We start from the raw sequence: 56,224 nt of genomic DNA, 5'->3' as shown, positions 1-56,224 counted from the left end.
CCCGGCGTCGAGGCCGTCGCGCCGCCGCAGGAGGTGGTCGCCGAGACCAGCGCCGCGGCGAACAGCGCGGTGATGGCGATCGGCAGCCTGGTGAGCCGGGGTACGGGGTTCATCCGCAACCTGATGATCGGTGCCGCGCTCGGCACGATGGTCGGCGACGCGTTCACCACCGCCCAGTTCCTGCCCAACCAGGTGTACGAGTTCCTGCTCGGCGGCGTGCTGACGAGCGTCCTGGTGCCGGTGCTGGTGCGCCGCCGCAAGATCGACGCGGACCGGGGCGAGGCGTACGCGCAGCGCCTGCTGACGCTCGCGGTGCTGGCGCTCGCCGCGACCGCGCTGATCGCGGTGCTGCTGGCCCCGGTGCTGACCGCCGTGTACGCGGCCGGCGGCGACGATCCGGCGTACACCACGCTCGTCACCCGGCTGTCGTACCTGATGCTGCCGATGCTGTTCTTCACCGGCATCAGCGCGCTGATCGCCGCGGTGCTCAACACCAGGGGGCACTTCGCCGCCCCGATGTGGGCGCCGATCCTCAACAATCTCGTCTCGATCGGCACGTTCGGCCTGTACATCGTCGTCTTCGGCGCGACCGGTCTCCGGCCCGAGGAGGTGGGCTGGGACCGGATCCTGCTGGTCGGCGGCGGCACGCTGCTGGGCGTGGCGGTGCAGGCGGTCGGCCTGCTGCCCGCGCTGCGCAAGGTCGGCTTCCGGTGGAAGGCGCGGTTCGACTTCCGCGAGCTGGGGCTGCGCGAGCTGGCCCGGCTCGGCGCCTGGATGTTCTGCTACGTCGCGGTCAACCAGCTCGGCCTCTTCGTGGTGGTCAACCTGCTCAACCGGGCCGCCGGCGGGGACGGCGAGAACGCCGGCCTGCTGATCTACAACAACGTGTTCCTGCTGCTGATGATGGCGCACGGCATCATCGCGGTCTCGATCATCACGGCGCTGATGCCCCGGATGAGCGCGGCGGCGGCCGAGAACCGGTTCCACGACGTCACCGCCGACCTGTCCCGGGGCACCCGGATGGTCACCGCGGTGCTCGCGCCCATCGCGGTCTGCTACGCGGTGCTGGCCGCCCCGATCTCGGTGGTGGTGTTCCGGTACGGCGCGTTCACCGGCGACAACGCGGTGGCCACCTCGACGGTGCTGCTGGTGGCGGCGCTCGGCCTGGTGCCGTTCGCGGTGAGCCAGCTCTTCACCTTCGCGTTCTACGCGCTGCCGGACACCCGTACCCCGGCTCTGATCAACATTCCGGTGGTGGCGCTGCGCGTGCTGCTCCAGGTGGGCCTGTTCCTGCTCTTCTCGAACACGTTCGCGGCGGCCGGGATGATGCTCGGCAACGCGGTGTCGTACCTGGCGGCGGCGATCATCTCGGCGATGCTGCTGCGGCCCCGGGTGGGCCGGATCGGGCTGGGCGGGATCATGCGGACGCTCGGCCGGGTGGTCGTGGCGGCCCTCGGCGCGGCGGTCGTCGGCCTGCTCGTGGTCGCGGTGCTCCCCGGCGACCCGGAGAGCCTGAGCTGGCTCGCCGCGGCGGTCCAGTTGGTGATCGGCGGCGCGGCGATCGGCGCGACCTATCTGGGGCTCGCCATGGTGCTGCGGATCGGCGAGATCACCGAGGTGGTCGGGATGGTCCGGCGGCGCCTCGGGCGTTGACCCCCTCGGTGACCGACGGTGAACGAGGATCACCAGGCTGGGGATACGGCTGTGGATAACTTGGAATTCCGCCGTCCAATGGGCCTCTCGGCCTGTGGACAACCAACCGTACGGACGAGGGAGCGCAGGCCGGGGCGGGGAAAACCTCCCCGCCGCCGCACCGGTACGCCCCTGTGCCGCCTCCTTGCCGTCAACCTCTAGATTGGCGGTGCGTGTCCGGCTCGCCCGCCGGGTGGGCGGGCGACCCGGCCGGGGCCCGCGGCGACTGGCCTTCCGGCCGGTCACAGCGGGAAGATGACATGTCGGAGAACCGGGCATCCCGGGTAAGGTCGCTCTCGACGGGTACGACCGGGATCGACGCGGGTGTCGACACCGCGGCCGTTCCACCGAAGGCAGAGCGGGAAGCCACATGCCCAGCAGCACGGGTCCATCGATCGACGCGATCACCGAGGGAGGACGGGTGACCCAGGTCGGCGAGGGTCAGGAAGCGGAGGAGACCTCTCCTGCGGTCGTGACCTTCGGTGCTCCCACGGTCGGTGAGCTGCTCGCGGAGCGGTACGAACTGGTCGAGCACATCAACAACGACAGCGCGGGCCGGTTGGTCTGGCGCGGTGTCGACGTGGTGCTCCGCCGTCCCGTCGCCGTGGTCCTCCGCTACCCGGGTGGCGACTCCGCCACCGAGATGCTTCAGGCCGCGGTCGCCGCGAGCCGCGTCATCCACCCCAACCTGGTCGGCGTCTACGACGCGATCGACGAGGACGACCGGGCCTACGTGGTCCGCGAGTGGGTCGACGGGCAGTCGCTGCGCGAGATGGTCGCCGCTGACGGGCCGCTGGACCCGGCCCGGGCTACCGCGATCGGCAACGCCGTCGCCAGCGCCCTCGCCGCCGTGCACGCCACCGGCATGGTGCACGGCAACCTCCACCCCGGCACCGTCATGATCAGCGACGACGGCCGGGTGGTGCTCGCCGATGCGCGTACCGACGGCGCGGACAGCCAGGAGAACGACCTGCGCGCGGTCGGCGGGGTGCTCTACTTCGCCCTGACCGGGCACTGGCCGCACGGCGAGGCCCCGCTGCACGGCGCCACCGCCGGGCACGGCCGCGCCGCCCTGCCGGACGCCGTCCGGGACGCCGGCGGCGCCATCGCCGCACCCCGGCAGATGCGCGCCGGGGTGCCGGCCTACCTCGACGACCTGACCATGGACCTGCTCGACCCGGAGATCCCCCCGCCGTCGTCGGACGTGCTGGCCGCCGAGCTGAGCCGGCTCGACATCCCCGCCGACGAGCAGTTCCTGGAGCAGGCCGGCCCGCTGCGCTTCACCGCCGACCCCGGCGAGGAGCCCTCCCCGCTGGCCGCGGCCGGCGGCCGCAAGGTCGCCATCGGCATCGCCGGCCTGCTGGCGGTCGCCCTGGTCGGGCTGCTCATCGGCATCAACGCGCTCGGTGGCGGCGACGACGGCGACAAGGAGCCGGTCGCTCAGCCGTCGAACAGCGCGCCGGCCACCGGCGGTGGGGCCGAGCCCGCCGCGCAGGTTCGCAAGCTCACCATCGTAGACGTCCGGATCATCGACCCGGACGGCGACCGCGCCGAGGTGCGCAACGCCGAGAAGGTCATCGACGGGGACGACGACGAGGGCTGGGAGACCAACACCTACCGGACGAACGCCAAGTTCGGCGGCATCAAGAAGGGCATGGGCGTCTGGATCGACCTGGGCGCCCCGCACTCGGTCAAGCAGTTGGAGGCCACGCTCTCGGCCACCGGCGCCACGGTCGAGTTGCGCGCCGGCACCCGCGGCGACTTCCCGTCCAGCTCCTCGGGCGACAAGCAGCTCGTCAACGCCTACTCGACGCTGGTCGGGCCGCCGAACGAGGACGGCGGCACCAAGATGATCTTCAACGCCTTCGAGCCGGACCAGAAGTACCAGTACCTGCTGTTCTGGATCACCAAGCTGCCGGCGAAGGACAACGGCAACACCTGGAAGCTCGGCGTCCAGGAGATCGTGGTCCAGGGCTCGTGACCCGGCCGCCGTCCCCGCCGCGCCACCGCCGCCGGATGTGGTGATGGCGGAACGCGACGGCCTGCCACCCGGCCGCTCCGACCTGGAGCTGCTGCGGGCGCACGTGGCCGGCGACCGGGACGCCTTCACCGAACTGTTCCAGCGGCACCGGGACCGCCTCTGGGCCGTCGCGCTGCGGACGATCGGCGACCGTGAGGAGGCCGCCGACGCCCTCCAGGACGCCATGCTGTCGGCGCACCGCGCGGCGGCCCGGTTCCGGGGCGACTCGGCGGTCACCACCTGGCTGCACCGCATCGTGGTGAACGCCTGCCTGGACCGCATCCGGCGGCGGCAGACCCATGCCACCGTCCCGCTGCCGGACGGCGTGCACACCGACGGCGAACCCGGCCGGCACACCGGCGGCCCGGAACCGGCCGCGCCGGCCCGCGACCACGACACCGCGCTCGTGGTCCGGCAGGCCCTCGCGGCGTTGCCGGCCGAACAACGGGCCGCGCTGGTCCTGGTCGACGTGCAGGGCTACCCGGTGGCCGAGGTCGCCGCCATGCTCGGCGTCGCCGAGGGAACGGTCAAGAGCCGGTGCGCCAGGGGCCGGGCCCGCCTCGCCGTCCTGCTCGGTCACCTGCGGACCGGCGCCGGCGCACCGGCCGAGGACGTGCCGCAGCTCACCTCCGGGAACCGCAGACGCCCCGAGGGCGTCGGATCCTCGTCGGGAGCGTCCCGGCAGGCCGTCAGCCAGGAGGAGCCGTGACTTCCCGGGAGTTCAGCGAGGTCGACCACGACCTGCTCGCCGACTACCTCGGCGGGGCGCTGGACGGCACCCCCGAGCAGGCGACAGTGGCCCGGCTGGTCGAGCAGGACCCGGCGTGGCGGGCCGCGTACGAGAATCTCACCGACGCGGTCGACCTGGTCGGCGCGGATCTGGCCGGCTGGGCCGCGGGCCCCGCGCCGGAGATGCCGCAGGCCGTGACCGACCGGATCACGGCGGCGCTCGCCGGCGCCGGTCCCGCGCTGCGCGACGGTACGCCGCTCGTGCCGGCGCAGCCCGGCGGCGCGAGCCGGCCACCCGGCTCGGCCCCCCGTCCCGACCGGCACAGCGGCCCCGGTCGTCGCCCCCGGCGCTGGGCCCGGATCGCCGGGCCGGTGGCGCTGGCCGCGGCCTCGGTCGCCGCGGTGGGGCTCGGTGTGGGCCGGATGGCCGACTCCGGCGACGGCGGCGTCAGCACCGCCGACCGGGCGGGCGGGGAGGCGGCACCGATGGCCGCCGCGCCGTACCGGACCACCGGACCGGCAGTGCGCAGCGGCACCGACTGGACACCGGAACGCCTCGCCGCCGACCGGGCGCCCACCGGAGCGAAGTCGATCCCGGGAGACATGGCCGGGCCGTCCGGCGCGGCGAAGGACGGCGCGGAGACGCCCCTGTACAGCGAGGGCCAACGCCTCAGCGCCCTCGGCGGGCTGGACCGGCTGACCCGGCCGGAGACGCTCGCCGCGTGCCTCACCGCGATCGGGGCCGAGCACGGCGGCGGGCCGCTCACCGTGAACATGGTCGACTACGCCCGCTTCCAGGGCGTACCGGCGCTCGTGGTGACGTTCGCGGACGCCGGCGGCGCCCGCTGGGGCTGGGTGAGCGGGCCGGAGTGCGGGGTACCCGGGTCCGGCGCGGACACGCGGTTCCGGACGCGGGTAGGGTGAAAACGCGGTCACGACGCTTGTCCCGCCACGTGACCTGACCCACCGGATGACCGGCTCGGGAATCCCCGCTTCGTACGATGGCGTTCTGCAAGTCAGGCGCCGGCGTCCCTAGAGCCGTCGGCACTCGGGATCGACATCGGTGCGGCCGGTGACGAACACACACATCGGGAGACGGCAGTGGACGAGGTCCGCAACCTGATCATCATCGGCTCCGGTCCGGCCGGCTACACGGCGGCGGTCTACGCCGCCCGCGCCAACCTGAAGCCCCTGGTGATCGAGGGCGTGCAGTCGGGTGGCGCGCTGATGACCACCACCGAGGTGGAGAACTTCCCCGGCTTCGCGGACGGCATCCTCGGCCCCGAGCTGATGGACAACATGCGCAAGCAGGCCGAGCGCTTCGGCGCCGAGTTCCTCACCGACGACGTGACGCGGGTCGAGCTGAAGGACACCGGCGAGATCGGCTCCGACGCGGTGAGCACCGTGTGGGTCGGCGAGACCGCCTACCGCGCCCGCGCCGTCATCCTCTCCACCGGCTCGGCCTGGCGTCCGCTGGGTGTGCCGGGCGAGCAGGAATACCTGGGCCACGGCGTGTCGTCCTGTGCCACCTGTGACGGCTTCTTCTTCCGCAACCAGCACATCGTGGTGGTCGGCGGCGGCGACTCGGCGATGGAGGAGGCGAGCTTCCTCACCCGTTTCGCCGAGTCGGTGACGATCCTCCACCGCCGCGACTCGTTCCGCGCCAGCAAGATCATGGCGGACCGGGCGCTGAGCAACGAGAAGATCAAGGTCGAGTGGAACACCGTGGTCGAGGAGATCCTCGGCGACGACGGCAAGGTAAGCGGCGTACGGGTGCGCAACGTGCACACCGGCGAGAGCAAGGTGCTCGACGTCACGGGCGTGTTCGTGGCGATCGGGCACGACCCGCGCAGCGAGCTGTTCCGCGGTCAGGTGGAACTGGACGACGAGGGGTACGTGAAGGTGCAGGCCCCCAGCACCCGTACCAGCGTGCCCGGCGTGTTCGCGGCGGGTGACCTCGTCGACCACACCTACCGGCAGGCCATCACGGCGGCCGGCACCGGCTGCGCCGCCGCGCTGGACGCCGAGCGGTTCATCGCCACCATCCAGGGCTGAGAGTTCCACGAGCAAGGTTCGGAGGAGGAGAGTTCATAGTGGGTGCAACCAAGGCGGTCACGGACGCCAGCTTCGTCAGCGACGTGCTGCAGTCCGACAAGCCGGTTCTGGTCGACTTCTGGGCGGAGTGGTGCGGCCCCTGCCGCAAGGTCTCGCCGCTGCTGGAGGAGATCGCGGGCGAGATGAAGGACCAGGTCACCATCGTCAAGCTCAACATCGACGAGAACCCGGAGACGGCGCGCGCCTACCGGGTGATGTCGGTGCCGACGCTGACCATCTTCAAGAACGGCCAGCCGGTGCAGTCGATCGCCGGCGCCAAGCCGAAGGGTGAGCTGGTCAAGCTCATCGAGTCGGCGCTCTGAGCCGTACCGACACCTCCGGAACCCCCGTCACCACGCCCGGTGGCGGGGGTTCCGGCTTCCCTGACCTGCATGAACGCGAACCCGCCGGGTATCGGCCACGGTACGCTCCGTAAGCATCCGTCGGAGTTCCGGTCCGCCAACGTCCGTGCAGAGGGGGTCGTCGTGCGTCCGATCCGACCCGGTGACCAGGGACCGGCGGTGGCCGAGATCCGTACCGTCCTCGCCGGCCTGGAACTTCTCCCCGCCGAGGCCGGAGGCGACGACTACGACGCCCAGACCGAACGCGCGGTACGGGCCTTCCAGCAGTCCCGCGGCCTCAGCGTCGACGGGCGGGTCGGCGCCGAGACCTGGCGGGCGCTCGACGCGGCCCGCTGGCGGTTCGGCGCCCGCGCGCTCTACCACGCCGTACCCGAGCCGCTGACCGGCGAGGACGTCCGCTCGCTCCAGGAACGCCTGCTGGAGATGGGGTACGACGTGGGCCGCGCCGACGCCATCTACGGCATCCGCACCTCCCGCGCGGTGGCGCAGTTCCAGCGGGAGATGGGCCTGAAACCGGACGGCTCGTGCGGGCCGCACACCGTCAACGCGCTGCGCCGCCTCGGCCGCAAGGTGGTCGGCGGGCGCCCGCAGTGGCTGCGCGAATCCGACGCCATCCGGCAGGCCGGTCCGACGCTCGTCGGGCGGACCGTGGTGATCGACCCGGGGCACGGCGGCACCGACCCGGGAGTGGTGGTGCCCGGCGGCACGCTCCGCTGGACCGAGGCGGACCTCGTGCACGACCTCGCCAGCCGGCTGGAGGGGCGGCTCGCGGCCGCCGGCGTGCGGGTGCAGCTCACCCGGGGCCCGTCGCCCGGCGCCTGCCTGCCGGACGCGGACCGGGCCCAGCTCGCCAACTCCCTCGGCGCCGACGTGTTCATCTCGCTGCACACCGACGGGCACGCCAACCCGGAGGCCGAGGGGGTGGCGACCTACCACTACGGCACCGACAACGGCGTCACGTCGGCCACCGGCGAGCGCCTCGCCGGGCTCGTGCAGCGGGAGATCGTGGCCCGCACCGGGCTGCGCGACTGCCGTACCCACGCCAAGGCGTGGGAGCTGCTCCGGCTCACCCGGATGCCCGCGGTACGCGTCGAGGTCGGCTACCTCACCTCACCGGACGACAGGGGGCGGCTCGTCGACCCGCGTTTCCGGGACCGGGTGGTCGAGGCCATCGTGGCCGGCGTGCAGCGGATGTACCTGCCGATCGAGCGGGACGTGCCGACCGGCTCGATCGACGTGAGCGAGCTGCGGGCGATCGTGGCCGCCGGCACCGTCGTCGACTGAGCCGCGACTCAGCTCGTCGAGCGGGTGGCGGGCGCCGGGCGGACCGGCCGCAGCAGCGTCTCCGGGCTCATCGAGCCGAGCAGCTTCTCCAGCGCGTACTCGACGTCCGACTTCCAGCTCAGCGCCGTCCGCAACTCCAGCCGCAGCCGGGGGTAGCGGGGGTGCGGCCGGACCGTCTTGAAGCCCACCGAGAGGAAGAAGTCGGCGGGCGCCACGCACGCGCGGGCCGGGTCGTCCGCGTCGTCGCCGAACTTGGCGTCGCCGAACGCCTCGATCGCCTTGATGCCGCGCTTGGTCAGGTCGCGGGCCACGCCCTGCACCAGCATCCGGCCCAGGCCGCCGTCGGCGAAGGCGGGCACCACGTGCGCCGTCATCAGCAGCGCCGCGTCCGCCGAGACCGGCGAGGTGGGAAACGCCATCGAGCGCGGGACGTACGCCGGCGGGGCGTACATGACGAAACCGGCCGGCATGCCGTCGACGTAGACGAGCTTGCCGCAGGAACCCCACTCCAGCAGCGTCTGGGAGACCCACGCCTCCTTCTCCAGGCCCGGGTCACCGGCCGCACAGGCCCGCTCCGCGGAGACCGGATCCAGCTCCCAGTAGACGCAGCTGCGGCAGGATCGAGGCAGGTCCTCCAGCGTGTCCAGGGTCAGGCTGACCAGACGTCGCGACATGAGCGCACCCCACCACTAGGCTCGGAGCGCCGGTGAGTCCCGCGCCCTCCTGCTCCCGACGAGCGATCGTACGCCCCTGTCCGGCGGTACGGGAGGGAACGCGCGAGCCCTCGCCCGGACGGCCGACGGCGGGTCCGGGATGTGGACGTGTCCACACGGCCGGTGCCGCGACCGTCACCGGGGACTACGATCGACCAACCGGCCCCCGCCGCCAATGGATGTCGGCATCGCGGGTACCACACCGGGCGGCAGCCCCGCCGACACCCGATCGAGGTGATGTCCATGACCGGCACGACGCTCGACGACTACACCGACCGGTACGCCCGGCGCGTCCGCGGGATGACCGCCTCGGAGATCCGGGCACTCTTCGCGGTGGCCAACCGGCCGGAGGTCGTCTCGCTCGCCGGTGGGGCCCCCTACATCGCCGCGCTGCCGCTCGACGCGGTGGGCGAGATGCTCGGCCGGCTCGGCTCCGAGCACGGTGCCACCACCCTCCAGTACGGCGTCGGCCAGGGTGCCCCCGAGCTGCGTGAGCGGATCTGCGAGGTGATGTCCCTGTCCGGGATCGACGCCTCCTGCGGCGCCTCACCGGAGGACGTGGTGGTCACGGTCGGCGGCCAGCAGGCCCTCGACCTGGTGGCCCGGCTCTTCCTGGACCCGGGTGACGTGGTGCTCGCCGAGGGCCCGACGTACGTCGGCGCGCTCGGGGTGTTCCAGGCCGCCCAGGCCCAGGTGGCCCACGTGCCGATGGACGACGAGGGGCTTATCCCGGAGGCGCTGGAGACGGCCATCGCCGACCTGGCCCGGGCCGGCCGGCGGGTGAAGTTCCTCTACACCATCCCCACCTACCAGAACCCCGCCGGCGTGACGCTGAGCGAGGAGCGGCGCGAACGGGTGCTCGACATCTGCGAGCGCGCCGGGCTGCTCGTGGTGGAGGACGACCCGTACGGTCAGCTCGGTTTCGAGGGTGAGGCGCCCCGGCCGCTGCGGGCCCGGCGGCGCGACGGGGTCTTCTACCTGAGCACGTTCTCCAAGACGTTCGCGCCGGGCCTGCGGGTGGGCTGGATCCTGGCCCCGCACGCGGTCCGCGACAAGCTGGTCATCGCCAGCGAGGCGCAGATCCTCTGCCCGAGCGCCTACGCGCAGTCGGCCGTCTCGACGTACCTCGGCACCATGCCCTGGCGGCAGCAGCTCAAGGTCTACCGCGAGGTCTACCGCGAGCGCCGGGACGCGCTGCTCGACGCGATGGCCGACCTGATGCCGGAGGGCACCACCTGGACCACGCCGCGCGGCGGCCTGTTCGTCTGGGCGACGCTGCCCGACGGGCTCGACTCCAAGGCGATGATGCCGCGGGCAGTGGCCGCCCGCGTCGCGTACGTGCCGGGGACCGGCTTCTACGCCGACGGCACCGGCGCCGGGAACATGCGGCTCAACTTCTCCTTCCCGACGCCGGAGCGGATCCGCGAGGGCGTGCGCCGGCTGGCCGGGGTGATGGAGCAGGAGATCGCCATGCGCAAGGTCTTCGGCGCGGTCGGCGGTGCCGGACCGCGCCGCCGCCAGGGCGGCTCGGACGCGCCCGGCCCCGACTTGGCATGATGCCCGCATGTCCGACAGCCCCGCCGCACCGCCTCCCGTGACCGGATCCGCCGTCGACGAGCTGCACGTGCTCGTACTCGCGGGCGGCCTCTCCTACGAGCGGGACGTCTCCCTGCGGTCGGGCCGCCGGGTGCTCGACGCGCTGCGCGCTGTGGGCGTCGAGGCGGAACTGCGCGACGCCGACGTGGCGCTGCTGCCCGCGCTGACCGCCGACCCGCCGGACGCGGTGGTGATCGCCCTGCACGGCGCCACCGGCGAGGACGGCTCGCTGCGCGGCGTCCTCGACCTCTGGGACGTGCCCTACGTCGGCTGCGACGCCCGGTCGTCCCGCCTCGCCTGGGACAAGCCGTCCGCCAAGGCGGTACTGCGCGAGGCGGGCATCCCCACGCCCGACTGGGTGGCGCTGCCGCACGACCGCTTCTCCGAACTGGGCGCGGTGGCCGTCCTCGACCGCATCGTCGACCGCCTCGGGCTGCCGCTGATGGTCAAGCCGGCGCAGGGCGGTTCCGGACTGGGCGCCGCCGTGGTCAGGGAGGCGGCGTCGCTGCCGGCCGCCATGGTGGGTTGTTTCGCGTACGACCAGACCGCGCTCGTGGAACGCTACGTACCCGGAATGGACGTGGCGGTCTCCGTGCTCGACCTCGGCAAGGGGCCGCAGGCCCTACCCCCGGTCGAGATCGTGCCGCGCAACGGCGTCTACGACTACGCGGCCCGCTACACCGCCGGGCGTACCACCTGGCACGCGCCGGCCCGGCTCGACGCCGCGACGACCGCCCGGGTGACCGAGGTGGCGCTCGCCGCGCACACCGCGCTCGGACTGCGCGACGTGTCCCGGGTCGACCTGATCGTCGACGCCGGCGGCGACCCGCACGTGCTGGAGGTGAACGTCTCCCCGGGCATGACCGAGACGTCGCTCCTGCCGCTGGCGATCCAGGCGGCGGGGCTGGACTTCGGCCGGGTCCTCGGCACGCTCGTGACCCGGGCCGCCGCCCGCCGCTGACCTCAGCTCTCCCGGGTACGCGCTGCGTCCGGCCGGTCGCTCTCGTCTCCGCCCTCGTCCCCCGCCTTGTCGTCGCCTTCGCTCGTCGGTGCGCTGCCCGGCGCGGTTTCCGGCGCCGGGCCGGCCTGCGGTGCCGGGTCGGGCTCCGACGGGCCCGCCGAGGGGTCTGAGACGTCCGCTGCCGCGTCGGACTCGGGGATCTCGTCCGCTGCCTCGATCACCGAGACGGACTCCTCCTCGGGCTCCTCAACGGCGTTCGCAGGGGAGGTCGCGGAGAGACTCGACGGCGCCTGCCATTGGATGCGCGGCGGCTCGGCCAACGGACGACCACCGAACTCGGCGAGCCATGCGGCCACCATGGCGAGGTTCTCCCGCCACTGGTCCTCGGAGATCGGCGGCAGGATCGAGTCCCACAGCGACAGGAACGTGCCCCGCAGTTGCAGCCGCCCGTACGGCCGGGCCAGGAACCACAGGTGCAGGTGCGCCGAGCCGTCGCCCCACCGGTTCACGTGGACCCGGGCCACCCCGTCGAGCGAGCGCACGGCCCGCTCCAGGCGGACGGTCATCACGCCCAGTTCGGCGGCGAGCAGGTTCGGCAGGTCGCCCAGATCCAGGTGGGAACGCGACTCCAGGATCAGGACCATCGGCAGGCCGGTGGGCCGGTCCATGGCGCGGACGCGCCACCGCTCACCGACCCAGATGTACGCCTCGTCGGGCGCGTTGCAGGCGGTGCACTCCCGGTCCGCCTCGCCACGGCGGGGAGGTTCGAACGGTACGGGCTCGTCGAGCTGCTTGACGCGGAGATCGCCCTCGAAGGGGAAGGACGGCCACTGGGTGAAGTCGGGAACTGAGGGAGGGGTGTCCGGCACGACGCTGACCCTAACCGAGTTGGCGACGCCTGTCCCTACCTGTTCCACTGGCCGCCCACCGGTTGTCCACCGCGTTGTCCACAGGCTGCCGAGATCACCAGCACAGCGCGTCATGCACTGCTCAGCAAGGGTTTCCTCGCTTCGTTTCACGTGAAACGGGGAGTGCCTGTGGACAACCGCTGTGGATAACCTCGAGTATCTCCGGGCCCGTTCTTCCAACGATCCGGCGACCGATCCGCACCGGGTGTCGGCGGCTCTCGTAGCCGTTTCACGTGAAACGGCGGGGGCGCGTCGGCGCGCTTCTCGGCTCGGTGACTCGGCGCGCTGACGCCGGGCCGGCCTCGTACCGTGACTGAGCCCTCGGCGGGTGCGGCCGATCGAACGAGGCGCCGCGGGGCGACGGGCGGAAGGTAAGTCGACAGACGAACCATCCGGCGGTTGTTCGTTGGAAACGGACCGGGCCGCGCGGATCTCGAGCCGGGCCGATCACCGCTCGGCTTATGGCCGGCACCGCGCCTCATCGCTTCGCGTTTCACGTGAAACAGCAGGCGGGTCCGAGCCGACCGGCCGAGCCCGAGCGGGCCACACGGCCTCGGGGTTTCCGGGCGGTCGCTGATCGGGCTCGCCGCCCTGGAGTCTGCGACCACCCGGTCCGGTGCGCAGAGAGTTGGTAGGTCATTCGAGGGGGGCGCCGACGACTCAACGGGAAGCCGTCCCCCGGGAATGCTGAGCCGGGCCGCACGCCTCGGCCCGTTGCCCGGGCTCCTCGCGAGAGTCCTCGGCTCGGCGGTCCCCGGTCCGGCGGTCCCCGGCTTCGTCCGCTCCCCGGCTTCGTCCGCTCCCCGGTTCGGCCGCTCTCCCGATTGAGCACTCCCTGGTTCGGCATTACTCGGTTCGGCACTCCTCGGCTCAGCGACCCTCGGCCGGCGCTCCCCGGTTCGGCGGAGCCCGGCTCAATGCGCCTGGATCGCTCACATGCGCGATCGGATCGGGCTCTTCATAGCGACTCCTGCGCGACCGCCACGGCCGGGTGTGCTCAGCCCTGCGGCCCGCCGGCGTCGTCATCCTCCGTTCGCCCGTGCCCTGGCTCAGGGCTTGTCGGACCGAGACCACGTCACTCAGGGACAGGCCGGCACGCTGGCCCGGGCAGGGCGGCCCGACGGCTCGACGGGCTTTCCGGCGCAGAACCGGTTCGCGTTCGATCGGTCGGCGACACCAGCAGGCGGCTAGACGGGGTGCGTCGCGCGGAACGCTCGAGTCGTTCAAGGAACGGCTTCCGTCTGAGCCGTCGCCGTCAGCCCTTCTGCCAGACCAACGAAGTGGGCGCTCACCGACTCGTCACCGCCGAAGGCGGCCCTCGGCACCTTTGCGCACTACGCCCTCGCGTACTCGGCCGCTCAGCGCTCGGGCGCGCGGCGTGCTACCAATCAGCAGCGCGGAGAGTGGGTTCACCCACGCCCCATCTCCCAGTCACCGGTTCCCGTTTCACGTGAAACGCGGAGCGAAGCGCGACAGCCCAAGCCCGGCCCGTCGACGGAAACGGCAATGACTTCCGAGGGGTCGTTCTCTCCGTCGACCGGAATCGCCACGACCCATCGCCGCCGCCAGAACGAACGAGCGGCACCGAACCAACCCGGATACAGATCCGGCCGCATCCCCTCATCGGGATGCGGCCGGATCGACAAACGGAGAAGGAAGGACTACGCCTCGGGCGTCCCGTCCTCGCCCATGCCGATGATCCCGACGATCCGCTCCAGGTCGTCGACGGTGGCGAACTCGATCGTAATCTTGCCCTTGCTGCGGCCGATGTCGACCTTCACCCGGGTGTCGAACCGGTCGGAGAGCCGGTCCGCGAGATCGGTGAGCGCCGGGGCGTGCGGCTTCGGCCGACGCTTGGCGGCGGCCGACTTCGCCGGCTCCTCGGCGAGCGCCAGGTGCACGAGTTCTTCGGCGCCGCGTACGGTGATGCCCTCTCGGACGATCCGCTCGGCGAGTGCCTCCTGCGCCTCGGTGTTGTCGAGGCTGAGCAGAGCCCGGGCGTGACCGGCGGAGAGAACACCGGCGGCGACGCGGCGCTGCACGGCGGGCGGCAGGTTCATCAGCCGGATCGTGTTGGAGATCTGCGGACGGCTGCGGCCGATCCGCCGGGCCAGTTCCTCGTGTGTGGCGCCGAACTCCTCCAGCAGTTGCTGGTACGCCGCCGCCTCTTCGAGCGGGTTGAGGTTGGCGCGGTGGATGTTCTCCAGGAGCGCGTCCCGGAGCATCGCGTCGTCCTTGGTGTCCCGGACGATGGCGGGGATGGTCTCCCGGCCGACCGCCTGGGCGGCACGCCAGCGCCGCTCGCCCATCACGAGTTCGAACTTGTCGGGGTCGAGCTGGCGGACCACGATCGGCTGGAGGAAGCCGACTTCCTGGATCGAGGTCTTCAGTTCCTCCAGCGCCTCCTCGTCGAAGACGTGCCGGGGCTGCTTCGGGTTCGGCACGATCGCGTCGACCGGAATCTCCGCGAAGCGCGCGCCGGGCACCGGGCTCAGCTGCGGCTCGGGCTCGGCGGCCGGCGACGGGGTGCTTGCGACGCCACCGGTGATGGCAGCAGTCGCACCAGCGGCCGGAGCCGCCGGCGACGCGGCAGCCGGCGACGAGTCCGGTTCGGTGGCCGCCGGTTCAGCGCCCGGTACCGGGCCAGTGGGGATGAGGGCGCCGAGCCCTCGGCCCAGTCCGCCGCGGGGACGGTTCTTCATGCGACGCCTCCCAGCGACATCTCCGCACTACGCATTCCGGCTCACCGGCTCCTTGACGCCTCGCTCCGCGATCTCCTGGGCGGCCTCGAAGTAACTCGTGGCTCCCCGCGAACCGGGATCGTAGGTCATCACCGACTGGCCGTAGCTCGGCGCCTCGGAGACACGCACGTTGCGGGGGATGACCGCCTGAAGCACCTTGTCGCCGAAGTGGTTCCGGACGTCCTGCTCCACCGCGTCGGCGAGCCGGGTACGCCTGTCGTACATGGTGAGCAGGATGGTGGAGACCTCGAGCTTCGGGTTGAGGTGCTGACGAACCAGGTTGATGTTGTTTATGAGCTGGTTGAGGCCCTCCAGCGCGTAGTACTCGCACTGGATCGGGATCAGCACCTCCTGCGCGGCCACGAGCGCGTTGACGGTCAGCAGGCCGAGCGACGGCGGACAGTCTATGAAGACGTAGTCGAAGTGCCCCGGGTACGCGGCGATGGCCCGCGCCAGGCGCGACTCCCGAGCCACCACCGAGACGAGCTCGATCTCGGCGCCGGCCAGGTCGATGGTAGCCGGTACGCACCAGAGGTTCGGGATGCCCTCGACGGCCTGGGCCACCTCTTCGAGCGGCACGCTGTCGATCAGGCAGTCGTAGACGTCGGGCACGCCCGTGTGGTGCGGCACGTTCAGACCGGTGGAGGCGTTGCCCTGGGGGTCAAGGTCGACCACGAGCACCCGGTTGCCGTGCAGCGCGAGCGCCACGGCGAGGTTCACGGTGGTGGTCGTCTTACCCACGCCGCCCTTCTGGTTGGCGACGCACATCACCCGGGTCCGGTCAGGGCGCGGCATGGTGACCTCGCCACTGGGATTCAGGATCTGCACGGCGCGCATCGCCTCCATAGCCAACGGTGGATCATCCTCTTCGCGCGTCGGGGTTTCACGTGAAACGTACGTGCTGGCGTCTACCTCGTCCCCGTACCCGTCTGCCTGTGGCGTGTCGGACGGCGCCACGGTGGCCTCGGGGGCGGCCTGGTACGGCACGGCCGAGACGGGCGGCTGGGGTTCGTAGCGGGTGGGTACGGCGGCGTTCGCCCGCACCGCGGGCGGGCGCGGGGTCGGTGCGTTCACCGGACCGTCGGCCGGATCGAGCGGATCGCGGGCCGGCGGTACGTTCGCAGGCGCGGACGAGACGGGGCGCACCGGCCCGCCGACCGACGGTTCCCGTCGCTTGGACGGCTGCGCCGGATACGGGGAGGCCGGTTCGCCGGACTCGTTCACCGTCCACTCCTGGTAGTTGGTTTCACGTGAAACGGGGTCGGCGGAGGGCTGGCCTCCTGGTCCGGTCAACCGTGGATCGTCGTACCTGCCGTCGTCATGCACCTGTCATCCCTACCCGCTCCGGATGGTCGGTCCGCACCCGTCGAATCGCGTCCGCGCCTCGCACGGCGCCGTCGGCTCGGCGGGAACCATCGGGTTCGGGTGCCGCCCGGCACCGCCGTTCCACACTATCGACGCGCGGTCAGCCTACGGCCGACGGGCGCGGTGGGTCCATGTCGGGTTGCGATCGATCGCGTCACGCCCACCGGTCCAACGACCGGACCGGGCGTGCGGAATGGCGTACCCGCTCAGCGGTCGCCGCGACGGCGACCGCCACGCGACCGCTTCGGCTTCTTGGGACGGCGCGGGTTGACCACGCGCTCCCGGACCACCTCGACCACAGTCGCCGGGGGGTCGATCACCCCTTCGCCACAGCGGTGCAGTTCCGGGGTCCCGCCGCCGAGGCGGATCACGGCCTCGGTGTGCTCGGTGATCTCGTCGGCCGCCGAGGCGCCCTTGAGTGCGACCAGCCGTCCGCCGGGAGCCACGAGCGGCAGGCACCAGGAGGCGAGCCGGTCCAGCGGGGCCACCGCGCGGGCGGTCACGATGTCGGCGCTCAGCGGTTCCCGGTCGCGCGACCCGGCCGCCGCCTCCTCGGCCCGCCCACGGAACACACGCACGTCCCGGGTCACGCCGAGGCGCTGCACCGCCTCGATCAGGAAGGCGGTTCGCCGGGCCAGCGGCTCCACGAGCGTCACGGTGAGGTCGGGGCGCGCGATCGCCAGCACCAGACCGGGGAGCCCGGCGCCGGAGCCGACGTCGATCACGCTGGCTCCCTCCGGGATCCGTTCCGCCACCACCGCGCAGTTGAGCAGGTGCCGCTCCCAGAGCCGCGGCGTCTCGCGGGGCCCGATCAGGCCGCGGACCACGCCGTCGGTGGCGAGCAGTTCGGCGTACGCGGCGGCCAGGTCGAGCCGGTCGCCGAACAACGCGCGGGCGGCCTCCGCCAGCTCGGGCGGCAGCGTCGCCGTCGCCGGGTCGGGGGCACCGGCGTCGCCACCACCGTCCACGAGGGACGGTCCGTCCGCCGACGGTTCCGCGAAGACCGGGTCGGCCGCCGCGGCCGGAGCCGCCGGTGCCACGTCCGCCGCCGGCTCACCGGAGAAGGCGGGCATCACGTCCACCGCCGGGTCTGCGGGCTCGACCCCGGGCACCACCGCCGGCTCGCCGGAGAAGGCGGGCTCGCCGGGGTCGGTCACGGCCTTTCCCGGGTACGCGGGGTCGGCCGGCCCGTCGTCGTCGGAGAAGACCGGGTCGACAGTGGGGTCGGGGCGCACAGCCGACGGCCCGGGCGGCATACCGCCCGGGCCGGTCACGGCTCCTGCCGTCGTCTCGTCGGAGATCACGGACCTCAGTCCACCGGCCGGACGACGATGCGGCGGTTGGGCTCGACGCCCTCGGACTCGCTCTCCACCCCGCTCATCGCGTTCACCACGTCGTGCACGCACTTGCGCTCGAACGCGGACATCGGCTCCAGGCGCACCGGCTCACCGTGCTCCTTGACCTTCTCGACCGCGTTCTTCGCCACGGCGGCCAGCTCCTTGCGGCGGGCGGCCCGGTAGCCGCCGACGTCGAGCAGCAGCCGGCTCGGCGTGCCGGTCTGGCGGAACACGGCCAGCCGGGCCAGTTCCTGGAGCGCCTCCAGGGTCGCGCCACGCTGGCCGACCAGGTTCTGCAGCCGGCCACCGACCACCTCGACGACCGGGCGGCCACCCGACACCAGCTCGTCGATGTCACCGTCGTAGTCGAGGATGTCCAGCAGACCCTCGACGTAGTCGGCGGCGATCTCGCTCTGCCGGAACAGGTCGCTCTCGGCCGGGGCCTTCTTCTCCCGGGCCTCGCCCGCGGCGTCCTCGGTCTCGGTGGCGGCGGTAACGGGGGTCTCCTCGTCCAGGGACTGGTCGGCGCTGGGGATGCTGGTCTCGGTCACGGGTCTCATCTCCGTACTCGCTCGGCCGGACCGTCGGGGGTCCGCTGGTCTCCCGGGGCCGGCGGGAGGTTCGCCGGGTGCCCTCGGGCACGTCTGTACGGGCCAGTTTCGCCCGTGTCCGCGCTCCGCGCGGTGATTCCGGCCCGGCGCCGACTCCTCGGATGGCAGCACGCGGCCGGAACGGGCCACCGCCGACGTCGCCGACGGTGGCCCTGTGGGCTCAGCCCTGTCGCTTGGCGGGCTTGCTGCCACCCTTCTTCGGGTTGACCGGCTTGGCACCAGGCTTCGGGCCGGCCACCTTCGGCGCGGCGGCCGGAGCCTTCGCCGGCGGCTGGGCCGCCTTGCGGCCGAACAGGCCACCGGCCTTGGCCGGCTGCACCGGGTTCTTGCCGGAGGTGCTCTTGGCGGCGCTGGTGCTCTTCGCGGTCGGCGGCGGCGGGAACTTCCGCAGCACCCACTGCTGCTGGCCGAGCGTGAAGAGGTTGTTGGTGACCCAGTAGATGATCACACCGATCGGGAAGATCGCACCCGAGATCAGCAGCGACAGCGGGATGCCGTAGAGCATCAGCCGCTGCACCATGCGCTGCTGCGGGTCCTCGGCCCACCCGGTCTTGAGGATCATCTGACGGCTGGTCAGGTAGGTGGTGGCGATCATGATCAGCACCAGGATGCCGGCGACCACCTTGACCGTGCCGGTGTTCGCACCCAGCCGGCTCAGTTCCTCGGCGGTGGAGCCGAACTTGCCGGAGATCGGCGCGGTGAACAGCGTCGCGTTGGAGGCGCTGTTGAACTGGTCGACGGTCCAGCCGTACAGGGTCTTGCCCTGGTTGTCGGGGCTGAGGCGGCGCAGCGTGTGGAACAGGCCCAGGAAGACCGGGATCTGGAGGAACATCGGAAGGCAGCCCATGAGCGGGTTGGCCTTTTCCTTCCGATAGAGCTCCATCATCTCCTTCTGGAGCGTCTCCCGGTCACCCTTGTGCTTCTCCTGGAGCTCCTTGACCTTCGGCTGGAGCGCCTGCATGGCACGCTGCGACTTGATCTGCTTGACGAAGACCGGGAACAGGATCACCCGGACCGTCACCACCAGGAAGACGATGGCGAGGATCCAGGCCCAGTTCGTACCGATCACGGCCCCGACCGGAACTCCGATGGCGTCCCAGGCCGAGTGCCAGGTCAGCAGGATCCACGAGATCGCGTAGTAGATCCAGTCGAGACTAAACACTCAGGCTCCAGTCACGTCGGAACGGCGGCGGTCGCCCGGCTCCGGAACCGGGTCGTGTCCACCAGGGTGGAAGGGGTGGCAGCGCGACAGCCGACGGACCGTCAGCCAGGCGCCCCGCAGCGCACCGTGCCGGGACACCGCCTCCACGGCGTAGGCACTGCACGACGGGTAGAACCGGCAGCGGGCCGGCAGTGCCGGACTTATCCACCGACGGTACGCGATGATGGGCGCCAGCAGCATGCGGGCACCGGTTGTGGGCGACGGAGTCGCCGTCGTCGGGCCGCTCACCGCGACCGCCGTCCGCGGGGGGCCCGCGCGGCGGCGATGGCCGCGTCCAGGTCGGCCCCGAGCCGGGTGTACGTCGCGTCGGCCGATGCGGGCAGCGCGCGTACCACGAGGGTGGTGCCGGCGGGCAGCTCGGCCAGCCGCTCGCGGACCAGGTGCCGGAGCCGGCGGCGGACCTTGTTGCGGACCACAGCGCCGCCGACGGCCTTGGACACGACGAAGCCGGCGCGGCTCGGTGCGGAATTCTCCGCACCGATGCTTCGCGCCGGCTCCGGCGAGAGTGTCGCGGTGGTGCCGATCGGCTCGGGGATGGTCAGGTGGACCACGACGGCGCCACGGCCGACGCGTCGGCCACCGCGAACCGCTGCGGCGAAGTCGCTACTGCGCCGCAGTCGTTGCGCGGCGGCCAGCACGACTGCCCACGTCCCCGGACCGGACCTGTCGGCGTCAGGCCGACAGGCGCGCGCGGCCCTTGGAGCGACGGGTCGAGATGATGGCGCGGCCGGCACGGGTGCGCATGCGCAGCCGGAAGCCGTGGGTCTTCGCGCGCCGGCGGTTGTTCGGCTGGTAGGTGCGCTTGCTCACGTCAGGCTCTCCGTTGTCGTACGCCCCGCGCGGCGGATCGCCCGGGGTCGTGTGCTGGTCCAGATCACCTGTCGGTGACCTCCGATCGGCGCTGCCGTGACACGCTCCCCGGCGATGCGGGGTGACAGCCACGGACAGCAAGCATCAATCACCCTAGCAGAGGGCGAGAGAGCAGCCGCTCCAGCCTACGCAGGGGCGCAATGACCGTCAAACGTCACACTCGGGCGTCCGACCTGCGGGCAAGCGCGACCGAAGGGGCGGTTTTCACTGATGTTGCCAAGGTCGTCAGGGTGTCGCCGGTTGATGCTGTGGGGTCCGCGCTGTTAGCGTGCGCGATTGCGGTCGGCGTCGGGGGTCCGGGGTTTGTCGCCGATCGGCAAGACCGGACACGCTGTTGAATCGTTCGGCACGGTGAACCCGCTTCAACGCCTCCGTGGATCGAGGGGGGCAGGTCCGACCCGCGTCCGGTGGGCGGCCACAATCGGTCGGTACACAGGCTGTGGATAACTTGTGGATGACGACCGGTCAGCCGTCCGGGCGGGCGTGAGAAGGAGCAGGCGAGGGGGTGGCACGACGGTGACCGGAGCGACCGACCTTGCCGCGGTGTGGACGGCGACCACCGACGAACTCGCCGACGAGATCATCTCCGCGCAGCAACGGGCGTACCTCCGGCTCACCCGCCTGCGGGCGATCGTCGAGGACACGGCGCTGCTCTCGGTGCCGGACGCCTTCACCCGGGACGTGATCGAGTCCCGGCTCCGCCCGGCCATCACCGAGGCGTTGAGCCGCCGGCTCGGCCGGCCGATCCAGGTGGCGGTCACCGTGCGGGTCGCCGACGACCCGAATGCCCGCCCGGCCGGCACCGTCTACCGCAGCAGCCCGGAGCCGCTGCCCGAGCACGACGGCGCCGCCCCGCTGCCCGGCTTCGACCAGCCCGGCCCGCCCGCCTCCGCCCAGGCCTTCCCGTCGCCGCGCCCGGAACCCGGGTACGCCGAGGCCGGATATGGCGAACTGCGCCCGGAGCAGCCGCTCGACGAGCCGGCCCCGCGGCAGCGGACCGCCGACGGCGGCCGCCCGCACCTCATCCCGGCCGGCCGGGACGCACAGGACACGCTCTTCAGCGCCGCGTTCGCCGAGCCGGTACGCACCGCGCCCGAGCGCCGCGCCTTCGACGAGCGCACCCGCATCGAGCCGCCCGTGCCCGACGCCGGTGGATACGAGCCCCGCTACCGGGAGAGCCCGCCCGCCGACCCCGCGCCGATGCGCGGCCTGCCCCGGGACGGCGCCACCGACAACGGCCCCGGCCGGGGTGGCGCCGACCACCACCGCCCGGGGGGCGGCCAGGCCGACCGGAGGCTCCCCGGCGGTACGGAGAGCGGCGGCAACCGGCTCAACCCGAAGTACATGTTCGAGACGTTCGTCATCGGATCGTCGAACCGGTTCGCGCACGCCGCGAGCGTGGCGGTGGCCGAGTCGCCGGCGAAGGCGTACAACCCGCTGTTCATCTACGGCAGTTCCGGGCTGGGCAAGACCCACCTGCTGCACGCCATCGGGCACTACGCCACGACGCTCGGCAACGCGCGCTCGGTCCGGTACGTCTCGACCGAGGAGTTCACGAACGACTTCATCAACTCGCTGCGCGACGACAAGACGAGCGCGTTCCAGCGCCGCTACCGGGACGTGGACATCCTCCTGATCGACGACATCCAGTTCCTGGAGAACCGGGAGCGGACGCAGGAGGAGTTCTTCCACACCTTCAACACGCTGCACAACGCCAACAAGCAGATCGTGATCACCTCGGACCGCTCGCCGAAGCAGCTGGCGACGCTGGAGGACCGGCTGCGTACGCGATTCGAGTGGGGTCTGCTCGCCGACATCCAGCCGCCGGACCTGGAGACGCGGATCGCGATCCTGCAGAAGAAGGCGGCCCAGGAGCGGCTGTTCGCTCCGCCGGACGTGCTGGAGTTCATCGCGTCCCGGGTGTCGAACTCGATCCGCGAACTGGAGGGGGCGCTGATCCGCGTCACCGCCTTCGCCAGCCTCACCCGCTCGTCGGTCGAGCTGTCGCTGGCCGAGGAGGTGCTGCGGGACTTCATTCCGGACGGCGCCGGCCCGGAGATCACCGCGGACCAGATCATGGTGTCGACGGCCGACTACTTCGGTGTGAGCCTGGAGGACCTGCGCGGCCATTCCCGCTCCCGGGTGCTGGTGAACGCGCGCCAGGTGGCCATGTACCTGTGCCGGGAGCTGACCGACCTGTCGCTGCCCCGGATCGGGCAGGCGTTCGGCGGCCGGGACCACACGACGGTGATGCACGCGGACCGCAAGATCCGTCAGCAGATGGCGGAGCGGCGCTCGCTCTACAACCAGATCGCCGAGCTGACGAACCGCATCAAGCAGAACACCTGACCGCCCCACCCTCGCACTGCCCTCGCACTGCCCTCGCCGCTCCCGCCACTCCATCGGTGATCAAGGAGGGCGGACGCGCGAACGTCCCCGCAGATCTTGGAAGCTTGGCGCCCTCATAGGGGCCGTTTCCTACCAAGATCTCGCCGGAGCTGAGCGCCGCGCCTTGACCGGGGGTGATCGGCGGCCACGGGAATCACTCACCGCTACGTCCCGCCCCTCGCTCTCGCCCACCGGCCTCCCCGTCGATCATGAAGTTGGCGGCGACAAACCGGACGCGAAACGCCGTTAACTTCATGATCAGCCGAAGCAGGGCGGGCGGAGCCGCGGGTGGCAAGTAGCCGACAGCGGGGAACTGTTGACCCTCGACCCGGTGGAGGGCCCAGGATCTGTCGTGTGTTCGTCCACAGCTCGTACCCGTTGTCCACAGCCCCTGTGTCACAGGCGGTGGACAACCACGCTTCGCACTCGGCCGGTTACCCACAGACTGTGGACAACTCCTGGGGACGACGCTGTGGACGCCTGGGGACGACTGTCCCGTTGTCCCCAGACAGCGACCAGCCTGTGGGCGAGCTGTTGAAGGTTCTGGGGACGACGGCTGTGGACGTCTCCGGCGCTGTCCACAGCGCTGGGGAGAAAACCGGTGGATTACCGGTGGACAACCGGTGGACAGCCGTGGAAAACCCGGCGGCCGGCGAGGGCTGTGGACCGGGACACGAGTTTTACCCCTGGTTCTCCACAGCCAAACCACCGGTGGATAACGTGTCTGACCTGCGCGGACGGCGGTTCTCCACAGTTTGCACAGGTGCGATGAAGACGATGAGTTATCTCTTCTAAACAACAAAAACCAATCATCACCGTTGGACTTCCTGTGGATCGGGCCGGAGCACTGCCGCCGGCAGTCGCCCGGGGCACCTGGATCCACGGGGTCGGGCGCACAGCCGATGCCCCAGCGCCTTAAGGTGCGATGGGTACCCGCACGGTCGGGCGGGACGGGTGGCAGCGGTCGGCATGAGAGAGTTGTCGCTGACGTCGACGCGGAGGCATTGATGAAGTTCCGAGTGGAGCGCGACGCGCTCGCCGAGGCGGTCGCGTGGACCGCCAAGAGCCTGCCCAACCGACCCTCCGTACCGGTGCTGGCCGGGGTGATGCTCCGCGTCACCGACGGCAACCTGCAGGTCTCCGGCTTCGACTACGAGGTCTCCAGCCAGGTGACGGTCGAGGTGCAGGGTGACGCGGACGGCGCCGCCCTGGTCTCCGGCCGCCTGCTCGCCGAGATCACCAAGGCCCTGCCGGCCAAGCCGGTGGACATCGCCGCCGTCGGCGCCCACCTCGAACTGGTCTGCGGCAGCGCCCGGTTCACGCTGCCCACCATGCCGGTGGAGGACTACCCGACGCTGCCGGAGATGCCGGAGAGCGCCGGCACCGTCGACGCCGCCGCCTTCGCCTCCGCCGTGGCCCAGGTGGCTGTGGCCGCCGGCCGCGACGAGACGCTGCCGATGATGACCGGTGTACGGATCGAGCTGAGCGGCAGCACGATGGCCATGCTGGCGACCGACCGTTACCGCCTCGCGCTGCGCGAGATGGAGTGGAACCCGGACGACCCGGAGATCAGCCTCAACGCGCTGGTGCCGGCCCGTACGCTGCACGACACCGCGAAGGCGCTCGGCCCGCTCGGCGGCCACGTCACCATGGCGCTGTCCTCCGGCGGTGCCGGTGAGGGCATGATCGGTTTCTCCGGTGGCACCCGCCGGACCACCAGCCGGCTGCTCGACGGCGCCAACTACCCGCCGGTGCGCTCGCTGTTCCCGGCCGACCACAACGCCGAGGCCCGCGTCGCCGTCGCCTCGCTCATCGAGGTGGTCAAGCGCGTCGCGCTGGTCGCCGAGCGCACCACGCCGGTGCTGCTCAGCTTCAGCGCCGACGGTCTCGTGGTCGAGGCGGGCGGCACCGAGGAGGCCCGGGCCAGCGAGGCCATGGATGCCACCTTCAGCGGCGAGCCGCTGACCATCGGGTTCAACCCGCAGTACCTCATCGACGGTCTGGCCAACCTGGGCGCGCAGCACGCCCTGCTCCGGTTCGTCGACGCGTTCAAGCCCGCGGTCATCTCCCCGGCAGGCGAGGACGGCGAGGTCATCCCGGGGTACCGGTACCTCATCATGCCGATCCGCGTGTCCCGCTGATCGCAGCAGCACGACCCTGACGTACGGAGGTAGGAGCAGATGCAGCTCGGCCTGGTAGGACTCGGCCGCATGGGCGGCAACATGCGGGAGCGGTTGCGCGCCGCCGGGCACGAGGTGGTCGGGTACGACCACAACCCGGAGATCAGCGACGCCGCGAGCCTGGCCGAGCTTGCCGAGAAGCTCCAGTCGCCCCGCGCGGTGTGGGTCATGGTCCCCGCCGGCGTCACCGACGCCACCATCGACGAGCTCGCCGGTGTGCTCGGCGAGGGCGACATCATCATCGACGGCGGCAACTCCCGGTTCAGCGACGACGCCCCGCGCGCCGAGCGGCTGAACGAGCAGGGCATCGGCTACATCGACGTCGGCGTGTCCGGCGGCGTCTGGGGCCGGCAGAACGGGTACGCGCTGATGGTCGGCGGCGCGCAGGAGCACGTCGAGCGGCTGATGCCGATCTTCGAGTCGCTCAAGCCCGAGGGCGAGTTCGGCTTCGTGCACGCCGGCCCGGTCGGCGCCGGCCACTACGCCAAGATGGTGCACAACGGCATCGAGTACGGCCTGATGCACGCGTACGCCGAGGGCTACGAGCTGCTGGCGGCCTCGGAGCTGGTGACGAACGTGCCCGGCGTGTTCAAGTCGTGGCGCGAGGGCACCGTCGTGCGCTCCTGGCTGCTCGACCTGCTGGACCGGGCACTCGACGAGGACCCGGAGCTGGCCGAGCTGAGCGGCTACACGGAGGACACCGGCGAGGGCCGCTGGACCGTGGACGAGGCGGTCCGGCTCGCCGTACCGCTCAACGTCATCACCGCGTCGCTGTTCGCCCGGTTCGCCTCCCGGCAGGACGACTCGCCCGCGATGAAGGCCGTCGCCGCGCTGCGCCAGCAGTTCGGCGGCCACGCCGTCCACAAGCGCTGACCGGTATCCACAGGCTGTGTACGTTCGCCGGCTAGAACTGGTCGATTTCCGCTCGTACGAGCGCGTCGGCGTCGACCTGGACCCGGGGCCGAACGTGCTCGTCGGCGCGAACGGCGTCGGCAAGACCAACCTGGTCGAGGCGCTGGGCTACGTGGCGACCCTGGACTCGCACCGGGTCGCCACCGACGCCCCGCTGGTGCGGATGGGCGCCGCGTCGGCGGTGATCCGCTGCGCCGTGGTGCATGAGGGCCGGGAGCTGCTGGTCGAGCTGGAGATCGTGCCGGGCAAGGCCAACCGGGCCCGGCTCGGCCGGTCTCCGGCCCGACGTGCCCGGGACGTGCTCGGCGCGCTGCGCCTGGTGTTGTTCGCGCCGGAGGACCTGGAACTGGTCCGCGGCGATCCGGCCGAACGCCGCCGCTACCTGGACGACCTGCTGGTCACCCGCCAGCCCCGCTACGCCGGGGTCCGCGCCGACTACGAGCGGGTGGTCAAGCAACGCAACGCGCTGCTGCGTACGTCGTACCTCGCTCGGAAGACCGGTGGCCCGCGCGGCGGTGACCTGTCGACGCTGGCCGTGTGGGACGCGCATCTGGCGCAGCACGGCGCGGACCTGCTCGCCGGTCGGCTGGAGCTGGTGGCCGCGCTGACCCCGCACGTGGCGAAGGCGTACGACGCGGTGGCGGCCGGCCGCGGCGCGGCGGGCATCGCGTACCGGCCCTCGGTGGAGCTGCCCGAACCCGGCGCGGACCGCGCGGCGCTGGCGGAGGCGCTCGCCGCCGCGCTCACCGCGAACCGGGCCGCCGAGATCGAGCGCGGCACCACGCTCGTCGGCCCGCACCGCGACGACCTGGCGCTGACGCTCGGCCCGCTGCCCGCGAAGGGGTACGCGAGCCACGGCGAGTCCTGGTCGTACGCGCTGGCGTTGCGGCTGGCCGGGTACGACCTGCTGCGCGCCGACGGGATCGAGCCGGTGCTGGTGCTGGACGACGTCTTCGCCGAACTGGACACCGGCCGGCGGGAGCGGCTGGCCGAGCTGGTCGGCGGTGCGAGCCAGCTCCTGGTCACCTGCGCGGTGGACGACGACGTGCCGGCGACGCTGCGCGGCACCCGGTACGCGGTGGGCGAGGGGACGGTGCGGCGTGCCTGATGACGAGGTGCAGCTCCCGCCCGCACGGCTCGGGCCGGGACGCGACGCGCGTACCCCGGAAAAGCCCGCGGGCGGTGAGCCGGCCGCGAACCTGCCGGAGGGCTCGACCGGGCCGGAACTGGCCCGGGCGGTGCTCGACGCGGCGAAGGCCCGGCGGCAGGCGGCGGCCCCGCGACGGCGCGGCGCGGTCCGCGGCGACGGCGAGAAGCGGCTGCGCGGCTACTCCGGCCCGGGTCCGGACCCGCGCGACCCGCAGCCGCTCGGCGCGGTGCTGGACAAGCTGATGAAGGCGCGGGGCTGGCAGAAGCCGGCGGCCGAGGCGACGGTGTTCGGCGCGTGGGAGAAGGTGGTCGGCCCGGAGGTCGCGCAGCACAGCCGCCCGGTCAAGCTGGAGGACGGCGAGCTGACGGTGGAGGCGCGTTCGACGGCGTGGGCGACCCAGTTGCGCCTGCTGGCGGGCTCGCTGTTGCAGCAGATCGCCCGCGAGGTGGGCCACAACGTGGTGCGCAAGCTGCACATCCACGGGCCGGCGGCGCCGTCGTGGTCGCGCGGCCCCCGACGGGTACGCGGGCGCGGCCCCCGCGACACCTACGGCTGACCGACGCCCCCCGAGCGCCGCGCCTCACGCCTGGCGCGCTTGAGTTCGCGCTGCTCACGGCTCCACTGCTTGCGGCGCTCCAGGTCTTCCTTCCACGCGTCGCGGGCCAGCTTCGAGCCGCCCTGCACCGCGCCCTGCACCTGGGACGGGCCGGCGAGGTTGCGGAACACCCAGCCCAACAGGCGGCCACCCTTGCCGGAGGCGTCGCCCACCTGCTCGTCGTCGCTCATTCCGCCGCCTCCCTGTTTTGTGTGCAAACCATTGGTACACCAATCATTGCTACGATCGCAACGACGACGAGGAGGACGCCGGTGACCGACGGCATCGAGGAGGACCCCCTGGCGCTGGAGCAGCAGGTCTGCTTCGCACTCTCCGTCGCCGCCCGGAGTGTCGTCGCGGTCTACCGGCCACTGCTGGAGCCGATGGGGCTCACCCACCCGCAATACCTGGTCATGCTGGCGCTCTGGCAGCACGCGCCGCTGTCCGGGCGGGATCTGAGCCGGCTGCTCCAGCTCGACCCGGGCACGCTGTCACCGCTGCTCAAGCGGCTGGAGGCGGCCGGCTACATCAGGCGGGAACGGGACGCCGCCGACGAGCGCAGCCTGGCCGTCTCGCTCACCGCCGAAGGGCAGGCGCTGCGGGCGCAGGCCGAGCGGATCCCGCCGGCCATCGTGCAGCGCCTCGGCCTGCCGCTGGCCGACCTGCGGCACCTGCACACAGCGCTGACCGAGGTGATCGCGGCCGCCAACCGGGCCACGTCTTCTCCCGGCGCTGCGGCGCCCGGTCAGGCGTCGGCGTAGACCGCGAAACCCCGCTCCGCGCAGCGCCGGTAGAAGGCCGCCAGCACGCTCAGCTCGGCGCAGGTGAAGTTCCACTGCGGCGGGTCGCCGCTGTCGTCCCGCAGCCGGTCGAGGCGGCTGTCCAGCCAGCGGAGCTGCTGCTCGGCCAGCCGGCCGTCACCGAGTAGCGCGCGCAGCACCTCGCTCACCGACTCGAACGTGACCGGCTCGCCGTACGGCCGGTGCCGGGCGACGAACTTCTCCACGCCCTCGGCGATCCAGGAGCAGCCGTCCGGGTCGATCACCGGGTCCTCGTCCTCGACCGCGTTCTCCGTGGCGTAGAGCACATTCTCCAGCCCGAGGATCAGGTCGACCAATTCGGTGTACGCGGTCGCGCGTACCGTGCCGGTCTTCGCGATCAGCTCGGCGAGCGCCGCGGTCGGCGCGGAGATCGGCATGTCCACGATCTCGCCGAAGTCCACGAACTCAGCCGGCGCGACCGGGTCGTAGAAGCGGCCGGTCCGCGGCCAGTGCACCGCGACGTTGTCCAGCCCCATCTGGCGTCACCTCTCACCAAGCGTTTTCGGACCATCTCCGACGATCGTCCCGGTTCCGGGCGCAAAAGATCAAGACCGCAACGGCGGCGCCGCAAAAGCTACGGCACGCCGGGCCCGGCCGCGACCCCCGGTCGGGGCACCCGCCGATCACCGGTCGGATGATCGTCACGGCTCACGCGGGCCGGTGGCGCGGTACCGGCCCGTTGGCGTGTAGGGGGAGTCGTGGGCGACGCGGTTCGTCCGGCTACGGCATTCTCAGCCGCCCCGGAGAGGGTGCCGAGTGGCGGTTTGGTCGGCTCCGCACAGTAAGATTGAGGGCGAGACGAAAGACCCGAGACGGAGCGACGGACAGGGGCCCGCATGAGCCCTCGATCATAGTCCCGTATCAGGTCCGAGCCGATCGCGATCCGCGGGCAACCGCGGCGCCCGGCGCACATGATCCGAGCCTGGCGACCCCAGGGGCGGACCATGCGCGCCGACGTCGCGTCCTGTCCGCCGAACCCGCGCCCCCGCGCCCATGCGCGGCCGGTGCGAGAAAGTGGCCGAGCGTGGCAGCGGAGGACAACAAGAAGTACGGTGCCGAGTCGATCACCGTGCTCGAGGGCCTGGAAGCGGTCCGGAAGCGGCCCGGTATGTACATCGGGTCCACCGGCGAGCGCGGTCTGCACCACCTGGTGTGGGAGGTCGTCGACAACGCGGTGGACGAGGCGCTGGCCGGGCACTGCGACACCATCGACGTGGTGCTGCTGGCCGACGGCGGTGTCCGGGTGACCGACAACGGCCGTGGCTTCCCGGTCGACCTGCACCCCAAGCTGAAGAAGCCGGGTGTCGAGGTCGCCCTGACCGTGCTGCACGCGGGCGGCAAGTTCGACGGCAAGGCGTACGCCGTCTCCGGCGGCCTGCACGGCGTCGGCGTCTCCGTGGTGAACGCGCTGTCCACCCGGATGGCCGTGGAGATCCACAAGGACGGCTTCGTCTGGCGTCAGCAGTACCACCACTCCAAGCCGACGCCGCTGGAGAAGGGTGAGGAGACCGACCGCACCGGCTCGGCCGTCTCCTTCTGGCCCGACCCGGACGTCTTCGAGACAGTCGACTTCGACTTCCACACCATCTACCGGCGCCTCCAGGAGATGGCCTTCCTGACCCGGGGTCTCACCATCCACCTGCTCGACGAGCGGGTCCCGGAGGACGAGGACGGTAAGACCCGCGAGGTCACCTTCCACTACGAGGGCGGCATCGCCGACTTCGTCCGGCACCTCAACGCCTCCAAGAGCCCGATCCACAAGACGGTGGTCGAGTTCGGGGCCGAGGAGACGGGCATGTCGGTCGAGATCGCCATGCAGTGGAACGAGTCGTACGGCGAGTCGGTCTACACCTTCGCCAACAACATCAACACCCACGAGGGCGGCACCCACGAGGAGGGCTTCCGGGCCGCGCTGACGAGCGTCGTCAACCGCTACGGCGCCGAGAAGAAGCTGCTCAAGGGCGACGAGCGCCTCTCGGGTGAGGACATCCGCGAGGGTCTGGCCGCGATCATCTCGGTCAAGCTCACCGACCCGCAGTTCGAGGGTCAGACCAAGACCAAGCTGGGCAACACCCCGGTCAAGGGCTTCGTGCAGCGGGTCTGCAACGAGTCGCTCGTCGACTGGTTCGACCGCAACCCGGCCGAGGCGAAGATCATCATCCAGAAGGCGTCCCAGGCGGCGCGGGCCCGGATCGCCGCCCAGCAGGCGCGCAAGCTCGCCCGGCGCAAGTCGCTGCTGGAGTCCGGCTCGATGCCCGGCAAGCTGGCCGACTGCCAGTCCACCGACCCGCGCGAGTCCGAGGTCTTCATCGTCGAGGGCGACTCGGCCGGCGGCTCGGCCAAGCAGGGCCGCGACCCGCGCGTCCAGGCGATCCTGCCGATCCGCGGCAAGATCCTCAACGTGGAGAAGGCCCGGATCGACCGGGTGCTGAAGAACAACGAGGTGCAGGCGCTGATCACCGCGCTCGGCACCGGCATCCACGACGACTTCGACATCGAGAAGCTGCGCTACCACAAGATCGTGCTGATGGCCGACGCCGACGTCGACGGCCAGCACATCCAGACGCTGCTGCTCACCCTGCTGTTCCGCTTCATGCGGCCGCTGGTCGAGCTGGGCCACGTCTACCTGGCCGCGCCGCCGCTCTACAAGATCAAGTGGAACAAGAAGGGCGACGACGCCCAGTACGCGTACTCGGACCGCGAGCGCGACGGGCTGATCGCCCTGCGCCAGCAGAAGAAGCCCAACGCCCGCCCGGACGACATCCAGCGGTTCAAGGGTCTCGGCGAGATGAACTACCCCGAGCTGTGGGAGACCACGATGAACCCGGCCACGCGTACGCTGCGCCAGGTCACGCTCGACGACGCCGCAACCGCGGACGAGCTGTTCAGCGTCCTGATGGGCGAGGACGTCGAGGCCCGCCGGTCGTTCATCCAGCGCAACGCCAAGGACGTGCGGTTCCTGGACATCTGACGGACCCACCCGGGCCGGCCGGACATCCACCGGCCGGCCCGGGAGTCCACAGAGTTATCCACAGCCTGAACGCTTTCCACAGCCGTTATCCACAGCGAGACCACGACTGAAGAGTCTGATAAGGGTTAACAGTGACCGATACTCCCGAGTCCACCCCGAACGAGCCGGAGACCCCGGAGACACTGGCCGCGGTCGTCCAGCACGACCGGATCGAGCCGGTCGGCCTCGAGGTCGAGATGCAGCGCTCGTACCTCGACTACGCGATGAGCGTCATCGTCGGGCGGGCCCTGCCGGACGTCCGGGACGGGCTCAAGCCGGTCCACCGCAAGATCCTCTACGCCATGTTCGATTCCGGCTACCGGCCGGACCGCGGGTACGTGAAGTGCTCCCGCGTCGTCGGTGACGTGATGGGCCAGTTCCACCCGCACGGCGACTCGGCCATCTACGACGCGCTGGTCCGGATGGCGCAGCCGTGGTCGCTGCGCTACCCGCTGGTCGACGGCAACGGCAACTTCGGTTCGCCGGGTAATGATCCGGCTGCGGCCATGAGATATACAGAATGCAAGCTCGACCCGCTGGCGATGGAGATGCTGCGGGACATCGACGAGGACACCGTCGACCTGCAGGACAACTACGACGGCCGGGCCAAGGAGCCCACCATCCTGCCGTCGCGTATCCCGAACCTGCTGATCAACGGCTCCGAGGGCATCGCGGTCGGCATGGCCACCAAGATCCCGCCGCACAACCTGCGCGAGATCGGCGCGGCGGTGCAGTGGTGCCTGGAGCACCCGGAGGCCGACGAGGCCACCACGCTGGAAGCCCTGCTGGAGATCGTCAAGGGCCCGGACTTCCCGACCCACGGCCTGATCGTCGGCCAGGCGGGCATCCAGGACGCGTACCGGACCGGGCGCGGCTCGATCCGGATGCGCGCCGTGGTCGAGGTCGAGGAGGACAAGCGGGGCCGGCCGGCGCTCGTGGTCAGCGAGCTGCCGTACCAGGTCAACCCGGACAACCTCGCCGAGCGCATCGCCGAGCTGATCAAGGAGGGCAAGCTCGCCGGCATCGCCGACATCCGCGACGAGTCCTCCGGGCGTACCGGCATGCGGATCGTGCTCGTGCTCAAGCGCGACGCGGTCGCCAAGGTGGTGCTGAACAACCTCTACAAGCACACCCAGCTCCAGGAGACGTTCGGCGCCAACATGCTGGCGCTCGTCGACGGCGTGCCGCGCACGCTCAACCTGGCCCAGTTCATCCGCTACTACGTCGAGCACCAGATCGAGGTGATCCGGCGGCGGACCGCGTTCCGGCTGCGCAAGGCCGAGGAGCGGGCACACATCCTGCGCGGTCTGTCCAAGGCGCTGGACGCGCTGGACGAGGTGATCGCCCTGATCCGGCGCTCGCCCACCGTCGAGGACGCCCGGCAGGGCCTGATCCGGCTGCTGGACATCGACGAGGTCCAGGCGACCGCGATCCTGGACATGCAGCTGCGCCGGCTGGCCGCCCTGGAGCGGCAGCGCATCCTGGACGACCTGGCGAAGCTCGAAGTGGAGATCGCCGACCTCAAGGACATCCTGGCCAAGCCGGAGCGGCAGCGGCGGATCGTCTCGGAGGAGCTGGGCGAGATCGTCGCGAAGTGGGGCGACGACCGGCGTACGAAGATCGTCCCGTTCGACGGCGAGGTCTCGATGGAGGATCTCATCGCCCGCGAGGACGTGGTGGTGACGATCACGCGCACCGGGTACGCCAAGCGGACCAAGGTCGATCTCTACCGGTCGCAGCGGCGCGGCGGGAAGGGCGTCAGCGGGGCGACGCTCCGCCAGGACGACATTGTCAGCCACTTCTTCGTATGCTCTACCCACGACTGGATCCTGTTCTTCACGAACAAGGGTCGGGTCTACCGGGCGAAGGCGTACGAGCTTCCCGAGGCCAGTAGGGTGGCCAAGGGCCAGCACGTGGCCAACCTGCTCGCGTTCCAGCCCGACGAGCAGATCGCGCAGATCATTGAAATCCCGAACTACCAGGTGGCCCCCTACCTGGTACTGGCCACGAAGAACGGCCTGGTGAAGAAGACGCGGCTCGAGGAGTTCGACTCCAACCGTTCCGGCGGCATCATCGCGGTCAACCTGCGCGATGAGGACGAACTGGTCGGTGCGGTCCTGGTCGCTCCGGAGGACGACCTGCTGCTCGTGTCGAAGAACGCCCAGGCGATCCGCTTCAACGCCACCGACGAGGCGCTGCGCCCGATGGGCCGGGCGACTTCCGGGGTGATCGGCATGCGCTTCAGCGGCGAGGACGAGTTGCTCGCGGTCGAGGTGGTGCGAGAGGGTCTGGACGTTCTGGTCGCGACGAACGGGGGTTACGCGAAACGTACCCCGATCGAGGAATACCCGGTGCAGGGCCGGGGAGGTAAGGGCGTGCTGACCGCGAAGATCACCGAGCGACGCGGTGGCCTGGTCGGCGCGGTCGTGATCGATCCGGAGGACGAGCTGTTCGCCATCACGAGCAACGGCGGCGTCATCCGGACTCCGGTGAAGCCTGTACGCCGTACGCGTGACCGGAACACAATGGGGGTCAAGCTGATGGACCTCCCGGACGGCGTGACTATCGTGGCGATTGCTCGCAATGCCGACGAGCCTGACGAACAGGACTAGTTGATGACGGAGACACAGGCGAAGTCGGGGAACAAGGGGACCTCGGCCACTCCGGTCGACGAGGAGGCCGCGCAGGGCGGCACACCAGCGACCGGCCGCGCGGCTGTGGGCCGGGCCACGGTTCCCGCCGACGCGCCTGCCCCGAAGTTCACCCGGGCTCCCGGCATGACCCCGCCTCCGGACAAACCGGCCGAGGACTCCGGTTCGCGGGACTCGGCCGAGACCAAGGTCGACGCGCCGACGTCGGCCGACGGTCTGGCCGCCCCGGCCGGCAAGCCCACGAACGCCACGAGCACCCAGCCGATCAAGGCGCCGTCGGCCGCCGGCCGGGCTTCCACCGGTACGACCGGCACGCAGCCGCGGATCGGCGCCGGCCTGGGTACCGCCCCGAAGGCGTCGCCCGACGGCTCGCGCCCGGGCGGCGCCGCGAACGCCCAGTCCCGGCCCGCGAACGGCGGCGGCCTGCCGCCGGGCATCAGCGGCGCGGCGGCAGTCGGCGCCGCGCGCGTGGGTGAGGCGGTACGCGCCGCGCGTACCTCGGTCAGCTCGGCCGCGTCGCGCGGACCGCGACGGGCCCGGCTGAACCTGAAGCGGATCGACCCGTGGTCGGTGATGAAGTTCGCCTTCGCGGTGTCCGTGGTGCTCTTCATCGTGGTCGTCGTGGCGACGTCGGTGCTCTACCTGGCGCTCGACGCGATGGGTGTGTTCAAGAGCGTCAACGACAGCCTGACCGACCTGGTGAACGCCGGTGGCGGCCAGGGCGGCGGTGGCTTCCGGATCACCGCCAAGGGCGTGATCCTGACGTCGTCGCTGATCGGCCTGGTGAACGTCGTGCTGTTCACCGCGCTGGCGACGCTCAGCGCGTTCGTCTACAACGTCTGCGCCGACCTGGTCGGCGGCATCGAGCTGACGCTCGCCGAGCGGGACTGATCGACCGGCGCCGGGGCACCGCGTAAAGCGGTCGCCCCGGCGTCGTACGTCCGGGTAGGTTCGAGATGGCGCGGGCGCTTCCACTACGTACCCCCGATTTGGGCGCGGTGGAGGCGATGGGTTAACCTAGCTCGTCGCTACGCGGGGCTATAGCTCAGTCGGTTAGAGCGCAGAGCTGATAACTCTGAGGTCGCTGGTTCGATTCCAGCTAGCCCCACCGCACATCGTCCGACGACAGTCGAGCGCGAGGGGTCAAGCACATGTTCAAGAAGCTCCTGATCCTGGCCGGCATCGTCGGTGTGGCCGCCGTCGTGGCCAAGAAGGTCAAGGCCTCGAACGACGAGCGCGCCCTGTGGCACGAGGCGACCACGGCGCCCGACCTGCGCTGACGCCGTCACGGGGCCCTAGCTCAACTGGCAGAGCACTGCCTTTGCAAGGCAGGGGTTAGGGGTTCGAGTCCCCTGGGCTCCACCACATCACGTCGCCTGATCATCAGCGACTGTTTCGAGTACAGCCTGGACACTCGGCTTCCATCGCTCGGCGAAGGCTTCGGCGAACCGTTCATGATCTGATCGGCGTTGTATGCGTCCGACCTTTCGGCTGCGGTGTTGGAGCACGTGATGTCCGAGCTCGTGCAGCAGCACGTCGAATCGCATGAAGTCGCGCAACGATACGGCTTCCGATAGCGGTTGCTCGTACAGGAAGATCTCGCCTGGCACCCGGGTCCTGCCGTAGACGACGAATCCGGGCCGGAAGTCCTCGGTCTGCCGCAGCTCGACGGCGCGCAACCCGTACCACGCCCAGGGTCCGATGGCTTCCAGCACGTCGCGAACGTCTCGTCCGCCTGCCGGGTGCGCGAATCCGGGTCGCGGTGCGTGAACGTGGATCCGCACCCGGTCGAGCCGGGGCGCGCGCCGAAGCGCCTGGCGGGATCGGGGGTCCGTTCGGAGGCTTCGGCTCACAGCGCCATGGTCGGCGTACGGCACGACCGACGACAACGGATTTCTTCGTGGAGCAACTCGGTGAGACCGGCGGGGTAGAGCGGACTGCCGGCGTCGTCGCGTATCTCGCCGATGGCGCCCCGCTCGTAGAGGGACTGGTCGGTTGTCGGGGTCCGGGGGTGACTTACCGATCGGTACAGAACGTGATCCGGATTATGGACCCGCTCGTCGAGGCCGGCGGCGGTTCCGCGCGTCGGCGTCACGGTCCCTGCGCACCGCAGTCGATGACGGCGCCGGTCCGGGTTCGCCGAGCATCAGCGCGACAACCGCGGCGAGCAGCACGGCCGACCCGAGAACGGCGGTCACGGTGAGCCGTTCGTCCAGCAGCAGCACCGCGATGAGCGCCGCGGTCACCGGCTCGACGAGCGCGATGACCGACGCGGTGGTCGCCCGGACCGAGGCCAGACCGGCGAAGAACAGGGTGTACGCCACGGCGGTGGGCGCCACGGCGAGGAAGGCGAGCAGGCCCACCGTCCGGCGGGTGTCACCGGATGTGGACAGGATCCCTTCGAGCAGGGCCAGGGGCAGCAGGCAGATCATCCCGACGGCGAATCCGCCCAGGAGCGACGTCTGCCCGCCGCCGTCCCGGCCGAGCTTCCGGTTGAGCACGGTGACGGCTGCGTACCCGCCCGCGGACAGCAGCGCGCAGGCCAGGCCCAGCGCCGGTGCGGGGGCGCTGCCGGCGCTACCACCGCCCAGCAGCAGGACCAGACCGACGAGTGCTGTCGCGACGGCGACTCCGCCCGCCCGGCCGAGTCGCTCGCCGAGGGTCAGGCGGGAGCCGAGGGCGATGAGGATCGGCCCGGCGCCGAGGGTGACCATGGTGGCGACGGCCAGGCCGGCGTACCCCACTGCGGCGAAGTACGCCGTCTGGTAGACGGCCAGACCCACGCCCGTCGTCACGACCTGCCGCCACCGGTGGCGCGACGGAGCGTGGACGAAGCCGGACGGTCGCCGCAGTGTCAGGTGGCCGGCGGCGAGCAGCAGGACGCCGCCGGCGAACCGCCAGAACGAGACGGCGACCGGGCCCAATCCGCTGGTGTCGTAGAGGACGGCTGCCGCGGCGCCGCCGGTGCCCCAGGCGATCGCCGCCATGAGGATGTACAGGGTTCCTCGCCCCACGGTCGGGGGCACAATCGTGCGCACGTGATTTCTCCGTTGTCGTCGCCGCCCGGGCACCGCGAACGGACCCGGGCTCTGGGTGCGGGAGCCGGGTTCGGTGAACGGCGTCGTTACCGGGTGACCGGTGGCGGCGAGACAACGCGGAAGGTCATGTCCGCACCCTAGCCGCGCGCAGTCGATCGACCGTCTGCTTTATCGCCGCCACCCGGGTCGCGAGCGGTCCCGCCGGCACGTCGACGAGGTCGAACCCCGCCTCGCGGTACGTCAGTTCGTGGACCCGCTCGAAGACGAGCGACTCCTCGAAGCTGATCCGCCGGGCCGCGGTCGCCTCGACGAAGCCCTGATTCCGGACGAAGAAGACGGTCCGTTCCGCGGTCATGCCCGCGATCTCGTCGAGCAGGGCGGACGGCGGCGTCAACCCCAGGTGGCGGCACAACGCGAGCGTGCAGACCGGTGAGCGGTCGTGGAACACCACGTCGCCGCCGAACGTCTCGGCTCGGCGCCGACGCCTCCGCTGGAGATCCAGCACCCGCTCGGCGAAGTCCGGTTCACGCCACGGCTCGGGTCGCCCGAGCGCCTGACGCAGCGCGATCACGTCGGTCGCGGCCTCCTCCACGACGGGATGGCCGTCGATCTCCAGGTGGCGCAGGATCGCTGTCTTACCGGAGCCGGGAGCGCCGGTGAGGATGTATCCGGGCATGACGTCCTCCGATGGCGGGCAGCCCCTTGATAGGCAAGCCGCTACTTGCATATGGTGGGTGACGTGGGCGATCTTTACCAGGCGCTGGCCGATCCCACCCGCCGCCTGATCCTCGACGAGCTGACCGAGCGCGATGGTCAGACCCTGTTCGAGATCTGCGGCCGGCTGGCCACGAAGCACCAGGTCGGTTCGTCCCGGCAGGCGATCTCCCAGCACCTCGACGTCCTGGAGGCCGCCGGCCTGATCGTCACGCGGCGGCAGGGCCGCTACAAGTTCCACCACCTCGACACCCGGCCGCTGCGGTCCATCACCGAGCGATGGCTCAGGTCCGACGCACCCACCCAGGAGAACCCATGAGAATCAACCTCACCAGCGTGTACGTCGACGACCAGGACAAGGCCCTGCGCTTCTACACCGAGGTGCTGGGCTTCGTGAAGAAGACAGACGTGCCGACCGGGGAGTACCGCTGGCTGACAGTGGTCTCGCCGGACGCCCCGGACGGTGTCGAGCTGCTGCTGGAACCCGACGCGCACCCGGCCGCCAAGGCGTTCAAGGAGGCGCTCGCGGCCGACGGGATCCCGCTGACGCAGTTCGCGGTGGACGACGTGGCCGCCGAGCACGACCGGCTGCGGGGCCTCGGCGTGCTGTTCACCCAGGAGCCGGTCGACATGGGCCCGGTGATCACAGCGGTGTTCGACGACACCTGCGGCAACCTGATCCAGATCGCACAGTACCGGTAGCCGGGCGTTGACTCCGCGCGGAACCGCTGGACACGATCGGTCACCCTGGCGGCATGACGGTGTGGCGGCGCCCGTACTCGCTGGACCTGGCCACCTCCGACTCCATGGTCGTGGCGGGGCTGGCGGTCGGCTTCTTCGTGCTCATCGTGTTCGGGATCCGCAGCGGCAGTTTCCTGGAACGGGAGGCGGTGTTCCTCGGAGTGTGGAACGCCGGCGTCCTCGCCGTCGCGGTCCGCCGCGCGATGCTCGGCGTCTGGGTGAGCCCCGTCGGCGTACGCTCGCGCTCGCTGCTCCGCACGACCACAGTGCCGTGGGCGTCGGTCGTGGAGATCCACAGCGGTACGGCTTCGATAGCGGGTCTGGACATGGGACGCGACGCGATCGTCATCGAGCGGATCGACGGCGAGCCGGTGCAGACGCCGATCCAGTCCGGCGCCATCGTCCGGCCGTTCCGCCTGGAGCTGACCCGGCTGGTCACCTGGCCGGAGCACTACGACGAGATCCTCGCGACCCTGCGGGAGTGCCACCGCGACGCCCGGCCGGCGGAGCAGCGCGCGCCGGCGAGCCCGGCGCCGGATCCGGTCCGCGCCGACCGTCCGGATCCGCCGGAGCAGATTCGGCGACCCGCTCCGAGCGCCGCGCAGCGGCGTGACATCCACGCGTTGACCAGGCAGTACGAGCGTGGAGTGCTGACCGACGCCGAGTACGCGGCGGCGTTGGCGCGGCTGCGCGGTGACGAGTAGGCGTCAGCCGAGCCGGTCGAGCAGCTCGCGGCTGCGGCTCACCACCAGCGCTGTGGCCTCGGCGTCGTACGAGGGCAGCGAACTGTCGGTGAACAGGTGCCGGTCGCCGGGGTAGACGTACAGCTCGCCGCGTTCGGGACCGACGATCGACACCAGCTCGCGCGCGGCGTCCACGTCGCCTTCGAGCCCGAAGAACGGGTCCTGTTCCATGCCGTGCACCTGCACCGCCACCCCGTCGGGCCACGGGCCGATCGCCCATTCGCCGGTCACCGGCAGGCAGGCCTCGTAGAGCAGGGCGGCCCGGGCGCCGGCCCGGGTCTGGGCGAGCCGCTGGGCGATGGCGGCGCCCCAGGAGACGCCCGCGTAGACGAGGCCGGCGGCGACGTACGCGTCGGCGCGCTGGTCGAGGACGTCGCCGCCGATCCGCTTGATCAGCGCGGCGCCGTCGGAGATGGTGGCCGGCCGTTCGCCGTCGAAGAAGTCGGGGACGTGGACGGTGTGCCCGCCGGACCGGAGGGAGTCGGCGAGTGCGCGGACGCCGTCCGTGAGCCCTTGAATGTGGTGGAAGAGCACGATCTCGGCCATCACTACACTCCTGAGTTGTCAGACCAGAGTTATCGAACGAACCAGAATCTTAGAACGGTCGAGAAATGTCGGTCAATGAGCGAATCCCGGACTACGACCTCGACGACCTGCTCGTGGTCACCGCTCCGGAGCAGTTGCGCGCGCTCGCCGACCCGCTGCGGAGCACGCTGCTCGAACTGCTCCTGGAGCGTGCCGCCACCGTGAACGAGATGGCCCGCGCGGTCGACCGGCCGAAGAGCAGCGTGGCGTACCACGTGAACCAACTGGTGGACGCCGGTCTGCTGCGCGTGGTGCGGACCCGCCGCGTACGCGCCATCGAGGAGCGGTTCTACGGGCGGGTGGCCCGCACCTACTACGTCGGCGCGCTCAGCCGGGCCGAGGACAAGCAGGTGGTGTCCCGGATCAACGGGCTCGCCGAGGCGGCAGCCGAAGCGGCTGCCGCACACGCCGCCGACGAGCTGCGGTGCACCCTCGTGCACGCGCGCATCCCGATCGAGGACGTCCGCGAGTTCTGGGCGGAGGTGCAGGCGCTGGCCCGGCGGTTCGCGCAGATCCCCCGCGCCGGCGACCAGGTGTACGGCTTCGCCGCCGGCCTCTACCCCACCGACGCGCCCACGCTGCCGGACACGGACCCCGCCACCGACAGGCGCGACTGACGGCCCCGCCACGCGACGGCAGGGTCTTGCCGGTGCGGCGAACCGGGCAGGCTAGCGTCGGAAGCGTGAGCACCGGATCCCCGCGCGTCCTGCCGGCCGAGCGCGGCATCGACGAGGCAGCCGCCGTCCTGCGCGCCGGCGGGCTGGTCGCCTTCCCCACCGAGACGGTCTACGGGCTGGGCGCCAACGCGCTCGACGCCCGGGCCGCCGCGCGGATCTTCGAGGCGAAGGCCCGGCCCAGCTTCGATCCGCTGATCAGCCACCTCGCCGACGCCGCCGACCTGGCCGCGCTCGTGGGCGAGGTGCCCGCGGCGGTGGCCGAGCTGGCGAAGCGGTTCTGGCCGGGCCCGCTCACCCTGATCGTGGACCGGCCGGAGATCATCCCGCCGATCGTCACCTCCGGCCTGGACACGATGGCGGTACGCGTACCGGACGAACCGTCGGCGCGGGCGCTGATCGCGGCGGCCGGCGTGCCGGTGGCGGCGCCGAGCGCGAACCGGTTCGGCCAGCTCAGCCCCACCCGGGCCGAGCACGTGGTGGCCGGGCTGGGTGGCGCGGTGGACCTGGTGCTCGACGGCGGGCCCACCCGGTGCGGCATCGAGTCGACGATCGTGGACGCGCGCGGCGACCGGCCGGTGGTGCTGCGGCTGGGCGCGCTGCCGGTCGAGGCGATCGTCGAGGCGGTCGGCCCGGTCGAGGTGCGCCAGGGCAGCTCCGGTCAGCCGGTCGCGCCCGGGACGCTCGCCGCGCACTACGCCCCGCGTACCCCCTTGCGGTTGGGCGCGGCGACCGAGCCCGGCGGTGGCCGGCGGGGCTTCCTGGCCTTCCGGGAGCCACCGGCGGACGGCGACTGGGCGGCGGTGGAGGTGCTGTCGCCGGACGGTGACGTGACGGCGGCGGCGGCGCGCCTGTTCGACGCGCTGCACCGGCTCGACGCAGCAGGGGTGACCGAGATCGTCGCCGAGCCGGTGCCGGAGACCGGCGTGGGCCGCGCGATAAACGACAGGCTGCGCCGGGCCGCCGCCACCTGGCACTAAGAACCGGGCTGCGGCAGGCGGTCGACCAGCTTGGTCAGCGCACCGTTGGCGAACGTCGCGCCGAGCGCCGAGCCGGTGGCGATGGTCCAGCCCACCGGGCCGAGCGGGGTGCAGCCGAAGAAGTGGCTGACACCAGGCGTCTGCACCACCGCCACGAGCACGCCCACCGACGCGGCGGTGGCGGCGAGCACGCTGGGGCTGGTGCCGCCGGCCAGCACGGTCTGCCCGAGCTGGGTGCCGATCAGCGAGGCGAGCGCGACGGTGCTGGCGCGTCGCTGGGTGCCGGTCCACCTGGCGATCGTCCAGCCGGCGGTCGCGCCCAGCGTGGTCGCCGCCGCGCGCAGCCCGATCTCCCGGGTCATGGTGACGCCGAGCGAGGAGTCCGGGCCTTCCCGCAGCAGGTGGTCGGCGCTGTCGTCGGCGGGCGGGCGGACCGCGATGGCGAGCGCCGGCGCCAGGTCGGTGAGCAGGTTGACCAGGAGAAGTTGCCGGCCGCCCAGGGCGGACCTGCCGGTCGCGGCGGCGCTGAGCACGCTGAACGCGATCTCACCGAGGTTGCCGCCGACCAGGATGCTCAGCGCGTGCCGGACGGACGACCACATGGCGCGTCCCTCGACCAGCGTGGCGATGATCGTCTCCAGCCGGTCGTCGGTGACCACCAGGTCGGCGGCGGCGCGGGCGGCGGGAGTGCCCCGCTGACCGAGCGCGATGCCGACGTCTGCCAGCCGGATCGCCGGCGCGTCGTTGGCGCCGTCACCGGTCATCGCGACGGTGCGGTCCTGGCGCTGCAACGCCTGGATGATCCGTACCTTGTGCGCGGGCGTGCAGCGCGCCACCACGTCGGTGGCCATCAGGCGCTCGGCGAGCGCGGCGTCGTCCAGCCGGTCCAGGTCCGTGGCGGTGACGACGCGCTGGCCGCCGTCGTCCGGGCTGATCGTGGCGGCGATCGCCTCGGCCGTGGCCGGGTGGTCGCCGGTGATCATGACGGTGTGCACGCCCGCGGCCCGGATCCGGGCCACCGCCGGCCGGGCGCTGTCCCGCACCCCGTCGGCGAGCGTCAGGAAACCCACGAAGACCAGCCCGTTCACCTGCTCGTCGCTGATCTGCTCGGTGGAGACCCGGCACTCGGCCACGGCGAGGATTCGGTGCCCGGCACCGGCCCGCCCGGCCAGCATGGCCTGCACCTCCTCGCGACCGGCCGCATCGAGCGGCCGGTCCCCCTCGGCGGTGCGCCGGGACGCGCAGCGCGGCAGCACCGACTCGGGGGCGCCCTTCACGCTCAGCAGCAGCCCGTCGGCGGCGCGCCCGACGAAGGCGCTGTAGCCCCGGGACGGCTCGAACGGCATCCCGGCCGTGGCGGTCCACTCCGCCGCGCCGGTCCGCTCGGTCACCCCGGCGGAGTCGGCGCCGTGGCGTACCGCCCGGTCGGTCTGCTGCGGCAACTCGTCCGGGTCGTCAGCGGCCGGGGTGGCCCGCACGGCGGCGGCGAGCGTCGACCGGAGCGGCTCGTCCAGTTCGTCCAGCACGGCGTACCGGCCGTCACCGGTACCCACCCCGGCCAGCAGCAACTTCCCCTCGGTGAGCGTTCCGGTCTTGTCGAAGCAGAGCACGTCGACCCGGCCCAGCGCCTCGATGGTCCGGGGGTTGCGGACCAGGGCGCCGTGCTCGGCCAGCCGCCGCGCCGCCGCCAGCTGCGCGGCACTGACCAGGAACGGCAACCCCTCCGGCACCGACGCCACGGCCAGGTTCGCGGCGGTCGCCGCCGTCTCGGCAAGGGGTACGCCCCGAAGCAGCCCCGCCCCGGCGACAGCGATCGCCGAGGCAGCCGCCAGGGGTACGGCGCTGCTCGTCAGCTTGCCCAGTCGCGCCTCCACGCCACTGGCGGGCGGAGCCTCCCGGGCCATCGCGAGACTCCGCCCGGCCTCGGTCTCCGCACCGGTCGCCACCACCACGGCGGTGCCGTGCCCGGCGGCCACAGTGGTGCCCTCGAACACCATCGAGTGCCGTTCGGCGACGGCCGCCGCCACCACCGGTTCCGGACTCTTCGCCACCGGCAGCGACTCGCCGGTCAACGACGACTCGTCCGCCTCCAGCCCGTCGCTCGTCAGCACCCGGCAGTCGGCCGGTACGGCGTCCCCGGAACTGACCGTGATCACGTCGCCGCGTACCAGTTCCTCGGCGGGCACCACCCGCTCGGCGCCGTCGCGCAGCACCCGGGCGGTGACCGCCGAGCGGGACAGCAGCTCGGCCAGGGAGCGTTCGGTGTTGCGCTGGTGCACGGCGCCGACCAGCGCGGACCCGCCCACCACACCGCCGACCAGTGCGGCGTCGACGAGCGAGCCGAACGCGGCTGAGAGCACCGCACCGGCGGCCAGCACCGGGGTGAGCGGGTTGGACAGCTCCTCGACGAACGAGCGAAGCAGCCCGGCCGGGCCGTGCTCGTCACCGACCTCGACGCGCCGCCGGCGGGCCGCCTCCTCCTCGGTCAGCCCGGACGGGTCGGTGGCGAGCTGTTCCAGGACGGTCTGCGCCGGCATCAGGTGCCAGGCGGTGAGCGCGGGCATCGGTGCGCCGGTCCGGTCCGGCAGCCGGTGCGCCCGGACCACGCCGTGCGCGAACGCGAGCGCCGCCGCGCCGTTCACCGCCGCCAGGGTCGGGCGGGGCAGCCGTCGCCGGTCGGCGGTGAACGCGGCGAGCGCGCCGAGCCCGCTGCCGGCCATCGCGATCCGGACGTTCTGCGCGGTCATCCGGCGGGCCACCCCGGCGGCGTCGACGAGCAGCGCCGGTACCCGCAGGTCGTCACCGACCAGCAGGTGCGCGCCCCACGGCGGCAGGTCGTCCGGGCCGTACACGCCGAGGCCGCAGTCCGAGGCGGCTAGTGCCGACCGCTCACCGGAGACCACCATCACCACCGCGCCCTCGCGTTGCAGGTCGTGCACCGCGTCGGCGAGCCGGGCACCACCGGGTACGAGCAGATCCGCGAAGTCGTACCGGCCGTCGTCCGCGCCGCCCACCACGAGCCGCAGGCCCGCCTGGCGGGCGGCCGACGCCAGCGCGTCCACGCCCGGCGCGGGCTCCGGCTCGACCCGCAGGACGGCGGCGAGCCGGCCGTTCTCGGCGAGCCCGAGCAGCCGTCCACCGTCGGCGCGCAGCCGGGCGCTGTCCGGGGTGTCCCCGGGATCGTCGGCGCCGAGGCGGTCCAGCGGGCCGATCCGCCAGCCGTCGGCGGCGCGTACCGCGTCCGGCGCGGCCGGGTCGAACAACGCGAACGCCCGGGCGGCGACCTGCCCGGTGTCGGCGTCGGCCAGCGGCGCGAGGTCGGCCAGGACACCCCGGTCCGAGCCGAGCACCGCCGCGTCGAGCACCACCGTGTCGATCCGGTCCAGCTCCCGCAGCACACTGCGGTCCATCGCGATCACGCCGCGCCGGGCGAGCATCCGGCCGAGCTGGGCGCCGTACCCCTCGCGGCCGGAGCCGGGCGCCTTCGGCAGCGAGGACAGCGCCAGCGCGGCGGCCCGCTTCGGTCCCAGCACCGGCAGCGCCGCCGCCCCGGCGACCGCGCCGGCCGGGAGCACGCGCTTGGCGTACCGCTCGGGCTGACCGTCCGGCACCGGGCAGGGCCGCTCGCCGTCCGGCACCCGCGCCACAGCCCGCTCCGGGTCACCGGTCAGGTGCGGTTCGGCCCGCCGCCACGCGGCCAGTTGCGCGGCGCTTTCGCCCCACTGCACCACGCGCTGCGCGCCGTCCAGCACGATGCCGGCCCAGCCGCCGGTGAGGCCCTGCACCACGGCCTCGGCCAGCGGGAACAGCACCTCGGCGCGCGGGTCGGCGCGGATGCCCAGGCCGGCCAGCGCGTGCAGCTTCGGGTGCAGGTCGACGGCGCCGAGCAGCCCGGCCACCTCGGCGGGGATGGGAGTGAGCGGCAGGACACGGGTGGCAGCGGAGATGCTCAACCCGAGCACGTCGGACAGCAGCGCGCCGAACGTCCGCGCGGTACGCGGTCCGTCCTCGGGCGGCTGCGGCGGCTCGATTTCCGGGTCCGGCTCGTACGGGCAGGTCTGCTCCACGCGCGCCACAGTGGCGATCAGGTCGCGCAGCTTCGGTGCCGGATCCCCGGTCGCCACCACCACCCGGCCGGACGGCGCGTTGACCCGCGCCCAGGTGACGCCCGGCATCGACTCCAGCGCCGCCTCGACCTGGCGGGCCAGCCGGTCGCCGCCGTCCTGGCAGACGCCGTGCACCTCGATGTGGTGGCGGCCGTCCTGCGACCACACGCGGCGGCTGGTCAGCCCGGTGAGGCGGGCCAGCCGGGCCGCCGCCGTACCGACGCTGCCCGCCACCTCGCTGACCCGGGCCGGCACGGCGTCCGTGGGCAGCACCGAACCGACGGTACGCGCGACACGCGCGGCGGTCTCCGGTACGACCGTAGGAGACAGCAGGAGGCCGGCGAACCGTCCCAGCGCCATCTCGCCTCCCGGTCTCGTCCCGGCGGCCCGACTTCCCGGCGCGGCGTCCGTCATGCCACCCCGACGGCAGAAGTTTCCGGGCATCACCCCGCTGTTCCCGCCGGACGAGACGCGCGCCACAGTTGACCTCAACCGGGGGTGAGGTCCGAGGCTGAACGCCATGACCAGCACCACCGCCGTACCGGCTGACCCACCCGTCGACCTCTGGTCGCCGCGCCTGCGGGCGATGACCGTGGGCAGTGTCGCCCTGGTGTCCCTGCTCGCGTTCGAGGCGCTGGCGGTGGGCACCGCCATGCCGACGGTGGCGCGCAGCCTCGACGGGCTCGGCCTGTACGCGCTGGCGTTCGGCGGTTCGTTCGCCTCCGGCGTGGTGGCGATGGTCGCCTCCGGCATCTGGTGCGACGCGCGCGGGCCGCGCCCGGCCATGTGGCACGGGGTCGTCTGGTTCGTCGCCGGGCTGGTGGTGGCCGGCGCCGCGACGACCATGGAGGTGCTGGTCGTCGGTCGGGTGGTGCAGGGCTTCGGCTCCGGACTGGTCTCGGTGGCGCTGTACGTGGTCGTCGGTCAGGCGTACCCGGAGCAGTTGCGGCGGCGGATCTTCGCCGCGTTCGCCGCCGCCTGGGTGGTGCCGTCGCTGGTCGGCCCGGCGCTGGCCGGGCTGATCGTGGAACATCTGGGCTGGCGGTGGGTGTTCCTCGCGGTGCCGGCGGTGGCGATCCCGGCGGCGCTGCTGGTCCAGCCGGGCCTGCGGGCGCTGACCGCCACCGTGGCGACCCGCCCGCCGGCGGGCGCGCTGGCCCGGATCGGCTGGGCCTGCGGGGCGGGGGCGAGCGCCGCACTGCTGCACTACGGGGGGCAGCAGCGCGGCGTGCTCGCCGCCGCCCTGATCGCCGGGGCGCTGGCCGGGCTGTTCGTCTGCGTGCCGCACCTGCTGCCGGCCGGGTTCCTGCGCGCGGCGCGGGGACTGCCGACGGTGATCGGCCTGCGCGCGCTGGCGTCGGCGGCGTTCGTGGCCGCCGAGGTGGTGATCCCGCTGATGCTGTCCGGGGAGCGCGGTTTCTCGCCCACCGGCGCCGGCCTGGTGCTGACCGTCGGGGCGCTGTCCTGGTCGGTGGGCTCGTGGATCCAGGGGCGGATCGGCTCACCCCGTTCGGCGGCGACGCTGCCCCGGGCCGGGCTGGCCTGCATCACGATCGGTACGGCGGGCGTGGCGTCGGCGCTGGTGCCCGGACTGCCGGTGCTGCCGGCCGTGCTGAGCTGGTCGGTGGCCGGGTTGGGCATGGGCCTGCTCTATCCGTCGCTGTCGGTGCTCACCCTGGAGCAGTCCGCCCCGGCCGAGCAGGGCCGCAACAGCTCCGCGCTGCAACTGGGCGACTCGCTCGCCGCCGCCACCGTGCTGGCGCTCACCGGCGCGGTGCTGGCCGCCGGCGCGTCTCCCGGCCCGGCCGGCTTCGCGACCACGCTGGCCGTCGCAGCCGCCTGCGGTCTGCTGGGCCTGCTGCTGGCCGGCCGGGTGGTCCTCCGCCCCACCCCTTGACCCCCGCCCCCGCCCCCCCACCCCGTTGATCAAGGAGTTCGGGTCAGGTTTCGAGCCTCCATCCGACACGAACTCCTTGGTCAACAACGATCAGTGGGGTCGGGGCGGCGCTCGGGGGCGCAGGATCGGGGTGGAAGGGCGGGAGCGGGTGGCTGTCACGATCCGGGTCGGCGTCCCGTCCCATCGTGGAGCCGCGGTGTGGCGGCTGCGCGGGTGTGGGAGGAGTGGCGATGCGGGTGCTGGTGACCGGGGCGACCGGGCGGCTCGGGCGGGTGGCGGTGCCCAGGCTTCGGGACGAGGGTTTCACGCTGCGCGCGATGAGCCGCGGGCCGCGTACCGGGGACGGGGTCGAGTGGGTGACCGCCGACCTGGCCACCGGTGCCGGGCTGGCGGAGGCGGTCGCCGGGGTGGACGCGGTGCTGCACCTGGCCTCGTCGCCGCGGCGGCGCACCCACGACATCGACGTGCTCGGCACCCGCCGGCTCGCGGTGGCCGCAGGTCACGCCGGGGTGCGTCACCTGGTCTTCGTCTCGATCGTCGGCGTCGACCGGGTGCCGTTGGGCTACTACCGGCACAAGCTCGCGGCCGAGCAGGTGGTGGCGGCCGGGCCGGTGCCGTGGAGCGTGTTGCGGGCGACCCAGTTCCCCGAGTTCCTGGACGGGCTGCTGCGCGGCGCGAGCCGCCTCGGCCCGGTGATCGGGGACCGGGCGGTGCTCGCCCAGCCGGTCGACCCGGGTGAGGTGGCGGACCGGCTCGCGGTCCTGCTGCTGGCCGGACCGTCGAACCGGGTGGAGGACTTCGGCGGACCGGAGGTGCTGCGCTACGACGACGCGGCCCGCGCCTGGCTGGCGGCCCGCCGGGTACGCCGTCCGCTGCTGCCGGTCCGGATCCCCGGCCGACTCGGGCGGGAGTTGCGGGCGGGTGGCCTCACCACGACCGCCACGCCGACCGGCGTCCGGACCTGGGCCGACCACCTCGCTGACACGTACGGGGGAACCGGCGGAAGATGAGAAGCGGTCGGGTCCGCACCGGTCTACGGTGACCGCATGCTGGTCTTCGTCGCCACAGTGGTCCTGTACGTCTTCGGTTTCGTCTTCCTCTACGGCGTGATCCGGGTCGGCGTCCGGCACGGCATTGAGGACGCCGAGGCGAACCGTCCCGAGGTGCTGCGCCGCCGGCAGCTCACCACGACCGAGAGTCGGGACTTCGCGCAGGAGAACGCGTTCCTCACCAATCCCAACTGAAGAGCGCGGGCGGGGTCCGGCGGGTCGATCCGCCGGGCGGGTGCGAGGATCGCGCCATGATGGGGACGCTGAAGACGGAGCCGGCCCGGACGCGGCTCGACCTGCTCGCCCCGCCGGTCGCCGCCGCGGTGCAGGTGTGGCCGGCCGAGGCCCCGGTGGACGTGGACGACGTGCTGGTCGCCCCGATCGACGCCGACCTGGCCGACACCGCTGCCTTCTGCGAGGCGTACGAGGTGGGGCTGGAGGAGTCGGCGAACTGCGTGGTGGTCGCCGGCAAGCGCGGCGGCGAGACCCGGTACGCGGCCTGTGTCGTGCTCGCCACCACCCGCGCCGACGTGAACGGCGTGGTCCGCAAGCTGCTCGACGTTCGCAAGGCGAGCTTCGCGCCGATGGCCGAGGCGGTCGAGCTGAGCGGCATGGAATACGGCGGCATCACGCCGATCGGCCTGCCGGCGGACTGGCCGATCCTCGTCGACTCTCGGGTGATCGCCACGCCGCACGTCATCATCGGGTCGGGTGTACGGCACAGCAAGATCGCCCTGCCCGGGCCGGCGCTCGGCGCGCTGCCCGGGGCGAGGGTGGTGGAGGACCTGGCCCGGCCGGCCTAGGTCCTCATCCGCATCGATCTTGTTCCACGTGAAACATCAGGCTGCCGCTTCGCGCTGCGCCACCTCGCGCAGCGCGGCGAGCAGCGTCTCCGGCTCCTGCGCGCCGGTGACCGCGTACTTCCCGGCCAGCACGAACGTCGGCACGCTGGAGACGCCGAGCTGGTGGGCGGTGCTCAGGTCGGCGGCGACCTCCCGGCGTCCCAGGTTCGACTCCAGGTACTGCCGCGCCTCGGTCTCGTCCAGCCCGGCCTCGCCGGCCAGCGTGACGAGCGCGTCGATCGAGCCGACGTCGACGCCGTCGTGGAAGTGCGCCCGGTAGAGCCGCTCGACCATCTCGGCGGAACGCCCGTGCTCGGTGGCGAAGCGCACCAGGCGGTGCGCGTCGAACGTGTTCGCGGCCACCGCCCGGTCGAACCGCAGGTCGAGGCCCGCGCCCGCGGCGACGCCGGTGACGTGCGCGGCCATGCCCTCGGCCTTGTCCCGCCCGCCGAACTTGTCGCCGAGCGCCTCCAGCAGCGGCTTCGGCTCGGTGACCGGCGTCGGGTCCAGCTGGAACGGCCGGAACCGGACGTTCACCTCGCCGTCGTACGACTCCAGAGCCTGTTCCAGCCGGCGCTTGCCGATCCAGCACCAGGGGCAGACCACGTCGGCGTAGATCTCGATGTCCATGACCAGCGACAACCCGCGGGTCAGGAGATCTGTTCCCGGACCTGGCGCTTGAGCCGGGCCAGGATGGCGGTGCCGCCGCGTACGCGCAGCGGGCTGATCGCCTGCGCCAGGCCCATCCGCTGGTAGAGGTCGTCCGGTACGGCGAGCACCTCCTCGGCGCTCGCCCCGGCCAGCCCTTCGGCGAGGATGCCGGCGAACGCCCGGGTCGTGGGCGCCTCCGGCGGGCAGTCGAAGACAGTGCTCACCGTCTTGTCGGCGTTCACCTCGGCGCGCAGGAAGAACGCGGTCTGGCACTCGGGGACCTGCTCCAGCTCCTCCCGGTTGACACCCTCGGGCAGGGGCGGGATCACGTCGGCGAACTCCAGCAGCATCTCCAGGACGACGTCGCGGGGCGCGGCGGCGAACTCGTCGACGATCTCGGCCAGCTTGGTCGGCATCTCGGGCATGGGTCGAGGCTATCCGCCGCCGAGCACCGCCACCCGGCGGTGCCGGGCGGGGCCCCGCGTCACGCGAGCGGGGCCCGCCCGTCACACGTTCGGTGCGGCCTCGCTGATGTCGCTGAGCGCCGACTGGGGGTCGAGCTGCATGGCGAGGTCACCGAGGGAGACGATGCCGACGAGCTTGCGCTCGTTGTCGCACACGAGCACCCGGCGGATGTTGCGTTCGCGCATCAGCGCCGCCGCCTCGTTGGCCGTGCAGTGCTGCTCGATCATCACCACCTCGCGGGTGATGATCGAACCGATGGTGGTGGCGCCGGGGTCGGCGCGCTCGGCCACCGCCCGGACCACGATGTCGCGGTCGGTCAGCATGCCGGCGAGCGTGGCGCCGTCGGTCACCACCACGTCGCCGATGTCCGACTCCTTCATCACCCGGGCCGCCTCGTCCAACGGGGTCTCCGCCGGGAGGTAGACCACCTGCCTCGTCATCACGTCACTGACGCGGAACATGAGAGCCTCCGAACGCTTCGGTCGATCCGTCTGCGGTACCCGGTGGCGCGATCGCTACACCCCGTCGCGGCGCGTCGCGCCCACCTCGTCGCGCAGGCGCTCCACGATGGCCTCCACCGGCAGCTCGGTGCGCTCGCCGGTGGCCCGGTCGCGCAGTTCCACGTACCCGTCGGCCAGGCGGCGGCCGACCACGACGGCGCGCGGGATGCCGATCAGCTCGGCGTCGGTGAACTTCACCCCGGCGGACACGTGCGTGCGGTCGTCGACAAGCACCCGCAGGCCGGCGGCGGCGAGGCGCCCGCCGAGGTCGAGCGCCGCGTCGAGCTGCGGCCCCTTCCCGGCGGCGATCAGGTGTACGTCGCACGGCGCGACCGCCGCGGGCCAGGCCAGCCCCCGGTCGTCGTGGTGCTGTTCGGCCACTGCGGCGACCGCCCGGGACACGCCGATGCCGTAGCAGCCCATCGTGGGCCGGACCGGCTTGCCCTCGGGGCCGAGCACGTCGACCGCGAACGCGTCTGTGTACCGGCGTCCGAGCTGGAAGATGTGCCCGACCTCGATGCCCCGCCGGATGGTCACCTCGCCGTCGGCGCAGGCCGGGCAGGGATCCCCGGGCCGCACCTCGGCCGCCTCGATCGTGCCGTCCGGTACGAAGTCGCGCCCGCACACCACGTCGGTGGCGTGCCGGCCCGGCTCGTTCGCGCCGGTCAGCCACGTGGTGCCGGGCACCACGCGGGGGTCGACCAGGTAGCGGATGCCGTGCTTGGCGAGGATCTGCGGCCCGATGTAGCCGCGGACCAGCTCGGGGTGGGCGTCCCAGTCCTCGAAGACCGCCACTGTGGCCGGGGCGAGCACCGCCTCCACCCGCTTGAGGTCCACCTCGCGGTCGCCGGGCAGGCCGATCACCAGCGGCTCGGCCTGTTCGGCGCCGGGCCGGCGGACGGTGAGGACCACGTTCTTCAACGTGTCGGCGGCGGTCCAGCCGGTGCGCCCGCCCAGCTTCCGGGCCTCGGCCAGCTCGACCAGGGCCGCGATGGTCGGCGTCTCCGGGGTCTCGTGCACCTCGGCGGGCGGGTGCGCGTCGGGGTCACCGGCGGCCGGGGCGCGGGTCACCACCGCCTCGGTGTTCGCCGCGTAGTCGCAGGCGGTGCAGCCGACGAACGTGTCCTCGCCGACGGGCGTGGCGGCCAGGAACTCCTCCGACGCGGACCCGCCCATCGCGCCGGACATCGCGTGGACGGTGGTGAAGTCAAGCCCGAGCCGAGTGAAGACGCGCTCGTAGGCGGCCCGGTGCCGGTCGTACGCCGCCTGGAGCCCGGCTTCGTCCAGGTCGAACGAGTAGGCGTCCTTCATCAGGAACTCGCGCCCGCGCAGCAGACCGGCCCGGGGCCGGGCCTCGTCGCGGAACTTGGTCTGGATCTGGAACAGCGTCACCGGGAAGTCCCGGTACGAGGTGAACAGGTCCTTCACCAGCAGCGCGGCCAGTTCCTCGTGGGTCGGCGCGAGCAGGTGATCGGCGCCCTTGCGGTCGGCGAGCGTGAAGATGTCGTCCCCGTACTCGGTCCACCGCCCGCTGGTCCGGTACGGCTCGGCCGGGAGCAGCGCCGGGAAGTGCACCTCCTGGTCGCCGATCGCGGTCATCTCGTCCCGCACGATCGCGGTGATCCGGTCCAGCACGAGCTTGCCCAGCGGTAGCCAGGTGTAGCCGCCCGGTGCGGCCCGGCGGACGTATCCGGCGCGCAGCAGCAGCCGGTGGCTCGGCACCTCAGCGTCGGCCGGGTCCTCGCGCAGGGTCCGGAGCAGCAGGGTCGACATGCGCAGCAGCATTGCCGCAGCTTATGGCGCGAGCGGACGACGGGGCGATCCCTTTCCGCGCCCGTGTCGGGTGAGGTTGTCGCGGGGGCGGGGTAGGAAGGGTGGCATGGTGGATCGACCGACGTTGGAGCTGAGCAGTTTCGTGCTCGACGCACCGTCCGCACAGGATCTCGCCGCGTTCTACGAGCGGCTGCTCGGCTGGCACCGGCGGGAGGACGAGCCGGACTGGGTGGTGCTCGCACCGCCGGGCGGCGGCACCTGGCTGGCCTTCCAGGACGAGCCGGCCTACGTGCGCCCGGTGTGGCCCGCCGGTCCCGGCGACCCGCCGATGATGACCCACCTGGACATCAAGGTCGACGACCTGGAGGCCGCCTCGGCTTACGCGGTGTCGGTGGGCGCGACGGTGGCCGACTTCCAGCCGCAGGACGACGTCCGGGTGCACCTCGACCCGGCCGGTCACCCGTTCTGCCTCTACCTGTGACGGGTGACCGGCTCCCACGACCGGTCAGCTGACCTTGGTGCGGTAGATCGCCGTCGCGGCGGCGTAGGCGGCCAGGAGCAGGCCGGCGCACCAGGCGAGCGCGATCCAGACGTCGTTGCCGACGGGTTGCTGAGCGAAGAGCGCGCGGAGGGTGTTCACGATCGACGTCACCGGCTGGTTGTCGGCGAACCAGGCGACCGGGCCGGGCATCGAGTCGGTGGGGACGAACGCCGAGCTGATGAAGGGCAGGAAGATCAGCGGGTAACTGAAGGCGCTCGCGCCGTCGACGGTCTTGGCGGACAGGCCCGCGATCACGGCGACCCAGGTCAGGGCGAGGGTGAACAGGATCAGGATGCCGGCGGCGGCGAGCCAGCCGACCACCGATGCGCCCGTCCGGAATCCCATGATCAGGGCGACGCCCGTGACGATCACGAGCGAGGCCAGGTTGGCGACGAGTGAGGTCAGGACATGCGCCCAGAGCACCGAGGGCCGCGGGATCGGCATCGACTGGAAGCGCTCGAAGATGCCGCCCTGCATGTCGAGGAACAGGCGGTACGCCGTGTAGGCGATGCCGGACGCGATCGTGATGAGGAGGATGCCCGGGAGCATGTAGTTGATGTACGACTCGCCGGATCCGGTGTTGATGGCTCCACCGAGCACGTACACAAAGAGCAGCATCAGCGCGACGGGGGTGACCGCCGTGGTGATGATGGTGTCCGGGCTGCGGAGGATGTGCCGCAGGGAGCGGCCGGTTAGGGTTCCGGTGTCGCTGAGGACGTGGATGGTCATCGGGATTCCTCCCCTGCGGGCACGGCTGCCTTGTCGGCGGTACTGGCGGTGCGGCCCACGAGGGCGAGGAAGACGTCCTCAAGGGTCGGCTGCTTCTCGACGTACTCGACCTTCGCGGTCGGGAGAAGCTGCTTCAGCTCGGCGAGAGTGCCGTTCTGGATGATCGTTCCCTGGTGCAGGATCGCGATCCGGTCGGCGAGTTGCTCGGCCTCGTCGAGGTACTGGGTGGTGAGCAGGATGGTGGTGCCGTCCTCGGCGAGCTGCCGCACGGTCCGCCAGACCTCGATGCGGGCCTGCGGGTCGAGGCCGGTGGTCGGCTCGTCGAGGAACACGACCGGCGGGTTGCCGACGAGACTCATCGCGATGTCCAGCCGCCGGCGCATGCCGCCCGAGTACGTCCCCGCCCGGCGGTTCCCCGCGTCGGTGAGCGAGAACCGGGCCAGCATGTCGTCGGCGATCGCACCCGGACTCTTCAGGTGGCGGAGCTTCGCGACCAGGACCAGGTTCTCCCGGCCGGTGAGCACTTCGTCGACGGCGGCGAACTGACCGGTCAGGCTGATCGACTCGCGTACCTCGGCGGGAGCCGAAGCGACGTCGAAGCCGTGGACGGTCGCGGTGCCGGTGTCCGCCTTCAGCAGCGTCGACAGGATCCGCACGAGCGTGGTCTTTCCGGCGCCGTTCGAGCCGAGCAGCGCGAAGATGCTCCCGGCCTTTACTTCGAAGTCGACGTCCCGCAGCACGTGCAGGTCCTTGTAGGACTTGGTGATGCCGCGCACCCGGATGGCGGGTTCGCGCGTCGCGGTGGTCATGAGTGTTCCTCCCCGCTGTTGCCGGCGGCGGCGTCGATCGCCTTCCGGAGGCGCTCGCGCTCCTTGTCCATCCACTGCCTCCCGGAGTACGCAGACACGAACGTCTCGGCGAACTCGACCGGGTCGTCGCCGACGATCGCGCGGACGGGCGTGTTGTCGGCGACCGCGCGCTCCCAGAGGTCCACGGAGTCGCCGAGCATCGCGACGAGTGTGTTCCCGTCGACGATCCCTCCCTGGTACATGAAGTACCGCTGGAGCGCCTTGGCCGCGCTGCGATGGGGTTCCGGCAGGGCCTCCATGCGGGCCATGTGCCGCTTGTACTGCTTCTTCTGGTCGAGCGATCCGACGAGCGTCTCGATCCACTTCGCGGCCATGCTCATGCTCCTTCGTCGTGCCGGTCGTCGTTGTCACGGAGGTGGTCGATGCGTTCCGCGAGGACGCTCCACGTCCGCCAGAACTCGGCGAGCTGCTCCCGCCCCTTTGCATTGATCGAATACACCTTTCGCGGGGGCCCCTTCTCGGAGGGAACCTTCTCCACGTCCACGAAACCGCGTTGCTCGACGCGGACGAGCAGCGCGTAGATGGTGCCTTCCGCGATGTCCGAGAATCCGCGGTCGCGCAGCCAGGCGGTGATCTCGTAGCCGTACGCGGATCGGCGGGCCAGGATCGCCAGGACGATGCCTTCGAGAGTGCCCTTCAGCATCTCCGTCATCTGGTTGGCCATGTCCTCGTTCCCTTGCTATTAAGCGTCGCTGAATACCAGTAGAAAGTAACACTAGGTACCGGTAGCTAGCAACGCTTAATACCGGGGTCTCGGAGGGAGAACCGCTTCCTCTACGTTCGGCGGATGACCACCATTCCGTCGGCTCGTGCCGCGAGCCAGTACGCGACGACCACCGGCAACCTGACCGCCCGCATGGCCCTGCACTCGTACGGCACGAACCCGCAGGACTGGTTCGCCTGGCTGGGCGGGCGGCTGCCGCTGACCGGGGACGTGCTGGAGGTCGGCGCCGGCACCGGCGAGCTGTGGCGCCGGGTCGGCCGTCGCGGCCGGCTCACCCTCACCGACTTCTCACCCGCCATGTGCGCGCGGCTGCGCGAGTTCGGCCCGGTGATCGGGCGTCCCGACCTGGCCGTCCGGTTCTACGACCGGAACGACGTCACCGCCGAGGCGA

The 56,224-nt window shown here is 72.0% G+C and carries 55 protein-coding genes and 2 tRNA genes (2 of these 57 running past the window's edge); 32 read left to right on the top strand and 25 right to left on the bottom strand.

Features of this window, described 5'->3' with window-relative positions:
* The 7 genes from murJ to OC439_RS08240 form a co-directional block, all read left to right on the top strand.
* A protein-coding gene (murJ, locus tag OC439_RS08270) for a murein biosynthesis integral membrane protein MurJ (RefSeq protein WP_262012918.1) crosses the window boundary here: on the top strand, positions 1-1,653 show its 3' portion. The gene continues 96 nt to the left of window position 1, outside the view; only the last 1,653 of its 1,749 coding nucleotides appear in the window; the start codon falls outside the window, past its left edge; its stop codon occupies positions 1,651-1,653.
* A 409-nt stretch (positions 1,654-2,062) separates the two neighbouring features.
* Complete coding sequence (locus tag OC439_RS08265; RefSeq protein ID WP_262012917.1) at positions 2,063-3,673, top strand: protein kinase family protein; 1,611 nt, start codon at positions 2,063-2,065, stop codon at positions 3,671-3,673.
* 43 nt (positions 3,674-3,716) lie between these two features.
* Positions 3,717-4,421 carry an RNA polymerase sigma factor SigM gene (sigM, locus tag OC439_RS08260; protein WP_262012916.1) on the top strand — a complete coding sequence of 235 codons (705 nt, stop codon included), beginning with the start codon at positions 3,717-3,719 and terminating at the stop codon, positions 4,419-4,421.
* Positions 4,418-5,365, top strand: a complete 948-nt coding sequence (locus OC439_RS08255) for a hypothetical protein (protein ID WP_262012915.1) — start codon at positions 4,418-4,420, stop codon at positions 5,363-5,365. The genes sigM and OC439_RS08255 overlap by 4 nt, the downstream gene beginning before the upstream one ends.
* 177 nt (positions 5,366-5,542) lie before the next feature.
* Positions 5,543-6,496 carry a thioredoxin-disulfide reductase gene (gene trxB / locus OC439_RS08250; protein WP_262012914.1) on the top strand — a complete coding sequence of 318 codons (954 nt, stop codon included), beginning with the start codon at positions 5,543-5,545 and terminating at the stop codon, positions 6,494-6,496.
* A 38-nt stretch (positions 6,497-6,534) separates the two neighbouring features.
* Complete coding sequence (gene trxA / locus OC439_RS08245) at positions 6,535-6,858, top strand: thioredoxin (protein WP_013289375.1); 324 nt, start codon at positions 6,535-6,537, stop codon at positions 6,856-6,858.
* A 162-nt stretch (positions 6,859-7,020) separates the two neighbouring features.
* Positions 7,021-8,181, top strand: a complete 1,161-nt coding sequence (locus OC439_RS08240) for an N-acetylmuramoyl-L-alanine amidase (RefSeq protein WP_262012913.1) — start codon at positions 7,021-7,023, stop codon at positions 8,179-8,181.
* An 8-nt stretch (positions 8,182-8,189) separates the two neighbouring features.
* On the opposite strand, the gene OC439_RS08235 is transcribed toward OC439_RS08240, so the two are convergent.
* Positions 8,190-8,855 (bottom strand): hypothetical protein, encoded by a 666-nt coding sequence (locus tag OC439_RS08235; protein WP_013289377.1) that lies wholly within the window; start codon positions 8,853-8,855, stop codon positions 8,190-8,192.
* A gap of 282 nt (positions 8,856-9,137) precedes the next feature.
* Between OC439_RS08235 and OC439_RS08230 the strand changes: the two genes are divergently transcribed.
* Positions 9,138-10,451: a PLP-dependent aminotransferase family protein gene (locus OC439_RS08230; protein ID WP_262012912.1), complete on the top strand. Its 1,314-nt coding sequence runs from the start codon at positions 9,138-9,140 to the stop codon at positions 10,449-10,451.
* 7 nt (positions 10,452-10,458) lie between these two features.
* The gene (locus tag OC439_RS08225; protein WP_262012911.1) at positions 10,459-11,451 is read left to right on the top strand and encodes a D-alanine--D-alanine ligase; all 993 of its coding nucleotides are present in this window, start codon (positions 10,459-10,461) and stop codon (positions 11,449-11,451) included.
* Between the two features lie 2 nt (positions 11,452-11,453).
* On the opposite strand, the gene OC439_RS08220 is transcribed toward OC439_RS08225, so the two are convergent.
* From OC439_RS08220 to rpmH, 9 genes are all read right to left on the bottom strand, one after another.
* Positions 11,454-12,320, bottom strand: coding sequence for a hypothetical protein (locus OC439_RS08220; protein ID WP_262012910.1), 867 nt, complete (start codon positions 12,318-12,320; stop codon positions 11,454-11,456).
* Between the two features lie 1,700 nt (positions 12,321-14,020).
* On the bottom strand, positions 14,021-15,061 hold the full coding sequence (locus tag OC439_RS08215) for a ParB/RepB/Spo0J family partition protein (RefSeq protein ID WP_262012909.1): 1,041 nt from the start codon (positions 15,059-15,061) through the stop codon (positions 14,021-14,023).
* A 27-nt stretch (positions 15,062-15,088) separates the two neighbouring features.
* Positions 15,089-16,426, bottom strand: coding sequence for a ParA family protein (locus tag OC439_RS30270; protein ID WP_315985915.1), 1,338 nt, complete (start codon positions 16,424-16,426; stop codon positions 15,089-15,091).
* 245 nt (positions 16,427-16,671) lie between these two features.
* Positions 16,672-17,433: a 16S rRNA (guanine(527)-N(7))-methyltransferase RsmG gene (rsmG, locus tag OC439_RS08205; protein ID WP_402813040.1), complete on the bottom strand. Its 762-nt coding sequence runs from the start codon at positions 17,431-17,433 to the stop codon at positions 16,672-16,674.
* A 341-nt stretch (positions 17,434-17,774) separates the two neighbouring features.
* Positions 17,775-18,362, bottom strand: a complete 588-nt coding sequence (locus tag OC439_RS08200) for a protein jag (RefSeq protein WP_135242593.1) — start codon at positions 18,360-18,362, stop codon at positions 17,775-17,777.
* Positions 18,363-18,573: 211 nt separating this feature from the next.
* Entirely contained in the window at positions 18,574-19,575 is a 1,002-nt protein-coding gene (gene yidC, locus OC439_RS08195) for a membrane protein insertase YidC (RefSeq protein ID WP_262012908.1), read from the bottom strand.
* Positions 19,576-19,815 (bottom strand): membrane protein insertion efficiency factor YidD, encoded by a 240-nt coding sequence (gene yidD, locus OC439_RS08190; protein WP_013477538.1) that lies wholly within the window; start codon positions 19,813-19,815, stop codon positions 19,576-19,578.
* A gap of 44 nt (positions 19,816-19,859) precedes the next feature.
* The gene (gene rnpA, locus OC439_RS08185; protein WP_262012907.1) at positions 19,860-20,273 is read right to left on the bottom strand and encodes a ribonuclease P protein component; all 414 of its coding nucleotides are present in this window, start codon (positions 20,271-20,273) and stop codon (positions 19,860-19,862) included.
* A 34-nt stretch (positions 20,274-20,307) separates the two neighbouring features.
* Positions 20,308-20,445, bottom strand: a complete 138-nt coding sequence (gene rpmH / locus OC439_RS08180; protein ID WP_013289388.1) for a 50S ribosomal protein L34 — start codon at positions 20,443-20,445, stop codon at positions 20,308-20,310.
* Between the two features lie 576 nt (positions 20,446-21,021).
* Here rpmH and dnaA point away from each other — a divergent pair.
* The 5 genes from dnaA (at position 21,022) to OC439_RS08155 (ending at position 27,691) form a co-directional block, all read left to right on the top strand.
* Complete coding sequence (gene dnaA, locus OC439_RS08175) at positions 21,022-22,854, top strand: chromosomal replication initiator protein DnaA (RefSeq protein ID WP_262012906.1); 1,833 nt, start codon at positions 21,022-21,024, stop codon at positions 22,852-22,854.
* Between the two features lie 1,046 nt (positions 22,855-23,900).
* The gene (gene dnaN, locus OC439_RS08170) at positions 23,901-25,034 is read left to right on the top strand and encodes a DNA polymerase III subunit beta (RefSeq protein WP_262012905.1); all 1,134 of its coding nucleotides are present in this window, start codon (positions 23,901-23,903) and stop codon (positions 25,032-25,034) included.
* 39 nt (positions 25,035-25,073) lie between these two features.
* Positions 25,074-25,946 (top strand): phosphogluconate dehydrogenase (NAD(+)-dependent, decarboxylating), encoded by an 873-nt coding sequence (gene gnd, locus OC439_RS08165; RefSeq protein WP_013283213.1) that lies wholly within the window; start codon positions 25,074-25,076, stop codon positions 25,944-25,946.
* A 16-nt stretch (positions 25,947-25,962) separates the two neighbouring features.
* On the top strand, positions 25,963-27,093 hold the full coding sequence (gene recF / locus OC439_RS08160) for a DNA replication/repair protein RecF (protein WP_262012904.1): 1,131 nt from the start codon (positions 25,963-25,965) through the stop codon (positions 27,091-27,093).
* Positions 27,086-27,691 carry a DUF721 domain-containing protein gene (locus tag OC439_RS08155; RefSeq protein ID WP_410054899.1) on the top strand — a complete coding sequence of 202 codons (606 nt, stop codon included), beginning with the start codon at positions 27,086-27,088 and terminating at the stop codon, positions 27,689-27,691. Before recF ends, OC439_RS08155 begins: the two co-directional genes overlap by 8 nt.
* Here the strand turns inward: OC439_RS08155 and OC439_RS08150 are convergent.
* Positions 27,682-27,921: a hypothetical protein gene (locus OC439_RS08150; RefSeq protein WP_013283216.1), complete on the bottom strand. Its 240-nt coding sequence runs from the start codon at positions 27,919-27,921 to the stop codon at positions 27,682-27,684. The two genes, OC439_RS08155 and OC439_RS08150, sit on opposite strands and share 10 nt — an antisense overlap.
* Positions 27,922-28,002: 81 nt before the next feature.
* Here OC439_RS08150 and OC439_RS08145 point away from each other — a divergent pair, with 81 nt between their 5' ends.
* Positions 28,003-28,491 carry a MarR family winged helix-turn-helix transcriptional regulator gene (locus OC439_RS08145; protein WP_262012903.1) on the top strand — a complete coding sequence of 163 codons (489 nt, stop codon included), beginning with the start codon at positions 28,003-28,005 and terminating at the stop codon, positions 28,489-28,491.
* On the opposite strand, the gene OC439_RS08140 is transcribed toward OC439_RS08145, so the two are convergent.
* Positions 28,476-29,027, bottom strand: a complete 552-nt coding sequence (locus OC439_RS08140) for a hypothetical protein (protein WP_262012902.1) — start codon at positions 29,025-29,027, stop codon at positions 28,476-28,478. The two genes, OC439_RS08145 and OC439_RS08140, sit on opposite strands and share 16 nt — an antisense overlap.
* Positions 29,028-29,575: 548 nt before the next feature.
* Here OC439_RS08140 and gyrB point away from each other — a divergent pair.
* The 6 genes from gyrB to OC439_RS08110 all read left to right on the top strand — a co-directional run bounded on the left by gyrB (position 29,576) and on the right by OC439_RS08110 (position 35,577).
* On the top strand, positions 29,576-31,522 hold the full coding sequence (gene gyrB, locus OC439_RS08135) for a DNA topoisomerase (ATP-hydrolyzing) subunit B (protein WP_135242602.1): 1,947 nt from the start codon (positions 29,576-29,578) through the stop codon (positions 31,520-31,522).
* Positions 31,523-31,653: 131 nt separating this feature from the next.
* A complete protein-coding gene (gyrA, locus tag OC439_RS08130; protein ID WP_262012901.1) occupies positions 31,654-34,173 on the top strand; it encodes a DNA gyrase subunit A in 2,520 nt (839 codons plus the stop codon).
* Positions 34,174-34,176: 3 nt separating this feature from the next.
* Positions 34,177-35,103 carry a DUF3566 domain-containing protein gene (locus OC439_RS08125; RefSeq protein ID WP_262012900.1) on the top strand — a complete coding sequence of 309 codons (927 nt, stop codon included), beginning with the start codon at positions 34,177-34,179 and terminating at the stop codon, positions 35,101-35,103.
* A gap of 143 nt (positions 35,104-35,246) precedes the next feature.
* Positions 35,247-35,320: transfer RNA gene (locus OC439_RS08120), tRNA-Ile, on the top strand.
* A gap of 43 nt (positions 35,321-35,363) precedes the next feature.
* Complete coding sequence (locus OC439_RS08115) at positions 35,364-35,492, top strand: DLW-39 family protein (RefSeq protein WP_013283222.1); 129 nt, start codon at positions 35,364-35,366, stop codon at positions 35,490-35,492.
* 9 nt (positions 35,493-35,501) lie between these two features.
* Positions 35,502-35,577, top strand: a tRNA-Ala gene (locus OC439_RS08110).
* Positions 35,578-35,579: 2 nt separating this feature from the next.
* On the opposite strand, the gene OC439_RS08105 is transcribed toward OC439_RS08110, so the two are convergent.
* From OC439_RS08105 to OC439_RS08095, 3 genes are all read right to left on the bottom strand, one after another.
* On the bottom strand, positions 35,580-35,927 hold the full coding sequence (locus OC439_RS08105) for an ImmA/IrrE family metallo-endopeptidase (protein ID WP_262012899.1): 348 nt from the start codon (positions 35,925-35,927) through the stop codon (positions 35,580-35,582).
* Between the two features lie 330 nt (positions 35,928-36,257).
* Positions 36,258-37,250: a DMT family transporter gene (locus tag OC439_RS08100; protein ID WP_262012898.1), complete on the bottom strand. Its 993-nt coding sequence runs from the start codon at positions 37,248-37,250 to the stop codon at positions 36,258-36,260.
* A gap of 124 nt (positions 37,251-37,374) precedes the next feature.
* A complete protein-coding gene (locus OC439_RS08095) occupies positions 37,375-37,926 on the bottom strand; it encodes an AAA family ATPase (RefSeq protein ID WP_262012897.1) in 552 nt (183 codons plus the stop codon).
* 51 nt (positions 37,927-37,977) lie between these two features.
* On the opposite strand from OC439_RS08095, the gene OC439_RS08090 reads away from it, so the two are divergent.
* Genes OC439_RS08090 through OC439_RS08080 form a run of 3 tightly spaced genes read left to right on the top strand, consistent with a single transcriptional unit; the run spans position 37,978 to position 39,409 of the window.
* Positions 37,978-38,283: an ArsR/SmtB family transcription factor gene (locus OC439_RS08090; protein ID WP_013283242.1), complete on the top strand. Its 306-nt coding sequence runs from the start codon at positions 37,978-37,980 to the stop codon at positions 38,281-38,283.
* Positions 38,280-38,666: a VOC family protein gene (locus OC439_RS08085; protein WP_262012896.1), complete on the top strand. Its 387-nt coding sequence runs from the start codon at positions 38,280-38,282 to the stop codon at positions 38,664-38,666. Before OC439_RS08090 ends, OC439_RS08085 begins: the two co-directional genes overlap by 4 nt.
* 53 nt (positions 38,667-38,719) lie before the next feature.
* Complete coding sequence (locus tag OC439_RS08080) at positions 38,720-39,409, top strand: PH domain-containing protein (protein WP_262012895.1); 690 nt, start codon at positions 38,720-38,722, stop codon at positions 39,407-39,409.
* Positions 39,410-39,412: 3 nt separating this feature from the next.
* Here OC439_RS08080 and OC439_RS08075 read toward each other — a convergent pair whose 3' ends face one another.
* Entirely contained in the window at positions 39,413-39,994 is a 582-nt protein-coding gene (locus OC439_RS08075) for a dienelactone hydrolase family protein (protein ID WP_262012894.1), read from the bottom strand.
* Between the two features lie 65 nt (positions 39,995-40,059).
* On the opposite strand from OC439_RS08075, the gene OC439_RS08070 reads away from it, so the two are divergent.
* Both OC439_RS08070 and OC439_RS08065 read left to right on the top strand, forming a co-directional pair.
* The gene (locus tag OC439_RS08070; protein ID WP_262012893.1) at positions 40,060-40,650 is read left to right on the top strand and encodes a winged helix-turn-helix domain-containing protein; all 591 of its coding nucleotides are present in this window, start codon (positions 40,060-40,062) and stop codon (positions 40,648-40,650) included.
* An 89-nt stretch (positions 40,651-40,739) separates the two neighbouring features.
* Positions 40,740-41,687, top strand: a complete 948-nt coding sequence (locus OC439_RS08065; protein ID WP_262013023.1) for an L-threonylcarbamoyladenylate synthase — start codon at positions 40,740-40,742, stop codon at positions 41,685-41,687.
* Here OC439_RS08065 and OC439_RS08060 read toward each other — a convergent pair.
* Entirely contained in the window at positions 41,684-46,153 is a 4,470-nt protein-coding gene (locus tag OC439_RS08060) for a cation-translocating P-type ATPase (protein ID WP_262012892.1), read from the bottom strand. The two genes, OC439_RS08065 and OC439_RS08060, sit on opposite strands and share 4 nt — an antisense overlap.
* A 160-nt stretch (positions 46,154-46,313) precedes the next feature.
* Between OC439_RS08060 and OC439_RS08055 the strand changes: the two genes are divergently transcribed.
* The 4 genes from OC439_RS08055 to OC439_RS08040 all read left to right on the top strand — a co-directional run bounded on the left by OC439_RS08055 (position 46,314) and on the right by OC439_RS08040 (position 49,542).
* The gene (locus OC439_RS08055; protein WP_262012891.1) at positions 46,314-47,690 is read left to right on the top strand and encodes an MFS transporter; all 1,377 of its coding nucleotides are present in this window, start codon (positions 46,314-46,316) and stop codon (positions 47,688-47,690) included.
* 230 nt (positions 47,691-47,920) lie between these two features.
* Positions 47,921-48,700, top strand: a complete 780-nt coding sequence (locus OC439_RS08050) for an SDR family oxidoreductase (RefSeq protein WP_262012890.1) — start codon at positions 47,921-47,923, stop codon at positions 48,698-48,700.
* 36 nt (positions 48,701-48,736) lie between these two features.
* Entirely contained in the window at positions 48,737-48,934 is a 198-nt protein-coding gene (locus tag OC439_RS08045) for a hypothetical protein (RefSeq protein WP_013283252.1), read from the top strand.
* A gap of 59 nt (positions 48,935-48,993) precedes the next feature.
* Positions 48,994-49,542 (top strand): YbaK/EbsC family protein, encoded by a 549-nt coding sequence (locus OC439_RS08040; protein ID WP_262013022.1) that lies wholly within the window; start codon positions 48,994-48,996, stop codon positions 49,540-49,542.
* A 36-nt stretch (positions 49,543-49,578) separates the two neighbouring features.
* On the opposite strand, the gene OC439_RS08035 is transcribed toward OC439_RS08040, so the two are convergent.
* The 4 genes from OC439_RS08035 to OC439_RS08020 all read right to left on the bottom strand — a co-directional run bounded on the left by OC439_RS08035 (position 49,579) and on the right by OC439_RS08020 (position 52,982).
* The gene (locus tag OC439_RS08035) at positions 49,579-50,211 is read right to left on the bottom strand and encodes a DsbA family protein (protein ID WP_013283254.1); all 633 of its coding nucleotides are present in this window, start codon (positions 50,209-50,211) and stop codon (positions 49,579-49,581) included.
* A gap of 20 nt (positions 50,212-50,231) precedes the next feature.
* Positions 50,232-50,657 (bottom strand): SufE family protein, encoded by a 426-nt coding sequence (locus OC439_RS08030; protein WP_013283255.1) that lies wholly within the window; start codon positions 50,655-50,657, stop codon positions 50,232-50,234.
* A gap of 81 nt (positions 50,658-50,738) precedes the next feature.
* Positions 50,739-51,158, bottom strand: coding sequence for a CBS domain-containing protein (locus tag OC439_RS08025; protein ID WP_262012889.1), 420 nt, complete (start codon positions 51,156-51,158; stop codon positions 50,739-50,741).
* Between the two features lie 54 nt (positions 51,159-51,212).
* Entirely contained in the window at positions 51,213-52,982 is a 1,770-nt protein-coding gene (locus tag OC439_RS08020) for a proline--tRNA ligase (protein ID WP_262012888.1), read from the bottom strand.
* Between the two features lie 94 nt (positions 52,983-53,076).
* Here OC439_RS08020 and OC439_RS08015 point away from each other — a divergent pair, with 94 nt between their 5' ends.
* The gene (locus tag OC439_RS08015; protein WP_262012887.1) at positions 53,077-53,451 is read left to right on the top strand and encodes a VOC family protein; all 375 of its coding nucleotides are present in this window, start codon (positions 53,077-53,079) and stop codon (positions 53,449-53,451) included.
* 24 nt (positions 53,452-53,475) lie between these two features.
* On the opposite strand, the gene OC439_RS08010 is transcribed toward OC439_RS08015, so the two are convergent.
* The 4 genes from OC439_RS08010 to OC439_RS07995 are packed head-to-tail and all read right to left on the bottom strand — an operon-like array spanning position 53,476 to position 55,773.
* Positions 53,476-54,240: an ABC transporter permease gene (locus OC439_RS08010; RefSeq protein WP_013283259.1), complete on the bottom strand. Its 765-nt coding sequence runs from the start codon at positions 54,238-54,240 to the stop codon at positions 53,476-53,478.
* Positions 54,237-55,049 (bottom strand): ABC transporter ATP-binding protein, encoded by an 813-nt coding sequence (locus OC439_RS08005; protein WP_262012886.1) that lies wholly within the window; start codon positions 55,047-55,049, stop codon positions 54,237-54,239. The genes OC439_RS08010 and OC439_RS08005 overlap by 4 nt, the downstream gene beginning before the upstream one ends.
* The gene (locus tag OC439_RS08000; RefSeq protein ID WP_013283261.1) at positions 55,046-55,423 is read right to left on the bottom strand and encodes a DUF1048 domain-containing protein; all 378 of its coding nucleotides are present in this window, start codon (positions 55,421-55,423) and stop codon (positions 55,046-55,048) included. The genes OC439_RS08005 and OC439_RS08000 overlap by 4 nt, the downstream gene beginning before the upstream one ends.
* Positions 55,424-55,425: 2 nt before the next feature.
* Positions 55,426-55,773, bottom strand: a complete 348-nt coding sequence (locus OC439_RS07995; protein ID WP_262012885.1) for a PadR family transcriptional regulator — start codon at positions 55,771-55,773, stop codon at positions 55,426-55,428.
* A gap of 123 nt (positions 55,774-55,896) precedes the next feature.
* Between OC439_RS07995 and OC439_RS07990 the strand changes: the two genes are divergently transcribed.
* Positions 55,897-56,224, top strand: partial view of a class I SAM-dependent methyltransferase gene (locus OC439_RS07990; protein WP_262012884.1) — the 5' portion only. It continues 236 nt past the right edge of the window; only the first 328 of its 564 coding nucleotides appear in the window; it begins with the start codon at positions 55,897-55,899; the stop codon falls past the right edge of the window.

This window comes from Micromonospora sp. Mcm103 (assembly GCF_024519755.1).
GTDB lineage: Bacteria > Actinomycetota > Actinomycetes > Mycobacteriales > Micromonosporaceae > Micromonospora > Micromonospora aurantiaca.
Note: the sequence above shows the minus strand (reverse complement) of the source record. Positions and strands in the feature narration are given on the sequence as shown.

Bases quoted from the DNA above. Each gene is read 5' to 3' on its own strand.
- OC439_RS08075 (WP_262012894.1), bottom strand. From the start codon at position 39,994: ATGGCCGAGATCGTGCTCTTCCACCACATTCAAGGGCTCACGGACGGC.
- OC439_RS08125 (WP_262012900.1), top strand. From the start codon at position 34,177: ATGACGGAGACACAGGCGAAGTCGGGGAACAAGGGGACCTCGGCCACT.
- dnaN (WP_262012905.1), top strand. From the start codon at position 23,901: ATGAAGTTCCGAGTGGAGCGCGACGCGCTCGCCGAGGCGGTCGCGTGG.
- yidD (WP_013477538.1), bottom strand. From the start codon at position 19,815: ATGCTGCTGGCGCCCATCATCGCGTACCGTCGGTGGATAAGTCCGGCA.
- OC439_RS08035 (WP_013283254.1), bottom strand. From the start codon at position 50,211: ATGGACATCGAGATCTACGCCGACGTGGTCTGCCCCTGGTGCTGGATC.
- OC439_RS08045 (WP_013283252.1), top strand. From the start codon at position 48,737: ATGCTGGTCTTCGTCGCCACAGTGGTCCTGTACGTCTTCGGTTTCGTC.
- OC439_RS08115 (WP_013283222.1), top strand. From the start codon at position 35,364: ATGTTCAAGAAGCTCCTGATCCTGGCCGGCATCGTCGGTGTGGCCGCC.
- OC439_RS08020 (WP_262012888.1), bottom strand. From the start codon at position 52,982: ATGCTGCTGCGCATGTCGACCCTGCTGCTCCGGACCCTGCGCGAGGAC.
- OC439_RS08060 (WP_262012892.1), bottom strand. From the start codon at position 46,153: ATGGCGCTGGGACGGTTCGCCGGCCTCCTGCTGTCTCCTACGGTCGTA.
- OC439_RS08070 (WP_262012893.1), top strand. From the start codon at position 40,060: ATGTCGGTCAATGAGCGAATCCCGGACTACGACCTCGACGACCTGCTC.
- OC439_RS08200 (WP_135242593.1), bottom strand. From the start codon at position 18,362: ATGAGACCCGTGACCGAGACCAGCATCCCCAGCGCCGACCAGTCCCTG.
- gnd (WP_013283213.1), top strand. From the start codon at position 25,074: ATGCAGCTCGGCCTGGTAGGACTCGGCCGCATGGGCGGCAACATGCGG.
- OC439_RS08015 (WP_262012887.1), top strand. From the start codon at position 53,077: ATGGTGGATCGACCGACGTTGGAGCTGAGCAGTTTCGTGCTCGACGCA.
- OC439_RS08010 (WP_013283259.1), bottom strand. From the start codon at position 54,240: ATGACCATCCACGTCCTCAGCGACACCGGAACCCTAACCGGCCGCTCC.
- OC439_RS08235 (WP_013289377.1), bottom strand. From the start codon at position 8,855: ATGTCGCGACGTCTGGTCAGCCTGACCCTGGACACGCTGGAGGACCTG.
- OC439_RS08030 (WP_013283255.1), bottom strand. From the start codon at position 50,657: ATGCCCGAGATGCCGACCAAGCTGGCCGAGATCGTCGACGAGTTCGCC.
- sigM (WP_262012916.1), top strand. From the start codon at position 3,717: ATGGCGGAACGCGACGGCCTGCCACCCGGCCGCTCCGACCTGGAGCTG.
- OC439_RS07995 (WP_262012885.1), bottom strand. From the start codon at position 55,773: ATGGCCAACCAGATGACGGAGATGCTGAAGGGCACTCTCGAAGGCATC.
- OC439_RS08230 (WP_262012912.1), top strand. From the start codon at position 9,138: ATGACCGGCACGACGCTCGACGACTACACCGACCGGTACGCCCGGCGC.
- OC439_RS08085 (WP_262012896.1), top strand. From the start codon at position 38,280: ATGAGAATCAACCTCACCAGCGTGTACGTCGACGACCAGGACAAGGCC.
- OC439_RS08265 (WP_262012917.1), top strand. From the start codon at position 2,063: ATGCCCAGCAGCACGGGTCCATCGATCGACGCGATCACCGAGGGAGGA.
- OC439_RS08025 (WP_262012889.1), bottom strand. From the start codon at position 51,158: ATGTTCCGCGTCAGTGACGTGATGACGAGGCAGGTGGTCTACCTCCCG.
- OC439_RS08095 (WP_262012897.1), bottom strand. From the start codon at position 37,926: ATGCCCGGATACATCCTCACCGGCGCTCCCGGCTCCGGTAAGACAGCG.
- OC439_RS08000 (WP_013283261.1), bottom strand. From the start codon at position 55,423: ATGGCCGCGAAGTGGATCGAGACGCTCGTCGGATCGCTCGACCAGAAG.
- OC439_RS08225 (WP_262012911.1), top strand. From the start codon at position 10,459: ATGTCCGACAGCCCCGCCGCACCGCCTCCCGTGACCGGATCCGCCGTC.
- OC439_RS08005 (WP_262012886.1), bottom strand. From the start codon at position 55,049: ATGACCACCGCGACGCGCGAACCCGCCATCCGGGTGCGCGGCATCACC.
- OC439_RS08090 (WP_013283242.1), top strand. From the start codon at position 37,978: ATGGTGGGTGACGTGGGCGATCTTTACCAGGCGCTGGCCGATCCCACC.
- OC439_RS08055 (WP_262012891.1), top strand. From the start codon at position 46,314: ATGACCAGCACCACCGCCGTACCGGCTGACCCACCCGTCGACCTCTGG.
- OC439_RS08215 (WP_262012909.1), bottom strand. From the start codon at position 15,061: ATGAAGAACCGTCCCCGCGGCGGACTGGGCCGAGGGCTCGGCGCCCTC.
- OC439_RS08040 (WP_262013022.1), top strand. From the start codon at position 48,994: ATGGGGACGCTGAAGACGGAGCCGGCCCGGACGCGGCTCGACCTGCTC.
- OC439_RS08150 (WP_013283216.1), bottom strand. From the start codon at position 27,921: ATGAGCGACGACGAGCAGGTGGGCGACGCCTCCGGCAAGGGTGGCCGC.
- OC439_RS08140 (WP_262012902.1), bottom strand. From the start codon at position 29,027: ATGGGGCTGGACAACGTCGCGGTGCACTGGCCGCGGACCGGCCGCTTC.
- OC439_RS08050 (WP_262012890.1), top strand. From the start codon at position 47,921: ATGCGGGTGCTGGTGACCGGGGCGACCGGGCGGCTCGGGCGGGTGGCG.
- OC439_RS08080 (WP_262012895.1), top strand. From the start codon at position 38,720: ATGACGGTGTGGCGGCGCCCGTACTCGCTGGACCTGGCCACCTCCGAC.